We start from the raw sequence: 57,671 nt of genomic DNA, 5'->3' as shown, positions 1-57,671 counted from the left end.
CGCCCATCACGCTGTCCGGGTGCTGGCTGCGTACGCTCTGGTCGATCTCGCCACGGGCCAAGCCACGCAGCAGTTGCGCCACTTCCTCGGGCTCGGCGCCCAGGGTCGAGCGAATGCTGCGGATGATCAGCAGCGAGGCGCCGACGCTGAGCAGCGCAGCCAGGGCCGCGGCCCAGAGCATCAAACCGGCAAAGCCCGAAGCGCTGTCACGCACGATGCCGATGTCGCGCACTACATCCTTTTCCTGCAGGTCGATGAAGGCGTTGATACTGCGCAGCCATTCCTTGTACGCCGGCGCGACCTGGGCCAGCAACAGCGCCTGGGCCTGCTCGAAGTCGCCCTTGTGGCGCAGCTCCAGCAACTGTGCGGTGGCGGCCTGGGCGGTACGCTCGATGCCCTGGATCTGCTGCTGCAGGCGCTGCTCGTCGGCACCGGCCTGAGGCTCACCGAGCATCTTGGCCAGCGGCACCGCTGAGGTCTGGTAGAAGTCGTCCAGGCGCTTGATGTCCTGGAGGAAGCCCGAAAGCTGGCCGTCATCGTGGGTCAGCACGGCATCGCGGATGGCGATGGCGCGGTCATGCACACTGCCGCGCAGGTTGATCGCATAGCGCTGCTTGACCGTGGTGTTGCCGCTGACCTCGGTGAGCAGCGCGTCGATCCCGCCCACCCGGTGCACGCCGATAGCGGTGATGACCAGCATCAACCCAACGACCAATGCAAACCCCAGCGCCAACCTCATGGTGATGCTGATTCCTCTGAACATGGTGTCCTCCCCCGAGTGCATAAAAGCTTTTTGCCATCATTTTTTGCATGCTTTATACCCAGAGAATGTGAAGCCTTCTAATCGCGTTGATTGATAACGACCATGAAATTAAATCATCAGGTCGGCTGCGTGACTGGCACGGGGAGTGGTCGGTTCAGCAGAAGCCCCACCACCACGGCGAACACCAGCGCCGCCACCCCGGCACTCGTCAGCACCGCTTCGAAACCGCCGACGAAGGCTTGGCGTGCCAGCGGCGCGAGGGTGTCGCGCAGACTCGGATCGACCACCGCCAGCGCCGCCGGCAGATCGCCCGCCGCGACCCGGGTCGCCATGTCGCCGACCTTGTCCAGTTGCCCCGGCGCCACGCCCGCCACCGCCTCACGCAACAACTGCCCGCTGCGGCTGGCCAGAATCCCGCCCAGCACACCGATGGCCAGCACGATCGCGCCGAAGCGGGTGGTGGTGCTCAAGCCCGAGGCCATGCCGGTGCGCTCACGCGGTACGCAGGCCATGATGTTCTTCTGCGTATCGCCGTTGAGCAGCCCGGCCCCGGCGCCAAGCACCAGGCTGGCCAGGGCGAAGCGGGTATAACCGCCGTACGCGGCTGCAGCCGAACACAACAGGTTGCCCAGCCCCACCAGCAGCAACCCCAGGGCGAACACGCGCGCCGAGCCGAGCCGTGCCGACAGGCGCATGCCCAGGCGGGGTGTCAGCAGCATCGCCAGGGCGAACGGCAGCATGCCTGCACCTGCGGCCAGCGCTGGCAGTTGCAGGCCGTTCTGCAGGTACAGCGGCAGCAGGGTCATCATCACCTGGGCGCAGGCGGCATAGGCGAACATGCCGAGCAGAGCGCCGATGAAGCGCCCGCTGCGCATCAGTTGCAGGTCGATCATTGGCCGCGACTGGTTGCGCTCGACCAACACGAAGAGGAAGAACAGGAACGCCGCGATCACCAGGCGCCCGAGGGTGGGGGCGCTGTCCCAGCCGACGCGGTTGGCATCGATCAGCGCCCAGATCAGGTAGCCCAGCGCACCCGCGAAGGTCAGGCTGCCGAACGGATCCAGGCGAGCGGCGGCGCTGTCGCGCGATTCCTCGATGCTGCGCCGGACCATGAACGCCAGCACCACCACCAGCGGCAGGTTGATGTAGAAGATCCAGCGCCAGCCCAAGGTGCTGGCGATCAGGCCGCCAAGCAGCGGTGCGAAGGTGATGGTCGCGCCCATGCACGCGCCCCAGAACGCCCAGGCGCGCAGGCGCTCCTCGGGTTCGTGGAAGCGGTGACCGATGGCCGCCAGCGCGGCGGTGAGCAACAGCGCCGCACCAAGGCCCTTGACGGCCCGGGCCAGGTCGAGAAACATCAGTGTCGGCGCGGCGCCGCAGGCCAGCGAGGCCAGGCCGAACAGGCCCAGGCCCAGTTGCAGCATGCGCCGTCGGCCGAAACGATCGGCCAGGCTGCCGGCCGGGAGCAGGGCTGCGGCGAAGGCCAGCAGGTAGGCGCTGACCACCCATTCGATGTCGGCGAACGAGCCGGACAGGTCACGGGCGATGCTGGGCAGGCTGACCGCGACGATATTGGTGTCGAGGATGATCAGGGCGCACACCGCCGAGGCGGTGAACAGGGTGAAGCGGGCGGATGACATGGTGAGGCTCCCGAAGGGGGGGGGTGATCTTCAGGGCCTCATCGCGGGACAAGCCCGCTCCCACAGGTGCCCCGACGACTCCGAAACCTGCGGAACACCTGTGGGAGCGGGCTTTGTCCCGCGATGAGGCCGGAACAGCCACCACAAGCCTGTCGGCCAAAATCGCTTCGCCACAGACTTTGCAGTGTTGCGACCACCCTACCCTCCCAGCGCCCCGGCCTTGTTAGCCAGGCGCCGCGTTGTCATTAGTCTGTAGCTAACGCAGCACCACCGGCCTCCCGTCGTTCACGGCGCAACTCGCTGCCCAGCTCCCGCGCCAACGCCACAAAATTCACCGCCTGCGGCGACGGGTTGTCCTGCCGGCACAGCAAGGTAATAGGCGCCGCCAGCCGTGGCCGGGCGTCGCGGATTGGCCGGTAGGCCACGCTGTGTTCGTGAAAGCCGCGCATCGAGGTCGGCACCACCGACACCCCGGCACCTGCGGCCACCAGGCTGACGTTGGTCAGCATGCGCTCGACCTCGAACGCCACCTTCGGCTCGAACCCGGCATTGCGACACGCCTGCAGCAAATTGGCGTACATCCCCGGCGCCCCCGGGCGGCGCACCAGGATGAACGGCTCGTCGGCCAGGTCCTTGAGGGCAATGGCCGCACCGCTGTCGAGCAGGCGATGGCCAACCGGCAGGGTCAGCACCAGTTCTTCGTTGAGCAACCGGTGATAGGCGATGCCGCGTGGGCGGTCGACCGGCGCGCGAAGGATGCCGATGTCGACGCTGTCGTCGCTCACCTCGTCGGTCAGTTCGCGGGCGTTGCCTTCGTGCAAGGCGATATCGACGTCCGGGTACAGGTCGCGGTAGCGCCGGATGATGCGGGGGATCAATGGATGGGACGCCGCCGAGCTGGTGAAGCCGACCTTGAGGTTGCCTTCGATGCCCTTGGCCGTGCGCGCCGCCTTCTGCGCACCGTTCTCGACCCGTTGCAGGATGTCCAGTGCCTCTTGAAGGAACACCTCGCCGCCAGCGGTAAGGTCGACACCCTTGGCATGGCGGATGAACAGGTCGAAGCCCAGCTCCTGTTCCAGTGCGCGGATCTGCTGGCTGAGTGGCGGTTGCTGCATGTTCAGCCGCGCGGCGGCACGGGTGAAGTGCTTTTCCTGGGCGACCATGACGAAGTAACGAAGGTGACGAAGTTCCATGCAGGCTCCGGGGACGGGTGGCGAGGAGCATTGTGGCGCATGCGCAGTCCTCGCACCATTCACGCTAGAATCGGCAAACCGGAAAAAAACAAAAACTGCCGATGATCCGCAATCGCTCTCGTTCAGACCTCGCCCTGCTGCTGCTCGCCCTGCTGGCCGGTGCGCTGCTGGGTGTCTGGCAGCCGGACCTGGCGGTGCAGATGAAGCCGCTCAGTGACCTGTTCATTTCCATCATCGGCGTCTGTGCCCCGGTGGTGATGTTCATCCTGGTCTGCTCCAGCACCGCCGCCCTGAGCGACTACCGCGCCACCGCCCGCCTCGGCCTCAAGGCCATGGCCTACTGGCAACTGATGTCGTTGCTTTCGCTGCTGATTGGCCTGGTGGTGGCTTTGCTGCTGCGCCCTGGTGCGGGGTTGGAAAGCTCCAGCCATGTGTGGTCGGTGCCGCTGCTGGCCGGCGACGGTCCGATGCTCTCGCGCCTGCCGACCCTGCTGCTCGACTCGCTGGAAGAAAGCCCGATCCTCAAGGTGCTGCTGGCCGCGTTGGTATGTGGCCTGCTGCTGGGGCGCAGCGGCGAAACCGGCCGGCGCCTGGCCCGCCAGCTCGACCGGACCATGGCCTGGATGTTCCGCATCATGCGCCTGATCGTCAGCTTCGCGCCGCTGGCCGCGTTTGGTGCCATCGCCTTCATCATCGGCAAGTACGGCCTGGACGCCGCCATTCCCCTGGCCAAGTTCGTCGTTGCTGCCTACGCCGCTTGCCTGGCCTACCTGCTGCTGGTGCCGCTGCTGGTGATGCGTCTGCTCGGCTGTCGCCTGGCGCGGCTGGTGGGCTACATCAAGGAAGAACTGCTGCTGGTGATCTCGACCGGCTCGTCGGTGGCCGCCCTGCCGCGCCTGGTGGAAAAGCTCGAAGCGGCGGGTTGCGACAGCCAGACCCTGCGCTTGACCCTCACTGCCGGCTACAGCTTCAACCTCAATGGCTCGAGCCTGTACCTGATCGTCGCGGTGCTGTTTCTCGCACAGCTTGGGCATATCGACCTGACTCCCTCGCTGCTGGCGACCATCGTGCTGGTCAGCCTGTTCACCTCGCTCGGCTCGACCAGCGTGGCCGGCTCGGCCTTCGTCACCCTGGCGGCGACCTTGAGCGTGCTGGACATCGTGCCGCTGGAGAGCATTGGTTTGTTGATCGGCGTGGAGCGGCTGATGAAATGCCGGTCGGTGACCAATGTGGTGGGCAATTGCGTGGCGTGCCTGGCGATTGCCTGGTGGCACGGGAAAGTGGATCGGGCACGATTGCGCGAGGTGTTGGGCTAGGGCAACTGTGGGAGCAGGCTTGTCGGGCGCCGAACCGCCGCGAACACCGGCACAGCCGGTGCCATGCATCGCGGTGTACTTTTCGCGGGCAAGCCCGCTCCTACATTTGTTTCGGGCCAATGAATCCTGTGGCATTTTCGCGCGACCCCTTTGGCGCACGGCGCGTTATCGAGTCGTACACACCAGGCGTCGAGAGCCTATGGCACAGGCATAACTGGCCCGAAACAAATGTGGGAGCGGGCTTGCCCGCGAAGCGCCGCGCGGGCGGCGCTCGATCTCATAGGCGCTGAAAAGCTTTCGGCAAGCACCTGCCAGCCTCTACACAAACACCTTGAACTGAAGCGGTGCCGGCGAGATTCGGAATTTTCTGAGGCATGGGGACATCATATTTCCCCCGGGTGGCAGCTGTGGTGGGGTGAGAGACCGGACCAACACAGAGCAAAAGCCGGCCAGGCATAAAGCCTGCCCACACACAGCTGCCATGACAGCGTTGAACTGCAACTAGATAGCGGGTTCTCACACCCTTCTCTTTCAAGGTGTGCGCATGTGATTGCGTGAGGGCTGACAGGTGCTTGCCTGAAGCTTTTCAGCGCCTGTGAGATCGAGCGCCGCCCGCGCGGCGCTTCGCGGGCAAGTCGGAGCGCCGAACCGCCGCCCCTACATTTGTTTCGGGCCAGTTATGCCTGTGCCACAGGCGCGCGACCGCCTGGTGTGTACGACTCGATATCGCGCCGTGCGCCAAAGGGTTCGCGCGAAAATGCCACAGGATTAATTGGCCCGAAACAAACTGTAGGAGCGGGCTTGCCCGCGAAGCGCCGCGCGGGCGGCGCTCGATCTCATAGACGCTGAAAAGCTTTCGGCAAGCACCTGCCAGCCTCTACGCAAAAGGCATAGCTCTCACACCCGGTCCCCATATGGGCGCCCCTGGGAAATTAGTCCCGATGCTTATCTTCAACAACAGAGAAACGGCTGCGTGACGCGCAGGATAATTCCCAAGCAACCTTGAACCGCCGGGAACACCGGCACAGCCGGTGCCATGCACCGCGCTGCCTGGCACGGGCTACGCCCGTGTTCGCGGGCAAGCCCGCTCCTACAGGGATTGGGCAGGCCTTAGAGTTTTGAGCAAGCAGTTGCCACACGATTGCGTCGTTGTTATTGCCCGGCGAGCTTGTCGAACGCCTTGTCCAGCGCCGCATCGGCATCCACCAGCTTCTGCCGGTGCAGCTTCATCCAGTCCTGGTCCGCCGCCAGGCGCTTGCCCGCTTCCATCAGCATGCGCCGCACTTCGTTCGGCTGCGGCCCACCAGTGCCCTGGCGACTCTCGACCATCGCCCGTGGCGACAGGCTGGCGCGGAAGGCAGCCTCGCTCAGCGGCAGCTGGTCGTCCTGCCATTTGTACTTCATCGCCGCCTGGGTGTAGAGCGCCTGGGCATCGGCGTAGGCGAAGTCCTTGGGCAGCGTGCCCTCGGCACGGGCCTTCTCGACGATCAGCGAGGCAAAGCTGTGGCCGATGCGGAACGGCACGTGGTGCTGGCGCTCCAGGGTGTCGGCCAGCTCCATCGACGTGGTCCAGTCGGCGTCCAGTTCCTCTTCGGCGCGGGCAGCATTGATCTGCAGGGCATCGAGCACCAGGTCCATGCGCTCGAACATTTCGTTGGCCGACTTGAACAGCCCCAGGTCGTCGAACGCGGCCTTGTAGTCGGTCATACCGGTAGTGACGTTATGCGCTCGCACGGTGGTGGCGTTGGCCAGCCCGACCACATCGGAAGCCGACTCGCGGGTGCGCATCAGCAGGCCTGGATTGCGCTTCTGCGGCATGGCGCTGCTGGTGTAGGTCGAGCCCTCGTCGAGCAGCAGCCACGGGCGGGTCTGGTGGTACTGGGTGTGGATATCGCCCATGATCGCGCCCACGCGAATGGCCGACGACGAGGCAATGCTCGCAGCCTCCAGCGGAATGTCGTAGGTCGACACCTGGCTGGCATCCAGCGAGTTCTCACGCAGGCCATCGAAGCCCAAGAGCGTTGCCAGGCGCTCGCGGTTGAGCGGGTAACCGGAATTGGCCAGCACCGCGGTGCCCATCGGGCTCAGGTTCAGGCGCGCATAGAGGTCATGGATGCGCTGGGCATCGCGTTGGAACGAAGCCTCGTACGCCAGCAGGTAGTGGGCGTAGCTGATCGGCATGGCCTGCACGCCGTTGGTGTAGGCCGGCACCAGGGTGTCGACGTTGACCGAGGCCAGCTTGAGCAGACGCTGGCGGGTGGCGTTCAGGGCGTCGCTGTAGTCCAGCACTTCGGCGCGCAGCGAGGCCAGGCGATAGGTGGCGTACATGTCCTGGCGGCTGCGCCCGGAGTGGATCAGCGAAGCCTGCGGGCCAATCTTGTCGATCATCACCTGCTCGAGCTGCAACACATCGCTGGGGCGCTTGCCGTCGGGCTGCTTGGCCTGGTCGATGGCATAGCGCACGCCGCCGGCAATCACCTTGCCCTGGTCGGCCGGCACGATGCCCTGCTCGGTGAGCATGACGATGGAGGCCTTGTTGATGCGGTTGAGCCAGTCGAACTGGCTTTCCTGCTGGCCCCCCTTGAGCGCGGACTTGTCGACGGTGGCGCCGATCTTGCGCGCCTGCTCGGCGCATTCGGCGGTGGTCTTGCACGGCAGGTCGGCAGTGTTGGCGGCCTGGGCCGTGGCCGCGGCGAACAGGGCGTAGGCGATGGCCAGGTAGAGCGGGGTCTTTCTTGTTGTCATGGTTTCGGTTCCGCGAATGTGTCGCTCAGGAGGGGCGAACATGGCGGGATGCTAGCGGCGGGTTTGGAAGATTAAAAATATATTAAAAATATCCAACCAATATCTCTCTAGTATGGAGAGCGGCAATGGCAACTTGATACTTTCAAGATATCAAGACACTCGATTCAAGATATTTTATCTCGGCAAAAACCGCTGCTAGGATCGGCGCCATAACTCCAATCAAACCGGCCGATCCCCCACACTGCCACGGGATACGACCGGACCGCACGCTTACGAGGTGGTTACATGCCGCATCACGTTCTGCGCATACTCGCCCGCTCCCTGCTGCTCCTGGCCGCCAGCCTGCTGGCCGTCCAGGCCGTCGCCGCCCCCCAGACCCTGCGCCTGGGCGACACTGCCCCCTACAACTTCCTTGCCTTCGCCAATAACGACCTGCAGCGTGCCAGCCTGCCCGTGCAGCGCGCCGTGGTGCTGCTGCATGGGGTACGCCGCAACGCCGACGACTATTACGACAGCGGCGAAAAACTGCTGGAAAACGCGGGTCTCAGCGCCAGCGACACCTTGCTGCTGGCGCCCAACTTCCTCACCCCCAGCGACCGCCGTGCCGGTGACGACATGCCGCTGTGGCCGAAAGACAAGTGGATGCACGGCACCGAGTCGCAGAGCGGGCGCGCCGGTATCGCCGGTTTCACCGTGCTCGACGACCTGCTCGCCTACCTCGGCAACCGCCAGCATTTCCCGGCACTGAAGGAAATCGTGCTCATCGGTCACTCCGCCGGTGGTCAGTTGATGCAGCGCTACACCCTGCTCGGCGACGGCGACCAACGCCTGCGCGCTAGCGGCATCCAGGTGCGCTACGTGGTGTCGAGCCCCTCGTCCTACCTTTACCTGGACGACAACCGCATGCAGGACGGCGCCTTCAAGCCAGTGCTCACGGTCATGTGCCCAAGCTACAACCAATACCGCTATGGCCTGGAGCGGGCACCGGCGTACTTCACCCGCCAGGGCCTGAACGCCACCCAGGTGTTCCAGCGCTATGCCGCACGCAACCTGACCTACATGGTCGGCGAGCTCGACAACAAACCGGACGACCGGGTCATGGACCGCGCCTGTGGCGCTGCCATGCAGGGCGCTACCCGTGTCGAGCGTCAGCTCAACTACCTGCGCTACGAAGCCTTCCTCGCGCAGAAATGGCACATCCCCATCGACCACCTGCAATTCCAGGTCAGCAAGGTCGGCCATAACGCCGCCCGCCTGTTCGCCGCGAAAAGCGTTGCCAGGACCCTGTTCCCGACCCGCTGACGCCGTTCGCACTTCCTACAAAAACAACAAAAGAATCTGCCATGACCCGGACTTATCTCGCCGCCTCCGTGCGCCGGGCGTTGCACCCGCGCGCCCTGACGTTCCTCACCGCCGCTGTGCTCGCCGGCCAGGCCCAGGGTGAAACCCTGCCCAGCGCCGGCTCACTGTTCGACACCAACCGCGACAGCTTGCGCCCGGCGCAGCGCAGCCAGCAGCCCCAAGGCAGCGTGCGCATCGAGGCCGAGGACGACCAGCGCCAGGCCCAAGGCAATCATCCGCCGGGCCCCTCGTTCAGCTTCAAGGTCACGGCCTTCAAGCTCACCGGCAACCGCGAGATCAGCGAATCGCGCCTGCAACAGGAATTGCAGAACGACCTTGGCCGCGAACTCGATCTCACCGGCCTGCGCGCCGCCGCCGACCGCATCACCGCGCTGTACCGCAGCCGTGGTTACCTGGTGGCCCGCGCCTACCTGCCGCCACAGGAAATCGAAGGCGGCGTGGTCACCCTCGAAGTGCGTGAAGGCAAGGTCGGCACGGTGCGCACCGAGCCGGGCCCGGGTGTGCGCCTGAATGCCGGCATGCAACAGCGTTTCGTCGACGCACTGCCCAGCGGCAGCGTGATCCGCGAGCAGGACATGGAGCGCGTGCTGCTGCGCCTCTCCGATATCGCCGGGGTTTCCGTACGCGCGGTTCTGCAACCCTCGCGCCAGCCGGGCGCCGCCGACATCGTGCTGAAGTTGAGCGAGATGACTGCCTGGACCGGCCGGGTCAGTTTCGACAACTACGGCAACTACTACACCGGCAGCAACCGGATGAGCACCAACGTCAGCCTCAACGACGCCTTCGGCTTCGGCGAAAGCCTGTACTTCAACAACCAGGCCAGCTTCGAGGGTCTGGATATCAAGGGCGTGGGCATGCGCCTGCCGCTGGGTGCCAGCGGCATCAGCGTCGGCGCCAGCTACGCCGAGATGGACTACAGCATCGGCAAGGGCCTGAAGACCGCCAACGCCAGCGGCAGCGCCGAGGTTTCGGCACTGTTCGTCGATGCCTCGCTGCTGCGCAGCCGCGACGCCAACATCGGCCTGAACCTGGCCCAGGAACACCGTTACTTCGACGACGCCGCTGGCGCCTTCGAGGTGCGCAAGAGCGCCGTGTTCCGAGGCCTGACCCTGTACGGCGACTGGCGTGACGGCTGGGCCGGCAGCAACCGCTGGAGCCTGGGCTATGGCATCGGCCACCTGGACAAGAACACCCCGCTCGACGCAGCCCTCGACGCGCTGACTGCCGAGGCCGCCGGCACTTACCACAAGGGCACCCTGTCGTTCAGCCGCCTGCAGGCGCTCGGCGGCGGTTACTCGCTGTATGCCGCCATCAGCGGCCAGTGGGCCGACAAGAACCTCGACAGCTCGGAGAAATTCACCCTCGGCGGCCCCAACGGCGTGCGCGCCTATGGGGTCGGCGAAGCGGCCGGTGACGAAGGCCTGCTCGGTCGGGTCGAGCTGCGCAAGTACCTGGGCAACATCCACGGCGCCATCGCCGAAGGCGCGCTGTTCGCCGATGCGGGGCGAGTGAAGGTCAACAAGAAGCCCTGGGACGACAGCGAGAACAGCCTCAGCCGCCACGGCTACGGGGTGGGCCTGAACATCTATCACCGTGACCTGGTGATGAACGCCAGCCTGGCCTTCTCCAACGGCGACGATCCGACCAGCGACGAGCGCGACGCCAAGCGTTTCTGGCTCTCGGTCAGTGGCTCGCCGCAGGCCTTCGCGGGCCTGGCCAAAGACCTCGGCACCCGCGAGGACTTTCGTGACAAGAGCACCGAGCTGACCCTCTACGGCTCGCTGGGCCTGGTGCCCGAGTACGTCGATCGGCGCGACTCGACCCGCGCCGCCCCCGCCGACCAGAGCAAACTGGCCACGCCCAACGGGCGCAACATGAACAGCTACCTGCGTGCCCGAGACAACGTTTCTTATGTCGGTGCCCGTGCCGGTATCCCGATCAACGACACCTCGCGCTTCCTGTGGCAGCTCGAATACGGCATCTCGGTCAACTACACGCTGTCGGGCGACGAAACCGCGCCCAAGTCGATTTCGCCCAACACCCGCCTGCGCAACTCCGCCGTGGCCTTCGACGACGACCGTTACGGCACCCTGCTCTACGGGGTATGGGACATGCCGCTCAAGGAGAGCACCACCAGCCTCGATCCGTTCAACGGCAAGACCGCTGGCGCCTACTACAACATCATCGGCTCGCCGGGCTTCAACGTCAGCATGGCCAGCAACGTCAACGGCCCGGCCAGCAGGGCCGACAGCAGCGAAAGCTCCGATGCCGCGTTCAACCGGCGCCAGTCAGGCATGGTCGCCTGGTGGTCGCCGGAGTGGAACGGCCTGACGCTCAAGCTGGCCTACTCCAACAACGGCACCCGCGCCGCCGAAGACGTCGACAACGGCTACCTCTATGGCGGCAGCCTGACTTACCAGAACGGCGGCTTCACCGCGGTGGCTGCGGCCGAGCGCCATGTCGACTACTTCGGCATCGCCAGCCTTGGCCGCAACTCGCGTGGCGTCGGCAGCAACACCCACGTCACCGACGGCACCTCGTCCAACGACTACAGCTACCGCCTGGGCCTGGGCTACCAGATCGGCAATACCCAGTTGTCGCTGGTGGCCGACGAACTGCACTACGCCGAGGACGGCGTGGTGAACAACAGCCTCAACGTCAGCGATCTATCCGACTACAAGCGCCGCGCCTACATGCTCGGCGTCAGCCACCGCCTCGGCGCCTGGCGCCTGCGTGCCAGCTACGCCCGCGCCCTGGCCGGCGATTGCAAGATGATCTCGGCGGCCGGTTATCAGTGCGACACCAGCGGCATGGGTGCACGCCAGTACGCCCTGGGCGTGGGTTATCGCCTGAGCCGCAACAGCGAGATCTTCGCCCACTACGTGCTGCTGCAGAACGAGTCGCTGGCCAACTACAACTTCGCCGTGGTCGGCGCCTTTGCCGCCAGCGGTTACTCGCCGGGCGTGGGCACCACGATCAACGCCATCGGCACCGGCTTCAACTATTCGTTCTGAGGAGACGACCATGCACGCCACCCTTTCCCGTCGTCGCCAACGACCGACACTCAAACCCCTGGCCCTCGCGGTACTTTGCGCCGTGCACGGCCTGATGCCGCAGCACGCCATGGCGCTGGACGCAGGCGCCCTGCCAACGAACGGCCAGATCACCTCCGGCAGCGGCGGCATCAGCCAGGCCGGCAATGTGCTGGACGTGACCCAGAACAGCCAGCAGTTGATCGCCACCTGGGAGCGCTTCAACATCGGCAAGGACGCCCAGGTCAACTTCCACCAGCCCAACGCCTCGGCGGTGGCGCTGAACCGGGTGACCGCCAGCGACGCCTCGCAGATCCTCGGCCAGCTCAACGCCAACGGCCAGGTGTACCTGATCAACCCCAGCGGCGTGCTGTTCGGCAACGGTGCGTCGGTCAACGTCGGCGGCCTGGTCGCCAGTACCCTGGACATCAACGACGACGACTTCAAGGCCGGTCGCCTGCGCTTCCAGGGTGACGGCCAGCGCGGCGCGGTGATCAATCAGGGCACCCTGCGCGCCGCCGACGGTGGCAGCGTTGCCCTGCTCGGCGGCGAGGTGCGCAACGAAGGCGCGGTGATCGCGCGCATGGGCTCGGTGGTGCTCGGTGGCGGCGAGAAGATTACTCTCGACTACAACGGCGACGGCCTGATCAACCTGCAGGTCGATGAAGCGGCGGTCGGCGCCAGCGTCGCCAACCGCGGTCTGCTGCAAGCCGATGGCGGCACCGTGCTGATGAGCGCACGCACCAGCGATGCGATGGTCGGCAGCGTGGTCAACAACGAAGGCGTGATCGAGGCGCGCAGCCTGCAACAGCGCAACGGCCGGATCGTCCTGGACGGCGGCGACAACGGCGTGGTCGCCAACAGCGGGGTGCTCGACGCCTCCGGCCGTGACGCAGGCGAGCATGGCGGCAACGTGACCCTGACCGGCGAATACGTCGGCCTGTTCGAGCAAGGCCGCATCGATGCCTCCGGCAGCACCGGCGGCGGCACCGTGCTGCTGGGCGGCGACTACCAGGGCAGCGGCCCGCTGCACCAGGCCACGGCGACCTACATGGGTGAGGATGCGCGCATCGAGGCCAACGCACTGGGCGACGGCGACGGTGGCAAGGTCATCCTCTGGTCGCGTGACAGTACGCGCTTCGAAGGGGTGATCAGCGCCACGGGCGCCGGCGCCGGCAAGGGCGGCCTGGTCGAGACCTCCGGCAACGCGCTGGACGTCACCGGCCTGGTCAACCTGGCCGCAGCGTCCGGCCAGGGCGGCACCTGGCTGCTCGATCCGTTCAACATCAACATCACCAGCGGTGCCAGCAATGGCACCTCCAGCAGCAGCCCGTTCACCCCCAACGCCGGGCGCAGCTCCAACCTCAGCTCGGCGACGCTCAACGCGTCGCTCAGCGAAGGCGCCAATATCATCGTGCAGACTTCTTCCGGGGCGGGCACTTCCGGTGACATCAACGTCCTGGACAACGTCAAGGCCCGAGGCAATGCCAGCCTGACACTGATCGCCCACCGCAACGTCAACATGAACGGCACCAGCATCAGCAACGCCGACGGCAAGTCGCTGAACGTCTCGATGCTGTCGAACTTCAACAACAGCGGCAACGGCTCCATCGCCCTGAACAACGCCACCATCAACACCAACGGCGGCAAGCTCACCCTCGGCAGCGCGGCCGACCCGGTCAATGGCTACGCCAGCACCAACCTCAGCAACGGCACGGGCGTGGCCATCAGCAACGGCACGCGGATCACCACCAACGGTGGCGACATCAGCCTCCGTGGCGCGACCTCAAGCACCCTGGCATCAGGCTCCAGCGCCACGGCGGTGAGCATCTCGGGCAGTACCCTGGATGCCGGTGGCGGCAATATCGACATCATTGCCCGCCAGGCCAGCACCAGCGGCACAGGCGATGCCTTCATCCTCACCGGCGGCAGCAACCTGCTCACCGACGGCGCAGGTTCGATCGCCATCAGCGCCGACAACCTCGGCGGCGGCAACGGCGCGCGGGTGTTCAGCACCAGCAACAACATCGCCGCCCGCGGCGCGGGCAATGTCACCCTCAGCGGCAATGCCGTTTCAGGTTTCGGCGTGCTCGTCTGCTCCACCACCGCAGGCTCCACGCAGAATCTTTCGGTGGGCAGCGGTACGCTTACGGTCAAGGGCAGCAGCGCCAGCAACCGCGGCCTGTATGTGGCCGCCTCCGGCACCGGCGCGGTCAACCTGCGCGGCGACAACGGCGGGCGCATCGTGCTCGGTGGCGACAGCGGCGGCAGCTATGGCACCGCGCTCAACGTCACCGGCGCCAGCGCTTCGATCAACCTGACCAGCGCTGGCGACATTACCGTCGAAGGCGACACCACAGGCGGCGGCACCCCGGCCCTGGCACTGATCGCGGCGGGCAACGGCAACGCCAACACACCGGGCTCACGCATCAACATCGCCAGCAGCGCCGGCGACGTGCGGCTCAAGGCCGACAACACAGTGATCAACACCGGCTCCGGCTCGTTCCGCGCACTCTACCTGGACGCCAGCGACGACTACTCGAACATCCGCGTCAACAGCGCCAGCGGCAACCTGGTACTGGAAGGCACCAGCGCCTCGGGGCGCGGCGTCGACATCGCGCCATCCGGCCGTGGCGCCGCCATCGACCTGGGCAGCGACAGCGGCGATGTGCTGATCAGCGGCACCAGCAGCAACAGCTGGGGCGGCTACGGCATCTTCCTCAACTCCACGGGCAGCTCGCGCGGCGTAGCCATCACCACAGGGAGTGGCAACATCACCCTGCGTGGCGACTCGGTCGGCACCTCCGATGCCATCGCCCTGGGCGGCAGCGGCACCGCCTCGACCAACCGCATCAGTTCCAACGGCGGCAACATCCTGCTCGACGGCCACTTCCACTCGCCCAACAACGACGAACTGGACCACGGTATCGCCCTGCTCAGCGTCACCAACATCATCCAGACCACCGGCTCCGGCAGTGTCAGCCTGGTCGGCCGCGCTACCGCCGCAGGTGATGCCATCGACTTCTACAGCAGCGGCATCAACCGCCTGAGCGTCGAGAACGGCACCCTCAGCCTCGACGGTAGCGCGGTCGCTGCCCATGGCATCAGCATGCTCACCGGACAGACCGACCTGCGCGCCACCGGCAGCGGCTCGATAAGCCTCCAGGGCTATTCGCAGCAGGCCAACGGCATCCACTTCTACCCTTCGAGCGCCAGCAGCTCGGTCACCATCGCCACCCAGGATGGCGCCATCAGCCTGAACGGGCGCAGCGACGGCGGCGCCAGCGGCAACGGCGTGTTCCTGCGCACCGGGCCCAATGGCGTGATGATCCAATCGGCAGGTGGCGATATCAGTCTGAGCGGCACCGGCAGCAACGGCGCCACCGGCATCACCTTCAACGGCTCAGGCAGCGGTGCCAACAGCCTGATCGCCGCTGGCCACGGCAACCTGACGCTCACCGCCCGCAGCGACAGTGGCACGGCGCTGAACTTCGCCAGCGGCAGCAACCTGCTGCAGGTCGACGACGGTGTGCTGCTGATCGATGCCGACAGCGACAGCGGCGCCTATATCGTCCACGGCAGCGACAGCACCACCCTCACCGCCAACGGCGGCGCGGTGGTGCAGCGCCTGGGCGGGCTGGTCAACGCCACGCTGCTCGAGCGCAGCAGCGCCGATGTGCGGGGCTACCAGCAAAAACAGATGGCCAACGCCAACTGGAGCCAGGTGCTCTACCCTGACTACCGGCAGACGCCGTTGCAGCCGCAGCTCGACCAGATCCACCTGGACCTGGCCCTGCTCGGCGACGCCACGCTCGCGCAAGACTGAGGCCCGCCATGAACCAGACCCCGTTCGCGCTGGAACACTTCGAACAGCTCTGCTACACGCGCCAGCACGAGGAGGCGGCGCGCGAGCTGGTGCGCCTGCTGCTGATCATCGACCGCCACTACGGCAAGCTGTCCGGGGAGTTCAGGCTGTCGGTGTCGCCGGCAGTGCCCGAGGACGAACTCGAAGCCCACGTGCTGACGCGCCTGACCTGTGCGATCAGCGCGCTGTTCAGCGATCCGCAGTTCCAGATCAGCCCCGGTGGCTTCGGCCAGCTGATCAACTTCCAGCGCTGGCTGTCGGCGCTGTTCGCCGCCAGCGCCTTCATCAACGCCGACCACATCCTGCGCACCCTCAACCTGCACGGCCAGGACAGCCAGCGCTTCGAAGTGGCGCCGGAACAACTGGTGAAGTTCTGCATCCTCTACTCGCCGGAGTCGCAGTTGCCACTGGATGTGGAACTGTTGTGGACGCAGAACCCGCAACTGGCGATGGCGCTGTTCATGGCCCTGCTGTCGCCGCGCTTTCTCGGCACGCCTGCGGCGCACTCCAAGCGCGAGGCGCTGCTGGCCTGGCTGCCCGAACGGCTGGACAGCCTCGACAGCCTCGATCAGTTGCCGCTGGCGATCATCCACGACGTGTACATGCACTGCAGCTACGCCGACCTGCCGCAGCGCCACCGCATCAAACGCTCGATCTGTCGCCTGATCGAGCGCAAGCTGGACGCCGAAGGCATCGCCTCGCTGCCTGCGCCAGCCAGCACGCGCCACGGCAAGCCGCGCATGCTGGTGGTGCTGGAATGGTTCTCCGGTGCTCATTCGATCTACCGCACCCACTCGCGCACCCTGGAAGCGGCCCGCCAGCATTTCGAGCTGTGGGCGGTCGGCTATGCCAGCAATGTCGACGAACTGGGGCGCAAGGTGTTCGACCGCTTCATCGAACTCAAGGCCCCGGACGATCTGCTCGCCTGCGTGCGCCAGGTGCGCAGCCTCGCCGAACAAGCGCGCCCGCAGGTGCTGTACATGCCCAGTGTCGGCATGTTCCCGCTCACCCTGTTCGTCGCCAACCTGCGCCTGGCGCCGTTGCAGGTGGCCGCGCTCGGGCACCCGGCGACCACCGGCTCGCGGCATGTGGACTACATCAGTGTCGAGGAGGACTTCGTCGGCGACCCTGCGTGCTTCAGCGAGCGCCTGCTGCTGTTGCCCAGCGACGGCCAGCCGTACCGCCCCTCGGCGATCGAGGTCAGGCTCGGAGCCCGCGAACGCCTCGACAGCCCCGAGGTGGCCATTGCCGTGGCGGCCACCACCATGAAGCTCAACCCGAAATTTCTCCAGGCCTGCCAGCAGATCGTCGAGCGCAGCCGGGAGCGCCATGGCCGCCGCGTGCGCCTGCACTTTCTCATCGGCCAGGCGCAGGGGTTGCTCTATCCGCAGCTACAGCGCCTGATCCGCCGCTATGTCCCGGATGCCGTAGTGCACCCGCACCAGCCTTATGCGCAGTACCTGGACACCTTCGACCGTTGCGACCTGTTCCTCAGTCCGTTTCCGTTCGGCAACACCAACGGCATCATCGACGCCTTCACCTTGGGGTTGCCGGGGGTGTGCAAGACCGGGCCGGAGGTGTTCGAGCATATCGACGAGGGGTTGTTCAGGCGGGCGGGGTTGCCTGGGTGGACCATTGCCGCGACGGTGGAGCAGTACATCGAGGCGGCAGTGCGCATGGTCAGCGAGCCGACGCAGCGTGGCGCGCTGTATGCGCATCTGGGGAGTGGAAAGCCGTTACAGCGGTTGTTCGAGGGCAGGCCGGAGATTTTTGCCGAGCATTTGCTGGCGTTGCTGGCGTGCCGTAGCTGAGTGTTGTGGTGGCCTGACCGGCGCTTTCGCGGGCAAGCCCGCTCCTACATGAGCTGCCCCCAAAAGTGGACGGGTGTCCAACATTTGAGGGGCTGCTCATAAACCTGTAGGAGCGGGCTTGCCCGCGAAAGCGCCAGTCAGATCATCCTCAAAGGCTAGGGAACGCGAACTGCGACGCCTCGTGGCTCTTGCGCTGCGGCCAGCGCTGGGTAATCGCCTTGCGTCGGGTATAGAAGCGCACGCCATCCGGCCCGTAGGCATGCAGGTCGCCAAACAGCGAGCGCTTCCAGCCACCAAAGCTGTGGTAGCTCACCGGCACCGGCAGCGGCACGTTCACACCCACCATGCCTACCTCGATCTCGTCGCAGAACAGCCGCGCAGCTTCGCCGTCGCGGGTGAAGATGCAGGTGCCATTGCCGTATTCGTGATCGTTGATCAGTTGCATGGCCTGCTCCAGGCTCTGCACGCGCACCACGCACAGCACCGGCCCGAAGATCTCCTCCTGGTAGATGCGCATCTGCGGCGTCACCCGGTCGAACAAGGTACCGCCAACGAAGTAGCCGTTCTCGTTGCCCGCCACCGAGAAACCGCGACCATCGACCACCAGCTCGGCCCCTGCCGCGACACCATCGTCGATATAGCCCAGCACCTTGTCGCGTGCAGCCGCCGTCACCAGAGGGCCCATGTCCAGGCCACACTGGGTGCCGGCACCGATCTTCAGCGCCTTGATCTGCGGCTGCAGCTTGGCGATCAGCGCATCGGCGACCTGGTCGCCCACGCACACCGCCACCGAGATCGCCATGCAGCGCTCGCCGCACGAGCCGTAGGCGGCGCCCATCAACGCGTTGACCGCATTGTCCAGCTCGGCATCGGGCATCAGCACCGCATGGTTCTTCGCGCCACCCAACGCCTGCACGCGTTTGCCGCGCTTGGTGCCTTCGGCATAGATGTATTCGGCGATTGGCGTAGAACCGACGAAGCTCAGGGCCTTGACTTCAGGTGCTTCGATCAGCGCATCCACCGCTTCCTTGTCACCGTGCACCACATTGAGGATGCCCTTGGGCAGGCCGGCCTCCAGCAGCAATTGGGCAATGAACAGGGTCGAGCTCGGGTCACGCTCCGACGGCTTGAGGATGAAGGCATTGCCGCAGACGATGGCCAGCGGATACATCCACAACGGCACCATCGCCGGGAAGTTGAACGGCGTGATACCGGCCACCACGCCCAGGGGCTGGAAGTCGGACCAGGCGTCGATGTTCGGGCCGACGTTGCGGCTGTACTCGCCCTTGAGAATTTCGGGCGCAGCACAGGCGAACTCGACGTTCTCGATACCGCGCTTTAACTCGCCGGCGGCATCCTCGATGGTCTTGCCGTGCTCTTCGCTGATCATCTGCGAAATGCGCGCCTCGTTCTGCTCCAGCAGTTGCTTGAAGCGGAACATCACCTGGGCGCGCTTGGCCGGGGGCGTGTTACGCCAGGCCGGGAACGCGGCCTTGGCCGAATCGATGGCCACCTGCACGGTGGCACGGTTGGCCAGTTCGAGTTGATGGATGACCTGGCCGGTGGCGGGGTTGAACACCTCGGCAGTGCGCCCGCCGCTGGCGACCGATTCGCCGTGGATCAGATGCTTGATCGTCGCCATGACCTTACTCCTTGACTGCGGCCTGAACGGCGATTTCAACGAGGATGTTCTCGGCGGCAAGGTTGGCCTCGACGGTAGCGCGGGCTGGCAGTGCATCCTTCGGTACCCAGGCGTCCCAGGCGGCGTTCATTTCGGCGAAGTCCTGCACCGCATGCTTGAGCCACACCTGGGCGAAGAGGATGTGCGACTTGTCGGAACCGGCCTCGGCCAGCAGCTCGTCGATGCGCGCCAGCACCTGGGCGGTCTGGCCACGTACGTCCTGGGTACGGTCGGCCGGGACTTGGCCGGTGACATAGACGATGCCGTTGTGCACGAGGGCGTGGCTGAGGCGGTTGTTGTTGGGCTGGAAACGTTGGATGGACATGGGGACTCCAGGTTATTTCGGACAAACGGGGGCCGTCACGCACACGGGGGTGCGTTGGCATGGGTGGAGTGGCTGCGAGGCCTATCGCGGGGCCCGCTCCTACCGACAAAAGCTGTTCGTGTGGGAGCGGGCTTGTCCCGCGATTGGGGCGCGCAGCGACCCCGGTTTACGGGGTATCGATCAGGTCAAGGGGCGCAGGCTGCGCACGGCACTGGCAATCGAACGCGCGGTGTTGATCACCTTCGGCGCCAGGTCCTTCCTGGCCTCCTCCAGGCTCCAGCGCCCCAGCGGCACGGCGACGTTGACCGCGCCCAGCGGGTAGCCATCGGCATTGACCACCGCCGCCGCCACGCTGATGTCACCGACGTAGTACTGCTCGCTGGCGAAGGCATGACCGTCCTTGCGCGCATTGGCGATGATCTCGCGCAGGCGCTCGCGGTCGGTCACGGTGCTGGAGGTGTGCGCGATAAGCTGCGAGGCATCGAGGATGGCCTCGCTCTCACGCTCCGGCAGCGCCGCCAGGTAGGCACGGCCGGCTGCGGTGCAGTACATCGGCAGGTGACGGCCCAGTGGCACGTGGATCGGGATCTGCTTGTGGCTGGGGAAGCGCGCCACATAGAGCATGTCCATGCCGCAGGGCTCGAGCAGGTTGCAGCTCTCGCCGGTGTCGCGGTTGAGCTCGTGCAGGTAGGGGTTGGCGCGCTCGACCAGCTCGCTGGTCTGCAGGTAGCCCGAGCCCAGGTCGAGCGAGCGCGGGGTCAGGCGATAGCGCTTGGTCACGGCATCCTTGGCCAGGTAGCCGAGGGTTTCGAGGGTGTACACCGAGCGCTGCACCGTGCTCTTGTTCAGGCCCGTGGCTTCGGCCAGCTCGACCAGGTTCATGCTCGGCCGGCCACTGCGAAACGCAGTGACGACCGCCAGCCCCTTGGACAGGGCGGTGACGAACAGGGGCGATTCTTCAGCGGCGCTCATGGCGTTCGATCCTTTTTTGACAGCTCTGAGGGAGGCAACCCGGACGGCCGGCTCGGCCGCCGCGAAAGGATGCTCCCATTCACGGTTGTTCATTCGAAATGACTCAGCACGATGCCCGGCTCGACCACCGGACGCCCTTGTACGAAGCGCTCGACAGCGAAGGGTTTCATGCGTTCGTCCACCGTCCCTTCGACGATGGCCCTGGCCAGCAGCTCGCCGGCCGCCGGCGCCCCGGCATGGCCGTAGCACCAGCCGGCACTGACGAACAGCCCCGGCAAGGCGGGATGCGCCCCCAGCAATGGCCCGAAATCGGGCGAAATGTGGACCAGCCCGGCCCACTGGCGAAGGATACGCGCCTGGCCCAGTTGCGGGAACATCTCCATGTAGGCCTTGGCGGTCGCGGCCATCACCGGGACGTCGGCATTGAGGGTGTCCTGCGGGCGCTCGGCCACCTCGGCGCCGCCCACCACTTCGCCACGGGCGGTCTGGTGCATGTAGCAGAGCCGGTCGAGCAGGGCCACGGCCGGGCCGATCAGCGGGCGGGTCGGCTCCAGGGCCATGGCTTCGAGGCGCATCGGGTAACCCTCCAGCGGCACGCCGGCCATCTGCGCCAGGGCATTGCTGTTGGCGCCACCGGCCAGCACCACGACGTCGGCATCGATGCGCTGCTCCCCTACCCGCACGCCACTGACGCGGCCAGCGCTGCGGTCGATGGCCGCGACCGGCGTGCGATAGCGCAGGGTCACGCCCAGGCGCTCGCAGGCCTTGTGATAGGCATGCATCGCCGCATGGTGCGGTGCCACGCCACTGCCCGGCAGGTGCAGGGCGGCGCTGACCCGTTCGTGGGCCAGGGCCGGCAGCACCCTGCGCAACTGTGCCGGGTCGAGCAATTGCGAATCGATGCCGCATTCGCGGTGCACTTCGCGGGTACGGTGCAGCAGTTCGGCGGTGGCCGTGCGCTCGCCGATCATGCTGTAGCCGCGCATCGAGTACATGACGTTCTCGCCCAGGCGCCGCGACAGGCCATGCCAGAGCTGGTTGGAGTAGGCAAAGAAGCGCGTCCACTCCACCGAGCTGAAGGCACCGCGGATCAGGGTGCCGTTGCGCCCCGATGCACCGCCCTGCCAGTAGCCGGCATCCAGCACGAGAATGTCGCGCACGCCGCGCTCGGCCAGGTTGAACGCCAGCGACAGGCCTTGGATGCCGGCACCGACGATGAGGATGCTGCAGCGCTTGGGCAGCGGGGCTTTCAGGTTCATTGCAGAGGCTCCACGACGTCGCAAAGACCGGCGGCCTGGGCCACGGTCAGGGCCCGGCGCGGCGGGCGCAGGGTCGGTCGGGCCAGTTGCAGCACGGGCACGCCGAGGCGTCCGGCGACGTAGGCTCGCAGCGAGTCCCAGCACGGTTGGCCCTGGCACGGGCCCATGCCGCAGGAGGTCAGGCGCTTGATCACCTCCAGGTCGTCGATGCCTTGCTCCAGCAATTCATCGACCTCGCGCCCGGATACGTCGAAGCACGGACACAGCAACACGGCAGCATCCTGCGCGGGGGCCAGCGCCGGGTCCGGTTCGGCGGCGCTGCCTGCGCGGCGTAGCGAAGAACGCGCACCGACCAGTTGCAGACGCCCACTGGCCGAGGCCTGGAAGCTCAGGCTGTCGTCGAACAGCCCGGGGCCGGCCAGCACCAGCGCATCGCAGGGCTGCAGGCGCTCGAGTTGTACAGCCCTGACCCGGTTGTGCCCAATGATCCGTTGCAGCTCACTGACCTCGGCCACGGCCACCACCTGCACCCCCAACTGGCGCAGGCGGTTGGCCAAGGCCTGCTGTTGCCCGTCGCCAAGCACGACCACCGATTTGCCCGGCGCAATGCGGCGGTCGCTGGCCAGTGCCAGGGCCGTGCGCGCATCCATCACCCCGGGCAGCCAGGCACCGGCGACCAAGGTCGGCACCACCCTGCGCCCGGTGGCCAGGATCACCTCGCCGGCCTCAAGCGCCACGGCGCCGCGTGCAGAATCGATCGGTGCGCCGAGCAGCAGGCGACCTTCACGATAGGCACCGAACACCTCCACCCCGAACAGGCAGCGCACCCGCGGATCGAGCGTCGGCAGCGCAGCACCGGCTTGCCGGGCATAGCGCGCGGGCGACTCGCCCCGGGACACCAGCAGCACCTCGCGCCCCTCCTGCACAGCCCGGTTGGCCGCTGCGCAGCCAGCAGGCCCGGCACCGATCACCAACACCTCGGCTTGCAGCCGCTGGCCTGACGGAGGTGGGCCGACGAAGCCCTGGTCGGCGGGCTCGGCCACCCCGGCCAGGAACGCCAGCAACGCCTCCCAGTGCTGGAACAGTCGGCCACCGCTGGGCACCAGGTTGCTCTGTTCGAAACCGCACTTGATCCAGCCGGACGGCACCAGCCGCGCCAGGCGCAGCAGGTCGAAGCGTGGGCTCGGCCAGCTGTTCTGCCGACTGACCCGCATGCCTTCGCGCACCAGGCACTGGTCCAGGCGCACGTTGGGTACGCTATCGACACGCGCCAGCACGCCCGTGGTGTAGAGCCCCGACAGGCCCATGGGCCGGTGCGCCTTGCGCGTCCAGGCCAGGCCGCGAATGCCGTTGGCCAGCAGTGCCTGGGCGACGCTGTCGCCAGCCAGGGCCTGCAGGCGGCGGCCGTTCCAGCTGAAGCTCAGCGGCGCGCCACTGGCTCCCGGCAGGCGCAGGCTCATGACTCGCTCCGGCGCTGGGCGCGACGCTGCGCAGTGAGGCTGACCGCCAGCATGATGATCGACAACAGGGTCATCAAGGTGGCGACCACGGCGATCAGCGGATCGATCTCCGAACGCAGCGAGCTGAACATGCGTTTGGTCAGGGTGGCGCTGTCGCCGCCGCTGATGAACAGCGAGATCACTGCCTCATCCAGCGACACGGCGAACGCCAGCATGGCCGCAGACACCACCGAGAAGCGGATCTGCGGCAGGGTCACGTCGAAGAATGCACGCAGGCGGCTGGCGCCAAGAATGCAGGCGGCGTGTTCCTGGGTCATGTCGTAGCTCTTGAGCCCGGCGCCGACGTTGATGATCACGTAGGGCAGCGCCAACAACGTGTGCGCCAGCACCAGCCCCGGAATGCTGTTGTTCAGGTCCAGCCGCGCATAGACGAAGAACAGGCCGATGGCGATGAAGATCGACGGTACGATCATCGGCGCCATCATCAACCCGCGCAGCACACCCAGGTAGCGTTGCTGGCTGTTGTGCAGGGCGTAGGCCGCCGCGGTGCCCAGGGTGGTGGCCAGGATCATGGTCAGTGTCGCGGTGATCAGCGAGATGCGCGTTGCGCTCTGCCACTCGATCGAGGCGAAATAGCTGAAGAACGGCTGCAGGCTCAGCGACTTGGGCGGAAAGCTCAGGTAGCGCGCATCCGACAGCGACATCGGCAGCACGATCAGGGTTGGCGTCAGCAGGAACACCATGATCGCCAGCACCAGCAAGTACAGCCAGGCGCGGCGGGCGGCCAGGCCCAGCCAGTGGTTCAGGGGTCGGTTCATGGCTTCACTCGCTGCGCCGGCCCAGGCCGGCGATCTTCTTGACGATGAACAGGATCAGCAGGGTGGCCACCAGCAGCACCACACCCAACGACGAGGCAGCGCCCCAGTTGGCGTACATCGACACATCGCTCTCGATGCGCATCGACAGCATCTGCACCTTGCCGCCACCGAGCAGCGCCGGGGTCACGTAGAAGCCCAGGCTGAGCACGAACACCAAGGTAGCGCCCGCAGCCAGCCCCGGCAGCGACAGCGGCAGGAACACATCGCGAAACGCTCGCACCGGCGATGCGCCGAAGGTCGAGGCGGCCTGCAGGTACAGCGGGTTGATGCTCTTCATCGCCGCATACAACGGCAGCACCATGTACGGCAGCATGATGTGGGTCATGCCGATCACCGTGCCGGTGAGGTTGTGCACCAGCGCCAGCGGCGCGTCGACGATGCCCAGCGAGGTCAGCACGTCGTTGACCAGGCCGCGCCGCTGCAGCAGCACCAGCCAGGCGTAGGTGCGCACCAGCAGCGAGGTCCACAGCGAGATCAGCAGCAGCGCCATCGCCAGGCCCGCCAGGCGGCGCGGTGCGTGGACCATGAAGTAGGCGTAGGGATAGCCGAGCAACACGCAGACCACGGTGACGATCAGGGCGATCTTGAAGGTCTGGGTGAACGCCAGCACGTAGATCGGTTGCAGCAGGCGCGTGTAGTTCTCGGCGCTGAGGTTGCCATCGGCATCGAACAGCGACAGGCCGAACAGCCAGCCGATCGGCAGCACGAAGGTCACCAGCACCAGCAGCAGCGCCGGCAGCATCGGCGAGAGCAGGAACCAGCCGTGGCGCTTGCCCGCGCGTTGCAGGGCCTGGCCATGCAGCGCGCCTTGCAGGTTGAGCGCAGTCATGCCGAGTCCCCCTACGATCAGGCTGTCCTGTGGATGCAGGCCGAGCACCACGCGATCGCCACGCGTTGGCAGGCGGTCACCGGAGGAGCTGCGCGAGGGGCGGCGGATCGACACTTGCGTGCCTTCGCCCAGGTCCACTTGCAGCAACTGGCTTTCGCCCTGGTAGATGACGTCGTGGACCTGCCCACGGAACAGGTTCAGGCCCTGCTGGCCGTCATCGACGAAGCGCAGTTTCTCGGGGCGCAGGAGGATGCTCGGGTTGTTCAGGCAGCCTTCGCTGAACACCGCCTGCAACGGCTGGTCGCGGAACCACGCCCTGCCCTCGCGCATGGCAACCGGCAGGAACGACGACTCGCCGACGAACTCGGCGATGAAGCGGTTGGCCGGGCGTTCATAGAGGCTCTCGGGGGTGTCGATCTGCTGGATCCGGCCTTGGCTCATCACCGCGATGCGGTCGGACATGGTCAGTGCCTCGCGCTGGTCATGGGTGACATAGACCACGGTCATGCCCAGGCGCTCGTGCAGGCGGCGGATCTCCAGCTGCATGGTTTCGCGCAGGCGTTTGTCCAGCGCCGACAGCGGCTCGTCCATCAGCAGGATCTTCGGCTCGAAGACGATCGCCCGGGCCAGGGCGATACGCTGGCGCTGGCCACCGGACATCTCGTCGATGCGCCGCCCGACCAGCTTGTCCAGCTCGACCATCTCCAGCGCCTCGCCAACCCGCTTGCGGATCTCGTCACGGCTGTAGCCGCGCAACTTCAGCGGGTAGGCGACGTTCTGGAACACGTTCATGTGCGGGAACAGTGCGTAGTTCTGGAACATCATGCCCAGGTCGCGCTTGTGCGGCGGCTCGAACACCATTTCCCGCCCGCCGAAGCGGATGCTGCCGGCGTCCGGGCGCACGAAGCCGGCCAGGGCCATCAGCAAGGTGGTCTTGCCCGAACCGGACGAGCCCAGCAGCGACAGGAACTCGCCACTGCGGATGTTCAGGGAGACGTCATCGAGCGCGGCAAAACTGCCGTAGGTCTTGGTGACATGCTCGATGTCGATGGAGGTCGAGAGCTTCGTATCTTCAGACATGGTCAGACTCGGGGCCGCAAGCGGCACGGAACACGGGTTATGACGCGGGCCAGCACGGCCCGCCTCGTCCTAGTGGGCGATGAACAACTCGAAACGCTGCTGCACCGCCTGCTGGTTCTGCACCCACCAATGCGGGTCGATCTTCGCCACCTTGGCAATGTTCTGCGGCGAGGTCGGCAGACGACTGGCCTGCTCGGCGCTGATCAGGCCGATCTCGTAGGCGCGGCTGTTGACCGGCGCGTAGGGGATCAAGGTCGCCAGCGTCGCCTGGCTGGTCGGCTGCATGATCTGGTTGATCACACGCATGGCCAGGTCCTTGTTCTGCGCACCGCGCGGCACGATCAGGCAGTCGTAGCTGAGGATGGCGCCATCGAAACTGTAGTCGACCGCATCGTCGGACTTGGCCACCTCGGCCACGCGCCCGTTCCAGATCGCCAGGAAGTCCACCTCGCGGCTGCGCAGCAATTGCGCCGAATCGGCACCGGCGCTCCACCAGTTGACGACCTGCGGCTTGATCCGCTCCAGGGCCTTGAACGCGCGGTCGATGTCCAGGGGATACAGCTGCGCCGGGGCCACGCCATCGCCGATCAGCGCGGCCTCCAACGTTTGCCAGGGCTTGGTGTACATGGCCCGTGCGCCTTTGACGTTGGGGTCGAAGAACGCCTGCCAGGTCTGGGCCACCGGCTTGCCGGTGTCTTTGGCCCAGGCCACCACCGAGGCGTAGGCATGGCTGGCGATCCAGTTGTTGCCGACCACGGCCGGGTCGATGTCACGGGTGTCGATCACGCTTTTGTCCAGCGGCTCGGACAGCCCTTCTTTCTCGGCCTGCACGCAGTCGGTGATGCCCAGCTCGACCAGGTCCCACTTCGGCTTGCCCGACATCACCTGGGCGCGCACGGCGGCCAGGCCGTTCATGTTGTCTTCGCGGATGGCAATGTTCAGCGCCTTGGCGGCAGGTTCCAGGTACGCCTTGCGCTCGGCGTCCTGCAGGGCGCCACCCCAGCCGGCGAAGGTGATACCGCCGTCGGCATGTGCCGTGGCAGCGAACAGCGCGCTGGACAGCAGGCTGAACGCAGCGCCTTTGATCATGTGTTTGTGCATGTGCTTTTCTCCAGATGCGCGCCCGTTTGCAGCGGGCGCGGAAAGGTCGATCAGTTCTGGATGAACAGGTCGAAACGTTGCTGGAGTTCGGCCTGGCGACCTTGCCACCAGGCCGGGTCGAAGAAGGCCACCTTGTCGACGTTGGCAGGTGCCGTGGGCAGCTTGCTGGCCAGCTCCGCCGGGATGATGCCCGTGTCGAAAGCCTTGCTGTTGACCGGTGGATTGGGGATCAGCGTGGCAAGCATGGCCTGGCTTTGCGGCGACATGATCTGCGCGATCAGCTTCATGGCCTGGGGCTTGTTCGGCGCACCCTTGGGCACTACTACGCAGTCATAGTCGAGCAGCGCCTTGTCGTAGGTGTAGTCCACCGGCTGGCCGGCCTTCTTCAGGTCTTCGACACGCGAGGCCCAGATGGCCAGGAAATCCACCTCATGGCTGCGCAGCAGCTGCGCAGAGTCGGTGCCGCTGCTCCACCAGTTGACCACCTGCGGCTTGATCCGCTCGAGCACCTTGAAGGCGCGCTCGACGTCCAGCGGGTAAAGATCCTTGGGCGCCACGCCGTCGGCCAGCAGCGCCACTTCGAGCGTGGTGAACGGGTTGCGGTACAGGGCGCGCGGCCCCTTCACGGACGGATCGAAGAAGTCTTTCCAGGTCTGGGCTTTGGCGGCACCGCCTTCGGTGCTCCAGGCCAGGACCGTCGAATAGGCGTGGCTGGCGATCCAGTTCTTGCCGTAGAACCTGGGATCGACGCCCTCGGTCTTGATGACCGAGAAGTCCAGCGGCTCGGTCAGGCCTTCCTTCTCGGCCACCATGCAGTCGTTGGAGGCCAGCTCAACCACATCCCACTTGGGCTTGCCGGACATCACCTGGGCGCGTACCGCCGCCAGGCCGTCCATGTTGTCTTCCTTGACGGCGATGCCCAGGTTCTTCGCCGCGGGCTCCAGGTAGGCCTTGCGTTCGGCGTCCTGCAAGGCGCCACCCCAGCCGGCGAAGGTCACGCTTTCGGCCGCGTGGGCCTGCCAGGTGCACAGCCCCAGCAATACCGCCACGGTGCCTGCACGCCATTCGAATCGTTTCATGTTCAACCCCTGCATTTGTTGTAGTTAGACAGTTGGCGAAACGTCTGGACATCCAGTCCTGCAGTCATCCCTGCTTGTTGTTGTGTTCTTGTGTTGTTGTGTTCTTGTGTAGTTGCACGGCCTCAGCCGATGTCGATCATGATGTGCCGCACGCTGGTGTAATCCTCCAGACCGTACAGGCTCAGGTCCTTGCCGTAGCCCGACTGGCGCAGCCCGCCATGGGGCATCTCGGTGGCCAGGGTCATGTGCTGGTTGACCCAGACACAACCGTACTGCAGTTGGCTGGCGGTGCGCATGGCCTTCTTCACATCGCGCGTCCATACCGAGGCCGACAGGCCGTATTCGCTTTCGTTGGCCCAGGTGAGCACCTGCTCTTCATCGTCGAACGCCGTGACCGACACCACCGGCCCGAACACTTCCTTCTGCACGATCTCGTCGTCCTGGCGCACACCGGCGATGACGGTCGGCTGGAAGAAGAAACCCGGGCCATCGACAACCTTGCCGCCGACCAGCACTTCGCTGTGCGCCAGCGCCGCAGCACGCTCGACGAAGCCCTGCACGCGCTCTTGCTGGCGACGGCTGATCAGCGGGCCGAAGTCGCTGGCCGGATCTTCCGGGTGCCCGGTGTGCAGGGTCGAGACCTCGGCAGCCAGTTGTTCGAGGAATTGCTCGCGCACCGACTCGGCGACATACACGCGGCAGGCTGCGGTGCAGTCCTGCCCGGCGTTGTAGTAACCCCCGGTACGCATCATGCGCACTGCAGCCGGGATGTCGGCATCGGCGAACACCAGCACCGGTGCCTTGCCGCCCAGCTCCAGGTGGGTGCGCTTGAGGTTGCCTGCAGCGGCGCGGACCACGGCCTGCCCGGTGGCGATGTCACCGGTGACCGAGACCATGCGCACCTTGGGATGGGCGCTGAGCTGCGCGCCGAGGGTGGCACCGCGCCCGGAGAGAATGTTGACCACCCCGCGCGGGAAGATCTCGGCACACAGCCGCGCCAGGTACAGGGCGCTCAGTGGCGTCAGCTCGGACGGTTTGAAAACCACGGTGTTGCCAGCGGCCAGGGCCGGGGCCAGCTTCCAGGCGGCCATCAGCAGCGGGTAGTTCCACGGCGCGATCAGCCCGACCACACCGAGCGGGTCGCGACGGATCATGCTGGTGCTGCCGGCGACGTATTCACCGGCGGCGCTGCCCGGCAGGCAACGCGCAGCCCCGGCGAAGAAGCGGAACACATCGGCGACCGCCGGCACTTCGTGGCCAATCGCCTTTTGCAGCGGCTTGCCGCAGTTCTGGCTTTCCAGGGTGCCGAGCGCCTGGGCGTCGGCCTCGATGCGCTCGGCCAGCTTGAGCAGCAGGTAGCCGCGCTGGCGCGGTGGCGTGCGCGCCCAACCGGTGAAGGCACGCTCGGCGGCATCGACGGCAGCATCCAGCTGGGCCGGCGAGGCATCGGCCAGCACATGCAGCACACGCTCGTCGGCTGGGGCCAGGATCGGCGACTCGTCGCCCTGCCCGCGCACCAGCTCACCGTCGATAAGGTACTCGCTATAGATCATGACGCTCTCCAGTTAGATGGACGCGCGCTCGGCGTCCTTGAAGCGATACCAGGCGTAGGCCATGCGCTGGCCGACACGCAGGAAGGATTGGAACGGGAACGGCTTGGGCGCCTGGTGCAGGAACGGCACCGGTGTGGGCCGGGCTTCACCGCAGGCCATCTGCGCCAGGCGTTTGCCGGTCTGCAGCGAGAACGACACGCCACTGCCGGCATAACCGCCGCCGGTGTAGGCATTGGCCACGCCCTGGATCGGGTAGCAGTGCGGTAGCGAGTTGTTGGTCACCGCGACCCAGCCGCCCCAGTTGTAATCCACGTCGATGCCCTGCAACGCGGGGAACTTGCGACACAGCGCCGCCAGCAGGCGTTCGCGGTGCAGTGGGTTTTCCGCGTCGCGGCCGTTCACCGCGCTGCGACCGCCGAAGAGAATGCGATCGTCCGGCAGGCGGCGGTAATAGAACAGCAGGTTGCGGGTGTCGAACATGCAGTCGGCACCCGGCAGGCTGGCCTGCTTTTCGGCGGCGCTCATCGGCCGGGTGACGATGATCTGCGAATGCACCGGCAGAATCCGCCCGGTCAGTGCCGGGTGCAGTTGGCGCGAGGTGTAGCCGTTAGTGGCGACCACCACCTTGCGCGCGGTGATCACCCCACCTGGCGTGACCAGGCGATGGCCCTGCGCGCTGCTGGTCCAGGCGGTCACCGGCGAGCCGGTGTGCACCCGCGCGCCAGCCTCGCGGGCCATGCGCTGTACGCCCCAGGCCAGTTTCAGCGGATGCATGCTGAAACCGTCGGGCATGTGCAGTGCACCGAACGACTCGGCACCCGCGTGTACCGCCTGCAGGTCGGCGGCTTCGACGAAGCGGGCCGGGTAGTCGAGCAGGTCGTTGTACAGGCCCATTTCGCGCTTGAGCGACTCGACGTGAATGGCCTTGCTGGCGACCTTGTACACGCCATCCGGCTGCGCGTCGCAGTCGATGTTGCCGTCGCGGATCAGGCCGCGGGTGGTGTCCAGCGCCTGGCGCATCTCGTTGAAGTACTGGCGCGCGGTGTCGGCGCCGTAGCGCTCGATCAGTGCAACCAGCGGTACGCGGCCACCGGAAATACGCGCGAAGCTGCCATTGCGTCCGCTGCAACCCCAGGCAGTCTGATTCGCCTCCAGCACCACCGCCCGCACCCCGTGCTCGCGGGCCAGGTGCAGCGCGCAGCTGAGGCCGGTGTAACCGGCACCGATGATCGCCACTTCGACGTCTTCGTTGCCGCGCACCGGGCCATCGTCGGCGACCGGCGAACCTGCGGTATCGGCCCAGTAGGACGGCGCATGGGGCTGGGCCCGGCCTGGGTTCGCATCAACCAATGGATCGTACAATTCAAGCCTCACGTATCGCTGTGCGATATTTATTGTTCGATTTAATGGTTAAGCTAATAGTGATTTTGATATTCGTCAATTGATTATTTGACGAGTGGTGATAGCTCCGGCGCACTTGCAGGAGCGGGCTGCCCGAGAAAAAGACATCGCGCTGCCTGGCGCGGGCTACGCCCGTGTTCGCGGGCAAGCCCGTTCCTACAACGGTTGGGCTGGCGTTCAGATAGGGATCGAGCCGGTTTCGGGGGAGGGTCAGCGTGCGTCGAGGGCGTAGAACTCTTGCAGCTTGGCCTGCAACAGCGCCTTGTCCGGCAGGCAGGTCTGGTACTCGGCGACGAGGGCCGGTGACAGGCTGCGGTTGAGCGCGTACTCGACCACCTCGTCATGCTTGCTGGCGCACAGCAGTACGCCGATGGCGGGGTTTTCATGCGCCTTGCGCTCGTTGCGATCCAGCGCCTCGAGATAGAAATCCAGCTTGCCCATGTACTCGGGCTCGAAGCGCCCGACCTTCAGCTCCACCGCGACCAGGCAGTTCAGCCCGCGATGGAACAGCACCAGATCCACGGCAAAGTCACGCCCACCGACCTGCAGTGGATACTCCGAGCCGACGAAGCAGAAGTCGCGACCAAGCTCCACGAGAAAGTCCTTCAAGCGCTGCAGCAAGCCCTTGTGCAGATCGGCTTCGGCATACCCCTGGGGCAGGTCGAGGAAGTCCAGCAGGTAGGCATCACGGAACACCGAGAGGGCTTGCGGGTGGGCCTGGGCAAGAGAGGCTGATGCCTTGAGCGGGTCGGAAACGCTGCGCTCGAACAGGGCGGCCTTCATCTGGCGCTCCAGTTCGCGCTTGGACCATCCCTCCTTGATGGCCATCCGTAGATAGAACTCTCGCTCCTCCACGCGTCGGCTCTGCCCGAGAATGATCATGTTGTGGGTCCACGGCAGTTGTCTCACCAGCGGTGAGACAACCTCGTCGTGACGATAGGCCTCGAAGAACTGGCGCATACGGAACAGGTTCGGTCGCGTGAAACCACGCAAACCCGGCTGGGTACGCGCCAGGTGGCGGCCAGTTGGCTGACCACGGCATCGCCCCATTCGGCATTCTCGATCTTGCGACTGATGTAGGCACCGACCTGCCAATACAGCTCGATGAGCTGCGTATTTACGGCTTGCATGCAGCGTTGTCGTGCCGAGTGGATGAGGCTCACGACCTCATCGAAGCGCTCCTCCCTGGCGGGGGTGGCGTTGGTTGCGTGGTCATGTTGCTGTGGGTCTTTCATCGAAAGGTTCCTGGCATGGTTCGAAGCCAGGAAGCCTATCCAGGGGTGCATCCTAAAGATGTCGGACCGCTCCGAGGTCGCTGTGGTAAACGACAGAGGGGCGCCTGGTAAAGGCGCCCTTCGTCGTAACCCGTTACATACGCCCAGCCTAGGCTCTGCCTGAAATGTATCTGCACTCGCCCATACTGCGTTGAAACGGGGCTCGGAATGCTCATGTACTCCAGTACACTCCGCTTCCTCCCCCCGTTTCGCCTTGTCTGGCCTTCGTGCAGACACATTTCAGACAGACCCTAGCCCATCGAGCGCACCGCTACCTTGCGGTCATGCCCGCGCGTGGTGACGATGCCGAGGAACGAGATGAGGATCGCCAGGCTCAGCGTGGCGCTGACTTCCGCGCGGTGCTCCTCGGTATACATCATCACTGCCAGCGCGCAGCTGATGAACACGATCACTCCCCAGGTCAGCCAGGGGAACAACCACATGCGGAACTTCAGTTCCGTGCTCTCGCGCTCCAGGCGCCGGCGCATGCGCAACTGCGAGATGGCGATCACCAGGTACACCAACAGGGCGATGGCGCCAGAACTGGCGAGCAGGAACTCGAACACGCCCTTGGGGGCGAAGTAGTTGAGGATGGCGATGGCCGCCCCGATCAGCGTGCTGCCGAACACCGCCGCACGCGGCACGCCAACCTTCGAGGTGCGCTTGAGCATGGCCGGGGCGTCGCCGCGCTTGGCCAGCGAGAACATCATGCGCGAGGCGATGTAGATCGACGAGTTCATGCAACTGGTCACGGCGATCAGCACCACCAGGTCGACCATGAACGATGCGTTGGGGATGTTCATGATCTCCAGCGCCCGCTGGTACGAGCCCACCACCGCAAGCTGCGGATCGTTCCACGGCACCACGGAGATGATCACGAAAATCGACAGGATGTAGAAAGTGCTGATCCGCCAGATCACCGAGCGGGTGGCCTTGGCGATGTTGCGCGCCGGGTCGCTGGATTCGGAGGCGGCGATGGTCACCGCTTCCGTACCGATGAAGCTGAACATCACGGTGATGAAGGCGCCGATTACCGCCGACCAGCCGTTGGGCGCGAAGCCGCCGTGCTCGCTCACCAGAGTGCTCAGACCGCTGACTTCACGGTTGGGCAGCCAGCCCATCAGCGCGGCGAAACCCAGGCCGATGAAACCCAGGATCGCCGTGACTTTGAGGATCGCGAACCAGAACTCGAACTCGCCGTACTTGGCCACGCTGAACAAGTTGGTGCAGGCCAGCAGCAATACCGATGCGAGGGCAAAGATCCAACTATCGACCTGCGGGAACCAGGCGTTGAGCACATGGCCTGCGGCCAACGCTTCGATGGGAATGACCAGCACCCAGAACCACCAGTACAACCAGCCGATGGTGTAGCCGGCCCAACGGCCGATGGCCTGGTCGGCGTAGGTGGAAAACGATCCGGTATCGGGATGGGCGACGGCCATTTCGCCGAGCATGCGCATGACCAGCACGACCAGCGTGCCGGCGACGAAATAGGAGAGGATGGTGGCAGGCCCGGCAGCCGCGATGGCGTGTCCGGAGCCGACGAAAAGTCCTGCACCGATGATGCCGGCGATGGACAACATCGTTACATGACGTGGCTTGAAACCTTGTGCAAGGTTGCCATCAGTTCCCACGGTGTTCATTGATCTTGTTCTCTTTTTGCTGACACAAGGAAGGACGGGCAGGCGTAGGCGAAAACTATCTCCTTTCTGGACAATGAGTTGCACGCGGCTCAAGTGATTTTATTGACGTTGTTCACGGGTTGGGCGAGCGGCGGCGTCGAGATCGGCTTCATTCAAACAGCGCGGGTGCAGGGCAAATTGTTCCAGCGCGCCATGAAGGTGTTCGATCACGACACCGGGACTTGCGAAGGCGGGTCAAATCGATGCTATCCACCGCGAAGGTTTTTTCGCGGGCAAGCCCGCTCCCACAGGAATTGGGCTGGACCTTCAGATCTCGAGCAAGACAGTTGCTACTGGTCGCGACGGTGATCCCAGTAGTAGTTCACCACCGCGAAGATCACGATTGCCGACACCACGCACAGCCCTATCTGCAGATTGCTCATGCCATCCTCCGCGCCATGCGCTTGAGCCCCAGTACCATTCCCGCCCCCAGCAGCATCATCGCCAGCACCAGCAACGAATAGGACGCCCACCACGGCACCCCGGCCGTCATCATGCTGAACTCGGACATCCCGCCGATGCTGGCGATCAGGTTCAGCGGCAGGAACACCACGTTGATCAGGGTGAGCTTGCGCAAGGTTTCGTTCATCGCGTTGTTGGCCAGGTTGCCGCGCGCGTCCATCAGCCCGGCGAACACCATCGAGTAGATCTCGGCCTGTTTGTGGCACTGGGTGTTCTCGATGACCAGGTCGTCGATCAGCGCCAGCGCCGCGGCGTCGAAATGCTGCTTCTCACCGTGGCTGCGCAGGCGGGCAAGCACTGCGCCGTTGCTGTGGATGGCGTTGATGTAGTGGATCAGGCTCTCGCTGAGGTTGAACATCTGCATCAGGTGACGGTTTTCCAGCGACTGCTCGAAGCGCTGCTGCAACTCGCGCCCAACCAGCTTGATCACCTTCAGGTGGCCAAGGTAGTGGTGCAGGTTGTCGAGCAGGATGCCCAGCAGCACATCCAGCGGGCGCTCAAGCGCATGGCGATTGCCCAGGCCGTCCAGCGGCGAGCTGTCCGGGGCGATCAGTACCAGGCGACGGTCATCCAGCAACAGGCCGAAGGAGGACACCTGAAAGGCGAAGCTGTCACCACCGGAGTAGTTCTGTGGGCGCTTCCAGATCAGGAACAGGCCGTCGCGATGCGCCTCGATGCGCGACACCTCGTCCGGGTCCAGCGCCGAGGCCAGGGCGTGGGCATCCAGGTGGAACCATGCCTGCAGCAGTTCGCGCTCGGCGCTGTCGGGGTCGACGAACAGCAGCACCTCGCTGTCCAGCCCGTCACCTTCGCGCAGCTGGCCGTGGGCCAGGGTATAGCAGGTGATCATGCTCAATCCTCGTTACCAGGCCTGGCCGCGGCGCTTCTGCTCCAGGCGGCGGATGAACTCTTCGAGTACCAGGGTGTAGAGATCTTCGTGCAGGTAGGCGTCTTCGATGCCGGCATCCAGGTTGGGGTTGTCGTTGACCTCGATGACCACCACGCGCTCGCCCACCTGCTTGAGGTCCACCCCGTACAGCCCGTCACCGATCAGGTTGGCGGCCTTGACCGCCAACTCCACCACCGCCCGTGGCGCTTCGTGCACGGCCAGGGTGCGGCATTCGCCGTTGACCTCGTCGCGCTTGGCCTGGTGGTTGAAGATCTGCCAGTGGCCCTTGGACATGAAGTACTGGCAGGCAAAGATCGGCTTGCGGTTGAGCACGCCGATGCGCCAGTCGTATTCGGTATAGAGGTACTCCTGGGCCAGCAGCAGCACCGAGTGTTCGAACAGCTCGCTGGTCGCCTCGAGCAGCTCGGCCTGGTCCTTGACCTTGATCACCCCTCGGGAAAAACAACCGTCAGGAATCTTCAGCACCAATGGGAAACCGAGGCGCTCGCCGACCCGCTCCAGGTCCTGCGGGTTGTCGCGGTAGAGAATCTCGCTGGCCGGCATGGCCAGGCGGTTGCTGCGCAGCAGGTCGGTCAGGTAGACCTTGTTGGTGCAACGCAGGATCGATGCCGGATCGTCCATCACCACCAGCCCTTCGCTTTCGGCCTTCTTGGCGAAACGGTAGGTGTGATTGTCGACGCTGGTGGTCTCACGGATCAGCAAGGCGTCGTATTCGGCCAGGCGGGCGTAGTCCTTGCGCTCGATCAACTCGACATCGATACCCAAGCGGTGGCCGGCCTTGACGAACTGCTCCAGCGCCTTGGCATTGGACGGTGGCAGGGCCTCGTCGGGGTCATGCAGGATGGCGAGGTCGTAGCGCGCCATCCGCCGTGAGCGTGGCTGGCGCCAGATCCTGCGGCTGAAACCGTCCAGGGCGTTGGCGAACTGGTCCTGCTGGTTTTCCCGCAACTTGTGCAACGCCCCGGCCTTGACCCCGGCGATGTGCCAGGAAGTGGTCTTGCGAAACTCCACCAGCAGGATCGGGCAGGGAAACGCCTCGAACAACTGCCGGGCGATGTCCTGCAGCGGTTCCAGATCGGTTCGACCGAAATACAGGCTCAAGGTGAAACCTTCGGTTTCGCCATAAGGGTGATTGACCAACGCACTTTCCAGGCGCCCTGCCATCTCATCCAGCGCCAACCCATATAACGACTTGCGCGTCAGTTCGCTGATACTTTTTACAGACGGAATGACATGATGACCCCGGGCCTCGGCTAATAAAGAACAATAATAACCGTGACCCAGATACTTATAGTTTCGGCACAAGTTTATAACTTGCACACGTTGACCCGGCGAAGGATCTGGCGATTGTTCGAGGTATTCCTGAGCGGTCATCATATCTTCGCTTGGAAGGTACGAAGCCCAGTCTTCACGGCGCTCCACGATAATCATCAATTGACTTGACTTGCGGGTGCCCGTCGGCGGATAACTCGCAGCGTGCACGCCGGATAACGCACTTTCCTCGGAGCCGGTCGATAAAGTTTCTTGAAACGAAGACATTGCCTGAAGCCCTGTGTTTGGGACACACGCTTCTATTAAGCACGATGTTTTTCGAATGTCTCGTTTCATTACGCAACTTTTACGGCGGCCCCATGCAAATCGAATTTCGCCTGGCAACACTTGAAGACCTGCCGGCCTTGCTGGCCCTCGAGAACCAGTGCTTCGTCTCGGACCGGCTCAATGCCCGCAGCCTGCGCTGGATGATTGCCCACGCCAACGCCAGCTTGCTGGTGGCACAGCGCGATGGGCAATTGATGGGCTACGCGCTGCTGCTGTTCCATCGCAACACCTCGCTGGCGCGGCTGTACTCCATCGCCATCGCCCCAGCGGCGCGCGGTGAAGGGCTTGGTGCGCGACTGCTGGAACGTACCGAGCGCTGCGCACTGGAGCACGATCGCGCCTACCTGCGCCTGGAGGTGCGCGTCGACAACCCGCGCGCCATCGCACTGTACGAACGCCACGGCTACCGACGCTTCGCCCAGGTCGAGGACTACTATGAGGACCACGTCAGCGCCCTGCGTTACGAGAAGCGCATCCTACAACGCCCGGCCAGTGAGGCACGCAAGGTGCCCTATTACGCGCAGACCACCGACTTCACCTGTGGCCCGGCGTGCCTGTTGATGGCCATGGCCGCGCTGCGCCCGCAGTTGCAACCGACACGCCAGGAAGAGGTGCGGCTGTGGCGTGAGGCAACCACCGTGTTCATGACCTCAGGCCACGGCGGTTGCAGCCCTCACGGCCTGGCCCTGGCCGCCTGGCGCCGTGGTTTTCGCGTGCGTCTGCAACTGAGCAGCGACGGCCCGCTGTTTCTCGATGGCGTGCGCCAGGCCAACAAGAAAGAGGTGATGCGCCTGGTGCACGAGGATTTCTGCACACAATTGCAGGACACCGACGTGCAGCTCGGCCACGGCCCGCTCGACCTGCCACCACTGCTGGCCAAGGGCGGCCTGGCACTGGTACTGATCAGCAACTACCGCCTGACCGGCAGCAAGGCGCCGCACTGGGTGCTGGTGACTGGCTGCAATGCCGACTTCGTCTATTTGCACGATCCGGATACCGACCACGGCCGCCACCGGTTGGCGCTGGACTGCCAGCACCTGCCGGTGAGCCATGGCGAGTTCCAGCGCATGAGCCTGTTCGGTGGGCGCAAGGTGCGGGCGGCGGTGGTGCTGTTCGAGCGGGGGATAACGTCTACGTAAAGGGCGCTGTGGCGCGGTGATTGGCAGCGGTTTGCTGGCCCCAATCACTGCGCGATCCTTTTCACGGGCAAGCCTGCACACAGGCGGGTCAATCGCCTCAACGCACCAGGCAAGGCCGTTTGTTGTCGAAGGTCCACCCCGGCACCAGGAACTGCATCGCCACGCTGTCATCCCGGGCGCCCAGGCCCATGTTTCGGTAGCGCTCATGGGCCTTCATCAGTTGGTCTTCATCCAATTCGACGCCCAACCCCGGCCGCGTCGGCACCCGTACATGGCCGTCGACGATACGCAGCGGCTCGCGGGTCAGACGCTGGCCGTCCTGCCAGATCCAGTGGGTGTCGATGGCGGTGATCTCGCCCGGCGCAGCAGCCGCCGCCTGGGTGAACATGGCCAGGGAAATATCGAAGTGGTTGTTGGAGTGCGAACCCCAGGTCAGGCCCCAGTCATGGCACATCTGCGCCACCCGCACCGAGCCCTGCAAGGTCCAGAAATGCGGGTCGGCCAACGGGATGTCCACCGACTGCAACTGGATCGCGTGACCCATCTGCCGCCAGTCGGTGGCGATCATGTTGGTGGCGGTGGGCAGGCCGGTGGCGCGGCGGAACTCAGCCATCACCTCGCGGCCGGAATAACCATTCTCCGCGCCGCAGGGATCCTCGGCGTAGGCCAGCACATCGTGCTTGTCGCGGCACAGGGCAATGGCCTCCTTCAACGACCAGGCACCGTTGGGGTCGAGGGTGATGCGCGCTTCGGGGAAACGCTCGGCCAGCGCAGTGACAGCCTCCATCTCCTCCTCGCCACGCAGCACACCCCCCTTGAGCTTGAAGTCGTTGAAGCCGTAGCGGGCCTTGGCGGCCTCGGCCAGGCGCACCACCGCCTCTGGCGTCAGGGCTTGCTCGTGGCGCAAACGTAGCCAGTCGTCATCGGCCTCGGCTTCGTTGCGGTAGGCCAGATCGGTGCGGGTACGGTCGCCGATGTAGAACAGGTAGCCGAGCATCTTCACCGACTCGCGCTGCTGGCCTTCACCCAGCAGCGCTGCCATCGGCACGTTCAGGTGCTGGCCGAGCAGGTCGAGCAGGGCCGACTCGATGGCGGTCACTGCATGCACGGTGATACGCAGGTCGAAGGTCTGCAGCCCGCGCCCGCCAGCATCGCGGTTGGCGAAGGTCTGGCGCATGGCATTGAGCACGCGCTGGTAATGGCCGATCGGCTGGCCGACCACCAGGCTGCGGCTGTCTTCGAGGGTCTGGCGGATGTTCTCGCCGCCAGGCACTTCGCCCAGGCCCGTGTTGCCGGCGCTGTCGCGCAGTACCACGATGTTGCGGGTGAAAAACGGGCCGTGCGCGCCGCTCAGGTTGAGCAGCATGCTGTCGTGGCCGGCCACCGGGATCACGCGCAGGTCGGTGACGACCGGGGTCGAGGAGTGAGGCGTCGTCTGCATGGTCATTGTCCTTGTCTGGCAGGCGTTCAATGGGATTGGCCCAGGGCCGATGAGGCCTTGAGGTCAGGGACAGGGGCACCCTTGACACGGGTGCGGACGAAGAACACGGCGATGGCGGCCAGCACCGAGGTCACCGCCAGGCCATACAGCCCGCCCTGGATCGAGCCGGTCTGCTGCTCGAGCAAGCCGAAGGTGGTGGGCGCAACGAAGCCGCCGAGGTTGCCCACCGAGTTGATCAGTGCGATCACCGCCGCAGCGATGCGCGCATCCAGGTACCCCTGCGGAATCGGCCAGAACAGCGACGAGGCGGCCTTGAAGCCGATGGCGGCGAAGCACACCGAAACGAAGGCGAACACCGGCCCGCCCGTGGTCGACATGAACATGCCGATGGCGGCCACCACCAGCGCGGCGGCGACCCAGGCCTGCTGGAATCTCCAGCGTGCGGCCCCGGCGGCGAACGCGTACATCGCCAGGATCGAGATCAGCCAGGGGATCGAGTTGAAGAAGCCGACCTGCAGGTCGCTCAGCTCGCCCATGCGCTTGATGATGCTCGGCAGCCAGAAGGTCGCGGCGTAGATGGTCAACTGGATGCAGAAGTAGATCAGGCAGAACAGCAGGATCTGGCGGTCCTTGAGCAGGCGCCAGGCCGAGGTCTTGATCACCCCGCCCGCCTCTCGCTCGCGCTGCTCGCGGTCGATGGCTTCGACCAGCGCATGCTGCTCGGCCTGGCTCAGCCACTTGGCATCCTGCGGGCGGGAGTCGAGCCAGAAGAACACGAAGAAGCACAGGATCACCGAGGCCATGCCCTCGATGAACAGCATCCATTGCCAGCCGTGCAGGCCCATGCCCTGGATCTGCATCAGCGCGCCGGCCAACGGACCTGAGATCAGCGAGGCCAGGGCCGAGCCGCTGAGAAAGATGGCAATCGCCTTGCCACGTTCAGCGGCGGGCAGCCAGCGGGTGAAGTAGTAGATCACTCCGGGGAAGAAGCCGGCTTCGGCGACCCCGAGCAGAAAACGCAGCACGTAGAACTGGGTTTCGTTCTGCACGAAGGCCATGGCGGTGGCGACCAGGCCCCAGGTGAACATGATGCGGGTCAGCCACAGACGCGCACCGACCCGTTGCAGCAGCATGTTCGACGGCACCTCGAACAACGCATAGCCGATGAAGAACAGACCGGCACCGAAACCATAGGCGGCGGCGCTGATGCCCAGGTCGCTTTCAAGGTGCGGGCGGACGAAGCCGATATTGACGCGGTCCAGGTAGTTGACCACGAACATGATGACGAACAGCGGCAGGACATGGCGCTTGACCTTGGCCACGGCGCTGGCCAGCGCATCGCCGCCGGGCAAGGCAGACGCAGGGGGGGTGTCGTTCACGGGATATCTCCCAGTCATTGTTTTTATTGAGGGTGCTGGTGGTAGACGAGGCAGTTGTCTGACATCCAGGTGGAAATGAGCATATTCCCGACGGAGTTGTACGACAAGTTGAAAATTGAGCGAAAAAAGCAAAATACAAGCGTTTAACTGGGTAAAAATCGGCTAAATGCTTTTATCAGGTCGATTATCCAAGGCAATGGGAGGGTGAATATCAGGATGAAAAAAATCTTTGTGGATAACTTGTCATACAAGTAATGTGAGGGCGTTCAGCCGAGTCCTTTCGCTGAACACGTCGCAGCGGCGAGCCGCCGCTTCCACAGGTATTACTTCGAGCCCACGCCATGCCCCGCACCCACAGCCGCGCCCACGACCTGGTCTCGAGCCTCACCCAGCAATTGCTGCTGGGCACTTTCAAGCCGGGCGACAAGCTGCCCTCGGAGAACACCTTGGTGCGCGAGTATGGCGTCAGCCGCACCGTGGTCCGCGAGGCGCTGTCGAAGCTGCAGGCTGCGGGCCTGGTGCAGGCACGTCACGGGATCGGTACGTTCGTCATCGAACGCCAGGCCCGTTCCGGCCTGCGCGTAGGCCCCGAGAACGCGGCCAGCGTGCGCGACCTGCTGGAGCTGCGCATCGGCCTGGAGGGCCAGGCCGCCGCGCTGGCGGCCCTGCGCCGCAACGACCGACAACTGGCGCAGATGCGCCAGGCCCTGGACGACTACCAGGACCTGGCCGCCGCCGGTGACAGCTGCATCGAAGCCGACCGGCGCTTCCACCTGCTGATTGCCGAGGCCACCGGCAACCTGTATTTCAGCGAGATGATGGCGCAACTGGGTGATGGCCTGATCCCGCGCAAGCGCATGGCCCAGGCCGAGCGTGCCGGGGCCAACCTGGCGGGGCATGCTTATCTGGCCAACCTGGAACACGAGGCGATTCTCAACGCCATCCGCCGACAGGACCCGGAAGCGGCCAGGGCGGCGATCTGCCTGCACTTGTCCAACAGCCGCGATCGCCTGCTACCCGACTGAGCCGCGTGCAGCGGGCAAAAAAAATCGCGGAACCGGCGCCCTCCCCCTGGTGCGCAGTTACAGGGGAAAAGCCATCCAGCCCGCGATCAAGCCCACTCGCGTATCAATCCTTCTTGCGATACCCCTCGACGATCGCCGAGAAATCCTTGCCGCCCTCGCCTCGCAAGCTCATGGCCTGGTACAGCTGCTGCGCCACAGCGCCGAGGATCACCGGCTGGTGCGCCTGGCGCGCGGCCTCGGTCGCCAGGCCCAGGTCCTTGAGCATCAGTTCCGCACCGAAACCACCGGTGTAACCGCGCGATGCCGGGGCAGTCTCGATCACGCCCGGCCAGGGGTTGTAGGTATCCGAACTCCAGCAACGGCCCGTCGAGCTGTTGATGATGCCGGCCAGCACCTGGGTGTCGATCCCCAGCGCGTTGCCCAGGGCCATCGCCTCGGACACGCCGATCATCGAGATGCCCAGCAGCAGGTTGTTGCAGATCTTGGCGATCTGGCCAGTGCCGACCTCACCGCAGTGCACGATGTTGCGCCCCATCTGTTCGAGCACCGGCTTGAGCGTGGCGAACAGTTCGGGGCTGGCGCCGACCATGAAGGTCAGGGTGCCGGCCGCCGCGCCGCCGGTGCCACCGGACACTGGCGCATCACCCAGGTCGATGCCCTTGGCCGCCGCGGCCTTGGACACGTCGCGGGCGGTCTGCGGGTCGATGGTGCTGCAGTCCACCGCCGGCGTGCCGGGGCGAATGCCGGCAAGCACGCCGTCCTCGTTCAGGTACACGCCGCGCACATGGGCCGCAGCCGGCAGCATGGTGATCACCAGCTCGCTGTTGGCGGCGGCATCCTTGGGCGAGGTGCTGATCTGCCCGCCCAGTTCGGCAAGCTCGGCCAGCACGGTCTTGTTCAGGTCGAACAGGTTGAGCTGATGCCCGGCCTTGATCAGGTTGCGGGCCATGGGCGCACCCATGTTGCCCAGACCGATGAATGCAATGCGCATGGCAGTCTCCTTAGCGCAGGCTGATGGTGGTGTTCACACCGTCATTGACGCTGTCGTCGTCGAACCAGCGGGCGGTGACGGTCTTGGTCTGAGTGTAGAACTGCACCACCTGCTTGCCGTACGGGCCGAGGTCGCCGAGCTTGGAGCCGCGCGAACCGGTGAAGCTGAAGAACGGCACCGGCACCGGAATCGGGATGTTGATGCCGACCTGACCGATGTCGATCTCGCTCTGGAACTTGCGCGCTGCCGCGCCGCTCTGGGTGAACAGGCCGGTGCCATTGCCGAACGGGTTGGCGTTGACCAGGGCGATGGCCTCGTCGAGGGTATCGACCTCGAGGGTGACCAGCACCGGCCCGAAGATTTCCTGGGTGTAGATCTGCATGTCGGTCTTCACCCCGGAGAACAGGGTCGGGCCGACGAAATTGCCCTGCTCGTACCCCGGCACCTTCACGTCGCGGCCGTCCAGCTCGAGCTTGGCGCCTTCCTTGATGCCGCTTTCGATCAGCCCCAGCACACGCTCCTTGGCGCGCTTGGAAACCACCGGCCCGACATCGGTGCCCGGCTCGCTACCGGCATTGACCTTGAGCTTGCTTGCCGCCGCCTTGATATCCGGCAGCCATTCACGCGCCTTGCCCACCAGCACCGCCACCGACGTGGCCATGCAACGCTGGCCTGCCGCACCGAAGGCCGCGCCGACCAACGCATTGATGGTCTGGGTGCGGTTGGCGTCAGGCAGCACCACGGCGTGGTTCTTGGCGCCCATCATCGACTGCACGCGCTTGCCGTGCTGGCTGCCCAGGTTGTAGACATGGGTGCCCACCTCGGTGGAGCCGACGAAGGAGATCGCCTTGATGTCCGGGTGGGTGCAGATCGCATCGACCACCTGCTTGCCGCCGTGCACCACGTTGAGCACACCGGCCGGCACGCCGGCTTCGAGCGCCAGCTCGACCAGCATCATGGTCGACAGCGGGTCCTGCTCGGAGGGCTTGAGGACGAAGGTGTTGCCACAGACGATGGCCATCGGGAACATCCACAGCGGGATCATCGCCGGGAAGTTGAACGGGGTGATGCCGGCGCACACGCCGATGGGCTGGCGCAGGGTGTAGGTGTCGACGCCACCGGCGACGTTCTCGGCGAACTCGCCCATCTGCAGGGTGCCGATGGACGCCGCATGCTCGACCACTTCCAGGCCACGGAAGATATCGCCTTCTGCGTCGGCCAGGGTCTTGCCTTGCTCGGCGCTCAGGGTCGCGGCGATGCGCTTGCTGTGCTCGCGGATCAACGCCTGCAACTTGAGCATGATGCGCATGCGCGCACCGATCGGGGTGTCACGCCAGGTCTTGAAGGCTCGTTCGCCAGCAGCGACTGCCGCGGCGACTTCCTCGGGGGTGGCGAAGGGAACGCGCGCCAGTACCTGCTGGGTGGCCGGGTTGACGATGTCGCGCCATTCGGTGGTCTTGGACTCGACCCATTGGCCGTCGATCAGCAGCTTGACCTGCTCGACCTGGGTGTGGGGCGTGTGGGGTGCGTTCATCTGCGCTCTCCTTGGAATTATTGTCGGAACGAAGACGCCTACGCCGCAGCGAACGGGGTGGCGTGCAGGGGCTGAGTTCGAGTATAGATGTGCAAACATCCAACAAGAATGCACAAAAAAACCGGATCAACATGCAAAAAGACCTGACCTCCCTCAGCGCGCTGAACTGGGACGACCTCAAGTTCTTTCTTGAGGTAGCGCGCACCCGCAAGGCCAGCAGTGCAGCCAAACGCCTGGCCGTGGACTACACCACGGTGTCGCGGCGCATCAGCTCGCTGGAAGGGGCGATGGGTACCTTGCTGTTCGAGAAATCGCGAACCAACGGTTTCGTACTCACCGCCGAAGGCCAGCGCCTGCTGGGCTATGCCGAGTCGATCGAAAGCACCCTGCACATGGCCTGCGAGCAGGTGTCGGGCTCGGGCGTTGCGCTGTCGGGGCACATACGCATGGGGTGCACCGAGGGCTTCGGCAGCTTCTTCGTCACCCCTCAGTTGAGCCGCTTCGTCGACACCTGGCCGGCGATCTCGGTAGACATTCTGCCGCTGCCGCACTTCATCAGCCTGTCCAAGCGCGAAGCTGACATCGTCATCGCCCTGGAGCGCCCCGAGCATGGGCCCTACGTGTGCTGCAAGCTGTGCGACTACCGCCTGCGCCTCTATGCGACCCGTGAGTACCTCGACCACCACGAACCGATCCGCCAGGTCGCCGACCTGGTGCGCCATCCGTTCATCAGCTACGTGGACGACTTGGCATTCAGTTCCGAGCTGCTGTACCTGGCCAACCTCATCCCCAACGCCAGCGCCCACCTGCGCAGCACCAGCGTGATCGCCCAGTACACCGCTGCCCTGCAGGGGCGCGGGCTGGCGATCCTGCCGTGCTTCCTGGCGGCGCAGGACGAACGGCTGGTGACGGTGCTACCTCAGGAGGTGGAGGTGACGCGGCAGTTCTGGATGTACTGCCGGGAGGACCTGCGCAAGTTGAAGCGGATCACCCTGCTGTGGGATTACATCCGCGATGTGACCGAGGCGAATGCGCCGCTGTTGATGGGGCAGACACGGGAGATGGTGTTCGCGCAGGATTGAGGCGGATGGCACCGGCAACGCCGGTGCCGCTGATTGCTCAGTTCGACGCCACCACGATCGACACCCGCCGATTCTCGGTACGTCCGGCACTGGTGCGGTTGTCCGCCACCGGCTGACTGCTGCCCAACCCGCGCGTCTCGATGTTGCGCGGCTGCATGCCGACGTTGATCAACGCCTTGGCCACACTCTGGGCCCGGCGCTCCGAGAGCTGCTGGTTATAGGCCGCCTTGCCCGAGGCATCGGCATGGCCATCGACGCGGACATGCTCGATACCCACCGACAGCAACGCCTTGCCGATCCGCTCGACAATCGCCTGGCTCTGGCCGTTGAGTCCGTCCAGGTCACTGCCGAACAGTACCTTGCCCGACAGGTCGAACGCCCAGCCCTCGTCGCTTGGGGTAAACCCTTCGCGCTTGAGCACGGCGATCTGTTCAGGGCTCAGCCCGCTGGGCGGCACGGTCTGGCAGCCGGTCAAGGCCAACACCGCCAGCAACAAGGCCAGCAAGGGAAAACGCAGTCGGGAAAAGCGGTGTTTCACGGTTCAGCTCCTGTTATTCATATCCCGTGGCTCAGCGTTCCGTCTGGGCCACTTGCCAATGGCCGCGCCGATTGCGCTTGGCCTGGTACATCGCCGCATCGGCGGCATTGAGCAGACTGGCCGAATCCTGGCCATCGTCTGGGTAATAGGCGATGCCGACACTCAGCGAGGTGCTGACGCGCTGGCCATCGTCCAGCAGGATCGGCAGCTTCATGCTGGCAACGATCTTCTCGGCGATGCGCTGGGCATCCTCGCGCGAATGAAGGGGGGTCAGCAGCACCGCGAATTCATCACCGCCAAGGCGCGCCACCAGGTCGTGCTCGCGCAACTGCGCACGCACGCGGCTGGCGATATTGATCAGCACCTCGTCGCCAACGGCATGGCCAAGGTTGTCGTTGATTTGCTTGAAGTGGTCACTGTCGAGGAATAGCAGCGCCAAATGGTCCTGCTGCCGGGCGGCGTTGCGCAGGCAACGGTTGAGGCGCCCTTCGAAGAAGGCGCGATTGGGCAGGCCGGTGAGGCTGTCATGGCTGGCCTGGTGCGCGAGGGTCTCATTCTCGCTCTGCAAGTGGCTCTGCCAGACCTCCAGCTCGTCGAGCAGCGCGTTGAAGTCGTTGCCCAGCTCATTGAGCTCGGCAATCCGAGCCTCGGGCACGCGCCGGTCGAAGCTGCGCTCGCGCCGCGCCGCATGGGCGACGCTGGCCAGGCCCCGCAGAGGACGAACGATATCGCCGAACAGCCGGCGCGACAGGTGGATGGCGACTGCGGCGCTGAGCAAGCTGCAAAAGAGGATGCCCGCCAGGCCGCTGAGCAGGAAACGCAGCAGGCTGCCGCCCTGGCCCAGCAGCTCGATGTGTCCGACCGTGCGCTGCTGACGGACGATCGGCAGGTGGATGGCCTCGCCCAGCAAGGCCTTGGCCACCTGGCGCTGCAGTGGTGCCAGCAAGCCCGAGTCATCGCGTTGCCAGTGCGCCAGCAGCTCCCCCTGGCTGTCGAAGACCTTGGCATCTGCCACTTCTTCGGTGGCGGCAATCACCGCCAGGGCTTCACTGGCCGCCCCGCTGTCGTCGAACACCACCGCCGCCTCCACGGTATAACTGATCGAGCGGGCGATCAGGTGCAGGTTGTGATTGGCATAGACGCGCAATGCCGCTACCCCGAGCACGGTCAGGGACACGCCCACGAGTCCGACGGCGATCAGCGCGACACCCAGGTGCCCTCGCCCCAGCACTGACCGCAAGGTCGGCCGCTTCCTGCGGCTGCCGGTAAGTTTCATGGTTGCGCCGCCCTGCGCCGCGACAATTGCAGCACGCTGGGGTGGATGCGCACGCCACTGCGCGCCACCGAGTCGAGGTTCACATCGAAGCTGACCTGTTCGTCATCGACGTGCAGGCAGAACAGGCTGCCGACGGTGCACGGGTCATCGGCCTCGCTGATACTCAGGACCGGATGCCCGACCAGAGCCTGGAACAGGCGGTCACGCTGTCCGGCGTCGAGCTTGCCGATGTACACCGCGTCGCAGGCGCCGGAAACGCCCGAATCGTCGACGAGCAGGCGACGCACCTGCAGGGGCTGGCCGGCATTCTGCACATTGCCCTTGATCAGGTCGTCGGCATATTCGGTGGGGCCGACCAGGCACAGGCGCAGCGGCGAAGGATCAGCAGGCCAGCGGGCATAGCTGAAGATACCCAGCACGACCTGGGTCACCGCTTTGGCGCGTTGCTGCACCTGGGCTGCAGTGGCAGGGAGGTCCGCCCAGGCAGGTGAGGCGAACAGCGACAGGGCGGCAATCACTAGCGAAAGCACACAGCCCGTCACTCGCCCCCTGGGCGAGACAACCACTGTCATGTGGGAAATCTCTCAAATTAGATTCAGATAACCCGCACGATAGCATAAGGCCGCAGTGCCAAGGTATTGACGAATGTCACCCTTGGTCGAGCATTAGGCCAGAAATCCGACGCACCTTGCGCTCGACAGCATCCTCAAAGATGCCCGCCCGTGGTTCCACCAGGCTGAAGCAGTGCTTGGCACGGGTGATGCCGGTGTACACCAGCTCCTTGGTCAGCACGGGATTGAGCGCATCGGGCAACACCAGCGCGGTATGGCTGAACTCCGAGCCCTGGGATTTGTGTACGGTCATGGCGAACACCGTTTCCACTTCATTGAGCCGACTGGGCAACACGAAGCGCACCCCGCCCGAGCCGTCGTTGCGCGGGAAGGCGACCCTCAGCAATGGCTCGCCATTCTCGTCGGGCAGGCGCAGGGCGATGCCGATATCACCGTTCATCAGGCCGAGGCCGTAGTCATTGCGGGTGACCAGCACCGGACGGCCCTCGTACCAGGGCTGGCGGGTGTCGATCAGCCCAGCGTTGTGCAGCACCCGCGCCACACGCTCGTTCAGCCCTTCCACCCCCCAGGGCCCTTTGCGCACCGCGCACAGCAGCTGGAAGCTTTCGAAGCTGTTGAGCACCAGGGCAGCCCATTGCTCCCACGTCGGGGCATCGGCGGGGGTGCCTGGCGCCGGCCGATGGCGACCGATACTGCGCAGATAGCGGCGATACCCCTGCGGGCCGTCTTCACCGCGACCCAGGCCATCCAGCAGCAAGCGATCGAAGGCGCGGTCATGCTCGCCGCGCAGGGACAGGCCGAACACATCCTCAGGCGGCATGCTCAGCAGATCCCGCGCCTGGCGGGCCTGCTGCAGGTTGACCAGGCGCGCCAACTGGCCAATGCCACTGCCTTCGCCGAAACGCCGGGAGTAACGCAACATCACCACCTGCTGGGCCAGCGCATGCTGGTGCGCATCACCTGGCTGCAGACCGCTGCCCTGCAGCGATTGGCCGCCGACCTGCTCGAGCCAGGCCTGGGTGGCGGGCGTGTAACGCCCTTCTTCGGCATACCGACACAGGTCGCCGAGCACCGCGCCGGCCTCCACCGAGGCCAACTGGTCCTTGTCGCCCAGCAGCACCAGGCGAGCCTGCGCTGGCAAGGCATCAAGCAGGTTGGCCATCATTTCCAGATCGATCATCGACGCTTCATCGACCACCAGCACGTCCAGCGGCAGTGGGTTACCGGCGTGATGCCGAAAATGCCGCGAACCGGGGCGACTGCCCAGCAGGCGGTGTACCGTGCTCACTTCGGTAGGAATCTGCGCCCGCACCTCGGCGCTGACCCGCAAACGCTCGACCTGTTGGCCGATGGATTCGGTCAGGCGCGCAGCAGCCTTGCCGGTGGGTGCCGCCAGGCGGATTCGCAAGGGCCTGCCCTGCTCCACCGCCGGCCCTTGGAGCAAGGCCAGCAAGCGTACGACCGTGGTGGTCTTGCCGGTGCCCGGACCACCGGTGATGATGCTGAACGCGGCACGCGTCGCCAAGGCACAGGCGAGCTTCTGCCAGTCCACCTGACCTGCCGGGGCGCCGTCCTCGAACAACTGCTCCAGGCGCACGGGCAGGTCGGCGGGAATCGACTCGTCCGCCACGATGCGTTGCTGCAGCGACCGGTCGATGCGCCGTTCATAGCTCCAGTAACGGCGCAGGTACAGACGCTGACCGCTGAGTACCAGAGGCCGCGCGTCCTGGCCCTCGGCATCGCCCAACGCCACCAGCCGACTAGCCGCGATGCGCTGGCGCCAGGTGCTCGGTTCGAGCGTGGCGAGCAACTGCGACGGCAACAGCAACGGCCCCGCCAGTGCATCGCCCTCTGGCGGCAGCGACAAGGCGAAATCGGGCTCGGCCAGGGTCTGCTCAAGGTCGAGGCAGACATGCCCATGCCCCAACTGGTGACTGGCCAGCGCCGCAGCCAGCAACAGCAAGGGATCGCTGCCCGCCTCACGCTCCTCGAGGAAGCTGACGAATGCCCGGTCCAGCGCACGCAACCAGCCGCGCTCGACCCAACGGTCGAGCAGGGCCAGCAGGTCCTGGCTGTGTTTCAACGGCGCAAGGGCCGCCAGGTGCTCGGCCTGCAACGGTGTCGGCAACAGATCATCGAGGGTGCGGCTCATGGTGCGGCTCCGGCAAACAGGTCCTGCTGCTCGGGCGCACAGGCGCCGCGAAACAACGCATCGAGCTGCTCGATCAGCTCACGGGGCGGCCGGGCGAAATACAGGCCATGGCCGGCGCTGCCGATACCGCGCAGGAAGATGAACAGGGCACCGCCCACGTGGCGGTCGTAGTCGTAGTCGGGCAGCCGTGCGCGCAACTGGCGATGCAGGGCCAGGAGGTAGAGCACGTACTGCAGGTCGTAGCGGTGGTCCAGGATCGCCTGTTCCATGGCCAGGGTACTGTAGGCGCTGCCATCGGGGCCGAGCCAGTTGGACTTGTAGTCGGCCACGTAGTAGCGCCCGTCCAGCTCGAACGCCAGGTCGATGAAGCCCTTGAACATGCCATTGAGCTGGGTCGCCAGCGCTGCCGGTCGCGCGGCGCCACCGTGGGTGTGGCGGACGACGAGCTGATCGAGGCGCAGCACGTCGACCTGATGGCTGGCGAACCAGAACTCCATCTCGATCTGGTACTGCTGAAGCTGCGCCAGGGTCAGGACCGGGCCATCCGACGACAGCGGCATGGCCTGCGTCAGCAACTGCTGCAGCCAGGGCACCAGGGTCGGGATCCAGCCGGTCCAGTCGCGGCGGTTGCAGCGTTGGCCGACAGTGCGTTCGATCAACGCAGGCTGGCTGACCACATCGGCAAACCCTTCACGCCCGGCCCACTCGAGCAGGCCGTGAAGGAAGGTGCCGGGGTTCGGCCCGCGAGGGAAGCGGTGGATATCGCCGTTTTCCGCCGGGACTTCACGCAGTCGCTGTGCATCGACGTTCTCGTCGTCGAGCAATTGCTGGGCCCGGGAGCTGTCGGCGCCGAGACTCTGGTCGCCGACGCGCAAGGCGCTGTAGGAGGCGATCCACCACTGCTCTGCCGCGGCGCGGCGCGGCTTGCGTGCAGGCAGGTGTTCAGCGCCGTCCTGCGGCGCGCGATAACACTGTTCGTCAGCTTCGGGCAGCGGTGTACAGACAATGGGCGCCCCCTCGGCACACAGTGCCTGCAGCCAGTCGGCCAACTGCACGGAAGCCGCCAATGGGGCGCCGCCGCCCAGCAGGTAACCCAGACCCGAGCGGTGCAATTGCGAGGTTTTCTGGCTGCCGCGCTTGAGGTCGGCAACACCCAGCCAGCAGGCATGTTGGGCGCGGGTCAGGGCCACATAGAGCAGGCGCAGGTCTTCGGCCAGACGCTCATCGTCGGCCAGTGCGATCTGCTCGTCGGTGGGGGTGAGCGTCAGCAGCACCTGGCCATCGTCGTCGTGCCAGGCCAATGGCAGGCGCTGGCCATCCACCGGTTTGCTGGTGCAGATGAACGGCAGATAGACCAGCGGGTACTCCAGGCCCTTGGATTTGTGGATGGTCACGACCTTGACCAGTTGCTCGTCGCTCTCCAGGCGCAGGATCTGCTCTTCACCGGCCTGCCCGGCGTTGGCCAGGTGCTCGGCCAGGTGACGGATCAGGGCCTGCTCGCCATCGAGCTCGCCGGCCGCCTGTTGCAGCAGTTCGGCCAGGTGCAGCAGGTTGGTCAGCACACGTTCGCCATCGGCGCGAGCGATCAACGTGCGTGGCAGCTGGAAGTCATGCAGCAGGCGGCGCAGCATGGGTAGCACGCCCTGGCGCTGCCAGGTGTCGCGGTACAGACGAAAACGCATCACCCAGTCTTCCCAGACCCGCTCGTCCTGGCTAAGCCGCTCCAGTTCGAGCAACGGCAGGTCCAGCGTCAGGCTGGCCAGGGCGGCCTTGAGCAGGCGCTCGGCGTCGGGCTCGGCGCAGGCCTTGAGCCAGGCCAGCAGGTCGTGGGCTTCCTGGGCGGCAAAGACCGAATCCTTGTCCGACAGATAGACACTACGTACCCCACGGGCAGCCAGCTCGGCACGGACCAACTGCGCCTCGCGGCCATCGCGCACCAGGATGGCGATGTCCGAAGGCAGACAGCCGCGCACTTCGCCCTGCGCATTGGCAAACCCCGTCACACCTCGTTGGCCGCCGTTGAGCAGGGCAACGATATGGCTGGCGCAGCTGGCGGCCAGTTGCTGACGATACAGTGTGTTGGCAACCGGTTCGTCACTGTGCAACTGCCAGCAATGCAGGGCGGCACAGGGCTGGCCGTCGATCAGCAGGCGCTCGCTGCGGCCCTTGGCATGAACTTCGATGAACGGCAACGGGTTGTCGTTGGCCTCGCGGAACAGGAACGCCCCCTTGCCTTCGGGGCGTTGCTCGGCCAGCAGGAACACGCGGTTGACCGCCTCGACCATGGCCTGGCTGGAGCGGTAGTTGGTGTCCAGGCTGTGCAGGCGCCCAGCCGTAGCACGGCGGGCACCGAGGTAGGTGAAGATATCGGCGCCGCGGAACGCGTAGATCGCCTGCTTGGGGTCGCCGATCATGAACAGGCCGGTTTCCGGGCGGTTTTCGGCGATCCGGTAGATGCGCTCGAAGATGCCGTACTGCACCGGATCGGTGTCCTGGAATTCATCGATCAAGGCCACGGGGAACTGCTCGCGGATCAGTGCGGCAAGGCGCTCGCCGGCCTCGCTACGCAGCGCTTGCTCGAGGCGCAACAGCATATCGTCGAAGCCCATTTCGGCACGCCGGCGCTTCTCCACTTCGAAACGCGCCGCCACCCACGCGGCAGCATGTTCCAGCACCGCCGAATCGGGGCCAGGCAGCCCCTGCAAGGTTTCGCGCAGTGTCTCCATGGCGTGCAATGCCGGATGCTCCGGTGGCTCGCCCGATTTCCAGACCTCGGCCATGCCTGCAGGCGTCAGGCGGGTGAAGCCGGTACCCAGGTCGAGCTCCATGGCCTGCTCATCACCCGCCCAGGCGCGCAGTTTGTCGAACCAGGGGTCGAAGAAACGCGCCTGCAACTTGCGACCATCGGCCTGCTTGGCGGCCACCGCCGCGCGGCAGATTTCGTGCAGCTCGTCGGCCCACTGGGCCCAGGGGGCCTTGAGCGCGCCCAGTTGCGCCTGGCGTCGCTGCAGGGCGGATTCGATCAGCGCCTGTGGATCGGCACCGTCTTCTTCCCTGCTGACGCGGCCGAACAACGGGCGGATGCGCGGTAGCAACGCGTCCGGGCTCACCCAATGGCTGCGCACCCAGGCCAGCGCTTCGCCCTGCATGCCGTAGCAGAAGCGCCGCCAGTAATCGCGCATGACCTGGCCGAGCAGCTCGCTGTGATCGGTCTCCAGGCTCTGGGTGAACAGGCTGCCGCTGTCGAAGGCATGCTCGCGCAGCATGCGCTGGCACCAGCCGTGAATGGTCGAGACCGCCGCTTCGTCCATCCACTGCACTGCGACCTCCAGGCGACTGGCGCAACGGCCCCAGAGCTCCTGTGGATAATCGTCGCGCAGCAGGTGCAGCAAGGGGTCGGCGTCGTCCAGCTCGCCCCTGAAGAAACGTGCAGCCTCGGCCAGACGCGCGCGAATCCGCTCGCGCAGCTCCTTGGTCGCAGCGTCGGTGAAGGTCACGACGAGAATCTGCGGCGGCAGCAGCTCGCGGGCGAAGCCTTGCTCGCCGCCATGGCCGAGGATCAGACGCAGGTAGAGTGCCGAGATGGTGAAGGTCTTGCCGGTGCCGGCACTGGCTTCGATCAGCTGGCTGCCGTGCAGGGGAAAGCTCAGGGCCAAGGGACGGGCCTGGGTCATGCGGCGGTCTCCGGATTGCCTTGGGTCTGCCAGGCGGCGGCAAACAGGGGTCGGTAGAGAGATTCGCACCAGCCTTCGAAGGTCTCGTCAGCCGTGAGCGCAGCAAAGTCGCGGAACTGACGCATCAGTGCAAGGCTCTCGCTGCGCTCGCCGAAGCTGTTCTGGCCGTCGCCTTCATAGGCGCGCTCGGCGGCAGCCTGGGCTTTGTCCGGGTCTGCCTGGGCCAGCCAGGCGAAAGCAGTCTTGGGCGCTATCGGGAGGGGGCCATTCATTGCAGCCTGACGCGCCACCAGCAGATCGGCAAGCAGATCCCCCGCCTGTGCCGCGGCCATCGGTGCGAGCAGCAAGGTGCGGTCACTGGCGACCAGGGCCGTGTGCAATGGATAACCGACAGCGCAGGCCGCCAGGTGCATGACCCACGCTGGAATCAGCCGATGCCATTTGAGACTGTTGCGCCCGGCACCCAGGCTGTTGGGCACGGTGGTGATGCTCAGAAGGCTCTGTTCATCATCCTGATAGACGCGCCCAAGCCAACCTTCCAGGCGCTGCGGGCCGCGCTCGAAGTGCAGCGGCAGAGCGCCCTCTACCACGGTATGCCAGCGCTGCAACAGCTGGCGATGGCGTTGCAGTAGGTCTGGCAGGGGCTGGATCAGTTCCGCCTGCAGCGACTCGCCGAAACCCGCCAATGGCAGCAGCCCACATGCCTGCAGGCGTCGGGCCTGGGTACGCAGCGCTTGTTCGGCGTCGTCGGGTGTGGCCAATGCAGCGCCAAGCAGCCGCTCGCTGAGGCTGTAGCGTTGCAGGGCATCGAGCACGAAAGGCTCCTCGTCCGGCGTTGGCGCCTCCAGCGCTTCGAAGAACACCTTCAGGCGCTGGCTGAAGAAATGCCGGACCGGATGGCGGAGAAAATCCTGCAGTTGCGTCAGGTTTAATGGCTCATCGCTGTCGTAGGGCGGCAGCGCCTGATCGACCTCCGAAGCCGGCTCGACGGGCTGGTGCAAGACCTGCCATTCGTGGGCGTAGCTGAACAGTGCGCTGCCCTTCTGGAAGTAGCGCTGGCTGAAGGGTTGCAGGGGATGCTCCTGGGTCAGGGCATGCAACAACTGCTGGCCGGGGTCATCACGCTGGCCTGGCTGGGCACCGGCCAGCTGCCAACCGGCGGCAAGATGGTCGCGCAACTGGCCGACCAGCACCGAGGCGGGGCGTTCGCTGTTGTCGCGAATACTGCGCCCGACCCAACTCACATAGAGTTGGTCGCGGGCAGACAGCAGCGCCTCGAGCAGCAGGTAGCGGTCATCTTCGCGGCGCGAACGATCGCCAGGACGGTAATCGCTGGCCATCAGATCGAAGTCCAACGGCGGCTGGGCGCGAGGATAGTCGCCGTCGTTCATGCCCAGCAGGCAGACTACGCGGAATGGGATGGCGCGCATGGGCATCAAGGTGCAGAAGTTCACCGAGCCGGCCAGGAAACGCTGGGACAGCTTGCCCTGGTCCAACCCCGACAGCCAGGCCTCGCGCATGACCGTAAGCGGCAGTGGATCGTGCAGGCCGACGGTCTCGCAGGTTTCCAGCCAGGTATCACGCAGGTCCTGCAATTGCACCAACAGCAGCTCGTCGTGCTCCTCCTCGGCGAGGAAGAACACCTGCAACAGCGCATGCAGGCGCGCGCCCCACGCCATGGGGCTGGCCGGCTCGGCAAGGGTCTGGAACGCCACGTCCAGGGCATCGAGCAGGGCCACCAGCGGGCCGATAAGGGCCGCGTCGAGGCCACCGATCTCGTCATAGGGCTCAATGCCGTCACAGGCCTCGCCGACGCCTACGGCGTAACCCAGCAGCATCCGGCGCAGGCCGAACCGCCAACTGTTCTGCTCCAGGCCTTCGGGCAACCCGAGGCGGGCACGTTGTTCACCGCTCAGGCCCCAACGGATGCCGGCCCCCTCGATCCAGCGGTGCAGGGTCGGCAGGTCACTCTCCTTGATCCCGAAGCGGGCGCGCACGGCGGGGACGTCGAGCAGGTCGAGGATCTCGCTCACGGCGAAACGGCTGTCGGGGAGCTTGAGCAGATGCTCCAGGGCGATCAGCAATGGATCGCGGCCGCGCTGGCCCTGGTCGGTGAGGGTAAAGGGGATGTAGCGCGGATCATGGCGGTCGAGTTGGCCAAAGACAGCGCGGATATGCGGGGCGTAGTCATCGATGGCCGGAAGCATGACGATGACATCGCGCGGCCGCAGGGTCGGATCGCTGCTGAAGCGCGCAAGCAACTGGTCGTGGAGGATCTCCACTTCGCGCTGCGGACTATGGGCGATGTGGAAACGTACCGAACGGTCGCGGCTGGGATCGATGGCAGGCCAGGTGTCGCGGGTTTCAGCCAGGGGACGCAGTTCGAGGATGTCGTCCTGCAACTGGTTGAGCAGCGTGGTGGGCTGGGCGTCGCTGAACAGGTCGATGCGCCCGTCGCTGAAGACACCACGGTAACTGTTTGGATCATCGTAGCTATCGAGCAGGTTGATGTAGTCACGGCCCTGCTTGCCCCAGGCGGCCAGCAGCGGATGAGCGTGCTGGTGCATCGATTCGTCGTCCAGTTGCAGGGGCATGCCGTGCTTGCGCTGTTGGCGCTTGTACTGGTGCCGAAGCAGGTCTTTGTCCGCGACGATATCCCCCCAGTGATGGCGGCAAGGGTTGTGCACGCACAGCAATACCTGACTGAAGCGGGCCAGCCCGGCCAGGGCTTCAAGGGCCTGGGCAGGCAGCGACGAGATACCAAAGACGATTACCCGCGACGGTAGGCCCGCGGGAGCTTGCTCAAGGGTATCCATGCGCGCGATGAAACGCTGATGGACGCCGGCTCGGCTCTGCGCCATACCCTCTGCACCGACATCGTCGAGCAATGCACGCCACAACTCGGCCTGCCAGCGGTTGCCATCCGCCAGGGGCTTGCGCTCGCCGCGGGCAGTGTTGAGCACGTGCTCTCCAGCGGCCCAGTCCTTGAGCCAGTCGGCGCGGTAGACCTGGTATTGGTCGAACAAGTCAGCCAGACGTTCGGCGAGCTGGTAGCGCTTGCGCAGGTCGTTGTCGTCGGTGAGAAAGCGCTTGAGTGGCTCGAAGTGCGGTCGCTCGATCAGTGCTGGCAACAAGCGTACGAGGCGCCAGGTCAGCGGTGCCTTGTCGAGCAGCGACACCTCGGGAATCTCGTCGCGGCCCAGCACGAGGCGATAGAGCTGCCACATGAAAGTGCCGGGCAACTGGACGTCGATGGCCGCAGCGATACCGCAGCCGCCTTGATCATCGTCCTGCGGATCTTCGGCCAGTGCGAGCTTGAGCCATTGGGCAATACCGTTGCTCTGCACCAGGGCGATTTCGTTCTCCAGAGGCGCCAGGGGATAGTTGCGCATCACGTTCACGACCAGGTTGCGCAAATCGTCCAGGCGGTTGCCCTGGACGATCATGAAACCTGGGTGCAGTGACGTGGTGTTGGCCATTGGGTGCCCTCTGGAAGACGGTGTGCGCTGACGGAACCATACCCTGTAGAGGCAGGCTTGTCCCGTGGCGTGCGTGGTGTCGGTGTGGGGGGAGCGATACGACCTGGCGAACGCCAG

The 57,671-nt window shown here is 65.4% G+C and carries 35 protein-coding genes and 2 pseudogenes; 8 read left to right on the top strand and 29 right to left on the bottom strand.

Annotated features, from left to right (window positions below; translation table 11 throughout):
• Positions 1–247: 247 nt before the first annotated feature.
• The 3 genes and pseudogenes from APH44_RS30740 to APH44_RS20500 all read right to left on the bottom strand — a co-directional run.
• A pseudogene (locus APH44_RS30740) lies at positions 248–763 on the bottom strand (MCP four helix bundle domain-containing protein); the annotation flags it as partial.
• A 116-nt stretch (positions 764–879) separates the two neighbouring features.
• Complete coding sequence (locus APH44_RS20505; protein WP_054894303.1) at positions 880–2,403, bottom strand: MFS transporter; 1,524 nt, start codon at positions 2,401–2,403, stop codon at positions 880–882.
• Positions 2,404–2,648: 245 nt separating this feature from the next.
• The gene (locus tag APH44_RS20500; protein WP_054894302.1) at positions 2,649–3,596 is read right to left on the bottom strand and encodes a LysR substrate-binding domain-containing protein; all 948 of its coding nucleotides are present in this window, start codon (positions 3,594–3,596) and stop codon (positions 2,649–2,651) included.
• 101 nt (positions 3,597–3,697) lie between these two features.
• Between APH44_RS20500 and APH44_RS20495 the strand changes: the two genes are divergently transcribed.
• Positions 3,698–4,912, top strand: coding sequence for a cation:dicarboxylate symporter family transporter (locus APH44_RS20495; protein ID WP_054894301.1), 1,215 nt, complete (start codon positions 3,698–3,700; stop codon positions 4,910–4,912).
• 1,152 nt (positions 4,913–6,064) lie between these two features.
• Here the strand turns inward: APH44_RS20495 and APH44_RS20490 are convergent.
• The gene (locus APH44_RS20490; RefSeq protein ID WP_054894300.1) at positions 6,065–7,657 is read right to left on the bottom strand and encodes an argininosuccinate lyase; all 1,593 of its coding nucleotides are present in this window, start codon (positions 7,655–7,657) and stop codon (positions 6,065–6,067) included.
• Between the two features lie 285 nt (positions 7,658–7,942).
• Between APH44_RS20490 and APH44_RS20485 the strand changes: the two genes are divergently transcribed.
• Genes APH44_RS20485 through APH44_RS20470 form a run of 4 tightly spaced genes read left to right on the top strand, consistent with a single transcriptional unit; the run spans position 7,943 to position 17,727 of the window.
• Positions 7,943–8,959, top strand: a complete 1,017-nt coding sequence (locus APH44_RS20485; protein ID WP_054894299.1) for an alpha/beta fold hydrolase — start codon at positions 7,943–7,945, stop codon at positions 8,957–8,959.
• Between the two features lie 41 nt (positions 8,960–9,000).
• Complete coding sequence (locus APH44_RS20480; protein WP_054894298.1) at positions 9,001–12,033, top strand: porin; 3,033 nt, start codon at positions 9,001–9,003, stop codon at positions 12,031–12,033.
• A gap of 10 nt (positions 12,034–12,043) precedes the next feature.
• Positions 12,044–15,877: a filamentous hemagglutinin N-terminal domain-containing protein gene (locus APH44_RS20475; protein ID WP_054894297.1), complete on the top strand. Its 3,834-nt coding sequence runs from the start codon at positions 12,044–12,046 to the stop codon at positions 15,875–15,877.
• Positions 15,878–15,885: 8 nt separating this feature from the next.
• The gene (locus APH44_RS20470; protein ID WP_054894296.1) at positions 15,886–17,727 is read left to right on the top strand and encodes a peptide transporter; all 1,842 of its coding nucleotides are present in this window, start codon (positions 15,886–15,888) and stop codon (positions 17,725–17,727) included.
• 148 nt (positions 17,728–17,875) lie between these two features.
• Here the strand turns inward: APH44_RS20470 and APH44_RS20465 are convergent, their stop codons facing one another.
• From APH44_RS20465 to APH44_RS20390, 15 genes and pseudogenes are all read right to left on the bottom strand, one after another.
• A complete protein-coding gene (locus APH44_RS20465) occupies positions 17,876–19,369 on the bottom strand; it encodes a CoA-acylating methylmalonate-semialdehyde dehydrogenase (protein ID WP_054894295.1) in 1,494 nt (497 codons plus the stop codon).
• Between the two features lie 4 nt (positions 19,370–19,373).
• Positions 19,374–19,733 carry a RidA family protein gene (locus APH44_RS20460; RefSeq protein WP_054894294.1) on the bottom strand — a complete coding sequence of 120 codons (360 nt, stop codon included), beginning with the start codon at positions 19,731–19,733 and terminating at the stop codon, positions 19,374–19,376.
• 180 nt (positions 19,734–19,913) lie between these two features.
• Positions 19,914–20,705, bottom strand: a complete 792-nt coding sequence (locus APH44_RS20455) for an IclR family transcriptional regulator (RefSeq protein ID WP_054894293.1) — start codon at positions 20,703–20,705, stop codon at positions 19,914–19,916.
• An 89-nt stretch (positions 20,706–20,794) separates the two neighbouring features.
• Positions 20,795–21,964 carry an FAD-binding oxidoreductase gene (locus tag APH44_RS20450; protein ID WP_054894292.1) on the bottom strand — a complete coding sequence of 390 codons (1,170 nt, stop codon included), beginning with the start codon at positions 21,962–21,964 and terminating at the stop codon, positions 20,795–20,797.
• Positions 21,961–23,424, bottom strand: a complete 1,464-nt coding sequence (locus APH44_RS20445; RefSeq protein WP_054894291.1) for a 2Fe-2S iron-sulfur cluster-binding protein — start codon at positions 23,422–23,424, stop codon at positions 21,961–21,963. Before APH44_RS20445 ends, APH44_RS20450 begins: the two co-directional genes overlap by 4 nt.
• Positions 23,421–24,242: an ABC transporter permease gene (locus tag APH44_RS20440; RefSeq protein WP_054894290.1), complete on the bottom strand. Its 822-nt coding sequence runs from the start codon at positions 24,240–24,242 to the stop codon at positions 23,421–23,423. Before APH44_RS20440 ends, APH44_RS20445 begins: the two co-directional genes overlap by 4 nt.
• A gap of 4 nt (positions 24,243–24,246) precedes the next feature.
• Entirely contained in the window at positions 24,247–26,211 is a 1,965-nt protein-coding gene (potA, locus tag APH44_RS30735) for a polyamine ABC transporter ATP-binding protein (protein WP_371105633.1), read from the bottom strand.
• A gap of 69 nt (positions 26,212–26,280) precedes the next feature.
• A complete protein-coding gene (locus tag APH44_RS20425) occupies positions 26,281–27,312 on the bottom strand; it encodes an ABC transporter substrate-binding protein (protein WP_054894289.1) in 1,032 nt (343 codons plus the stop codon).
• Positions 27,313–27,362: 50 nt separating this feature from the next.
• On the bottom strand, positions 27,363–28,391 hold the full coding sequence (locus tag APH44_RS20420) for an ABC transporter substrate-binding protein (protein ID WP_054894288.1): 1,029 nt from the start codon (positions 28,389–28,391) through the stop codon (positions 27,363–27,365).
• Positions 28,392–28,513: 122 nt separating this feature from the next.
• Positions 28,514–29,944 carry a gamma-aminobutyraldehyde dehydrogenase gene (locus tag APH44_RS20415; protein WP_371105634.1) on the bottom strand — a complete coding sequence of 477 codons (1,431 nt, stop codon included), beginning with the start codon at positions 29,942–29,944 and terminating at the stop codon, positions 28,514–28,516.
• A gap of 12 nt (positions 29,945–29,956) precedes the next feature.
• Positions 29,957–31,306 (bottom strand): FAD-binding oxidoreductase, encoded by a 1,350-nt coding sequence (locus APH44_RS20410; protein ID WP_054894287.1) that lies wholly within the window; start codon positions 31,304–31,306, stop codon positions 29,957–29,959.
• A 249-nt stretch (positions 31,307–31,555) separates the two neighbouring features.
• Positions 31,556–32,580, bottom strand: a pseudogene (locus APH44_RS20405) (YhcG family protein).
• 290 nt (positions 32,581–32,870) lie between these two features.
• Positions 32,871–34,262 (bottom strand): GABA permease, encoded by a 1,392-nt coding sequence (gabP, locus tag APH44_RS20400; protein WP_054894286.1) that lies wholly within the window; start codon positions 34,260–34,262, stop codon positions 32,871–32,873.
• Positions 34,263–34,680: 418 nt separating this feature from the next.
• Positions 34,681–35,613 (bottom strand): magnesium transporter CorA family protein, encoded by a 933-nt coding sequence (locus tag APH44_RS20395; protein ID WP_054894285.1) that lies wholly within the window; start codon positions 35,611–35,613, stop codon positions 34,681–34,683.
• Between the two features lie 12 nt (positions 35,614–35,625).
• Entirely contained in the window at positions 35,626–37,104 is a 1,479-nt protein-coding gene (locus tag APH44_RS20390; protein WP_231100340.1) for a RimK family protein, read from the bottom strand.
• 200 nt (positions 37,105–37,304) lie between these two features.
• On the opposite strand from APH44_RS20390, the gene APH44_RS20385 reads away from it, so the two are divergent.
• The gene (locus tag APH44_RS20385) at positions 37,305–38,411 is read left to right on the top strand and encodes a peptidase C39 family protein (protein ID WP_054894283.1); all 1,107 of its coding nucleotides are present in this window, start codon (positions 37,305–37,307) and stop codon (positions 38,409–38,411) included.
• 97 nt (positions 38,412–38,508) lie between these two features.
• Here the strand turns inward: APH44_RS20385 and gudD are convergent, their stop codons facing one another.
• Both gudD and APH44_RS20375 read right to left on the bottom strand, forming a co-directional pair.
• Positions 38,509–39,858, bottom strand: a complete 1,350-nt coding sequence (gene gudD / locus APH44_RS20380) for a glucarate dehydratase (RefSeq protein ID WP_054894282.1) — start codon at positions 39,856–39,858, stop codon at positions 38,509–38,511.
• A 20-nt stretch (positions 39,859–39,878) separates the two neighbouring features.
• Positions 39,879–41,231 carry an MFS transporter gene (locus APH44_RS20375; protein WP_054894281.1) on the bottom strand — a complete coding sequence of 451 codons (1,353 nt, stop codon included), beginning with the start codon at positions 41,229–41,231 and terminating at the stop codon, positions 39,879–39,881.
• 341 nt (positions 41,232–41,572) lie between these two features.
• On the opposite strand from APH44_RS20375, the gene APH44_RS20370 reads away from it, so the two are divergent.
• The gene (locus APH44_RS20370) at positions 41,573–42,256 is read left to right on the top strand and encodes a FadR/GntR family transcriptional regulator (protein WP_054894280.1); all 684 of its coding nucleotides are present in this window, start codon (positions 41,573–41,575) and stop codon (positions 42,254–42,256) included.
• A 103-nt stretch (positions 42,257–42,359) separates the two neighbouring features.
• Here the strand turns inward: APH44_RS20370 and mmsB are convergent, their stop codons facing one another.
• Both mmsB and APH44_RS20360 read right to left on the bottom strand, forming a co-directional pair.
• Positions 42,360–43,247, bottom strand: coding sequence for a 3-hydroxyisobutyrate dehydrogenase (gene mmsB / locus APH44_RS20365; protein WP_054894279.1), 888 nt, complete (start codon positions 43,245–43,247; stop codon positions 42,360–42,362).
• A 10-nt stretch (positions 43,248–43,257) separates the two neighbouring features.
• Positions 43,258–44,781 (bottom strand): CoA-acylating methylmalonate-semialdehyde dehydrogenase, encoded by a 1,524-nt coding sequence (locus tag APH44_RS20360; protein ID WP_054894278.1) that lies wholly within the window; start codon positions 44,779–44,781, stop codon positions 43,258–43,260.
• A 131-nt stretch (positions 44,782–44,912) separates the two neighbouring features.
• Here APH44_RS20360 and APH44_RS20355 point away from each other — a divergent pair, with 131 nt between their 5' ends.
• Positions 44,913–45,863 (top strand): LysR family transcriptional regulator, encoded by a 951-nt coding sequence (locus tag APH44_RS20355; protein ID WP_054894277.1) that lies wholly within the window; start codon positions 44,913–44,915, stop codon positions 45,861–45,863.
• Between the two features lie 37 nt (positions 45,864–45,900).
• On the opposite strand, the gene APH44_RS20350 is transcribed toward APH44_RS20355, so the two are convergent.
• The 6 genes from APH44_RS20350 to recC all read right to left on the bottom strand — a co-directional run bounded on the left by APH44_RS20350 (position 45,901) and on the right by recC (position 57,554).
• A complete protein-coding gene (locus tag APH44_RS20350) occupies positions 45,901–46,401 on the bottom strand; it encodes an OmpA family protein (RefSeq protein WP_054894276.1) in 501 nt (166 codons plus the stop codon).
• Positions 46,402–46,432: 31 nt separating this feature from the next.
• Positions 46,433–47,677: a diguanylate cyclase domain-containing protein gene (locus tag APH44_RS20345; RefSeq protein WP_054894275.1), complete on the bottom strand. Its 1,245-nt coding sequence runs from the start codon at positions 47,675–47,677 to the stop codon at positions 46,433–46,435.
• Positions 47,674–48,249 carry a YfiR family protein gene (locus APH44_RS20340; RefSeq protein ID WP_371105626.1) on the bottom strand — a complete coding sequence of 192 codons (576 nt, stop codon included), beginning with the start codon at positions 48,247–48,249 and terminating at the stop codon, positions 47,674–47,676. The genes APH44_RS20345 and APH44_RS20340 overlap by 4 nt, the downstream gene beginning before the upstream one ends.
• Before the next feature lie 76 nt (positions 48,250–48,325).
• The gene (gene recD / locus APH44_RS20335) at positions 48,326–50,401 is read right to left on the bottom strand and encodes an exodeoxyribonuclease V subunit alpha (RefSeq protein WP_054894274.1); all 2,076 of its coding nucleotides are present in this window, start codon (positions 50,399–50,401) and stop codon (positions 48,326–48,328) included.
• Positions 50,398–54,075, bottom strand: a complete 3,678-nt coding sequence (gene recB, locus APH44_RS20330; RefSeq protein WP_054894273.1) for an exodeoxyribonuclease V subunit beta — start codon at positions 54,073–54,075, stop codon at positions 50,398–50,400. Before recB ends, recD begins: the two co-directional genes overlap by 4 nt.
• The gene (recC, locus tag APH44_RS20325; protein WP_054894272.1) at positions 54,072–57,554 is read right to left on the bottom strand and encodes an exodeoxyribonuclease V subunit gamma; all 3,483 of its coding nucleotides are present in this window, start codon (positions 57,552–57,554) and stop codon (positions 54,072–54,074) included. Before recC ends, recB begins: the two co-directional genes overlap by 4 nt.
• Between the last annotated feature and the right edge of the window lie 117 nt (positions 57,555–57,671).

The sequence above is a fragment of the Pseudomonas sp. NBRC 111143 genome, from assembly GCF_001320965.1.
GTDB lineage: Bacteria > Pseudomonadota > Gammaproteobacteria > Pseudomonadales > Pseudomonadaceae > Aquipseudomonas > Aquipseudomonas machongensis.
Note: the sequence above shows the minus strand (reverse complement) of the source record. Positions and strands in the feature narration are given on the sequence as shown.

Bases quoted from the DNA above. Each gene is read 5' to 3' on its own strand.
- APH44_RS20505 (WP_054894303.1), bottom strand. From the start codon at position 2,403: ATGTCATCCGCCCGCTTCACCCTGTTCACCGCCTCGGCGGTGTGCGCC.
- APH44_RS20500 (WP_054894302.1), bottom strand. From the start codon at position 3,596: ATGGAACTTCGTCACCTTCGTTACTTCGTCATGGTCGCCCAGGAAAAG.
- APH44_RS20495 (WP_054894301.1), top strand. From the start codon at position 3,698: ATGATCCGCAATCGCTCTCGTTCAGACCTCGCCCTGCTGCTGCTCGCC.
- APH44_RS20490 (WP_054894300.1), bottom strand. From the start codon at position 7,657: ATGACAACAAGAAAGACCCCGCTCTACCTGGCCATCGCCTACGCCCTG.
- APH44_RS20485 (WP_054894299.1), top strand. From the start codon at position 7,943: ATGCCGCATCACGTTCTGCGCATACTCGCCCGCTCCCTGCTGCTCCTG.
- APH44_RS20480 (WP_054894298.1), top strand. From the start codon at position 9,001: ATGACCCGGACTTATCTCGCCGCCTCCGTGCGCCGGGCGTTGCACCCG.
- APH44_RS20475 (WP_054894297.1), top strand. From the start codon at position 12,044: ATGCACGCCACCCTTTCCCGTCGTCGCCAACGACCGACACTCAAACCC.
- APH44_RS20470 (WP_054894296.1), top strand. From the start codon at position 15,886: ATGAACCAGACCCCGTTCGCGCTGGAACACTTCGAACAGCTCTGCTAC.
- APH44_RS20465 (WP_054894295.1), bottom strand. From the start codon at position 19,369: ATGGCGACGATCAAGCATCTGATCCACGGCGAATCGGTCGCCAGCGGC.
- APH44_RS20460 (WP_054894294.1), bottom strand. From the start codon at position 19,733: ATGTCCATCCAACGTTTCCAGCCCAACAACAACCGCCTCAGCCACGCC.
- APH44_RS20455 (WP_054894293.1), bottom strand. From the start codon at position 20,705: ATGAGCGCCGCTGAAGAATCGCCCCTGTTCGTCACCGCCCTGTCCAAG.
- APH44_RS20450 (WP_054894292.1), bottom strand. From the start codon at position 21,964: ATGAACCTGAAAGCCCCGCTGCCCAAGCGCTGCAGCATCCTCATCGTC.
- APH44_RS20445 (WP_054894291.1), bottom strand. From the start codon at position 23,424: ATGAGCCTGCGCCTGCCGGGAGCCAGTGGCGCGCCGCTGAGCTTCAGC.
- APH44_RS20440 (WP_054894290.1), bottom strand. From the start codon at position 24,242: ATGAACCGACCCCTGAACCACTGGCTGGGCCTGGCCGCCCGCCGCGCC.
- potA (WP_371105633.1), bottom strand. From the start codon at position 26,211: ATGTCTGAAGATACGAAGCTCTCGACCTCCATCGACATCGAGCATGTC.
- APH44_RS20425 (WP_054894289.1), bottom strand. From the start codon at position 27,312: ATGCACAAACACATGATCAAAGGCGCTGCGTTCAGCCTGCTGTCCAGC.
- APH44_RS20420 (WP_054894288.1), bottom strand. From the start codon at position 28,391: ATGAAACGATTCGAATGGCGTGCAGGCACCGTGGCGGTATTGCTGGGG.
- APH44_RS20415 (WP_371105634.1), bottom strand. From the start codon at position 29,944: ATGATCTATAGCGAGTACCTTATCGACGGTGAGCTGGTGCGCGGGCAG.
- gabP (WP_054894286.1), bottom strand. From the start codon at position 34,262: ATGAACACCGTGGGAACTGATGGCAACCTTGCACAAGGTTTCAAGCCA.
- APH44_RS20395 (WP_054894285.1), bottom strand. From the start codon at position 35,613: ATGATCACCTGCTATACCCTGGCCCACGGCCAGCTGCGCGAAGGTGAC.
- APH44_RS20390 (WP_231100340.1), bottom strand. From the start codon at position 37,104: ATGATTATCGTGGAGCGCCGTGAAGACTGGGCTTCGTACCTTCCAAGC.
- APH44_RS20385 (WP_054894283.1), top strand. From the start codon at position 37,305: ATGCAAATCGAATTTCGCCTGGCAACACTTGAAGACCTGCCGGCCTTG.
- gudD (WP_054894282.1), bottom strand. From the start codon at position 39,858: ATGACCATGCAGACGACGCCTCACTCCTCGACCCCGGTCGTCACCGAC.
- APH44_RS20370 (WP_054894280.1), top strand. From the start codon at position 41,573: ATGCCCCGCACCCACAGCCGCGCCCACGACCTGGTCTCGAGCCTCACC.
- mmsB (WP_054894279.1), bottom strand. From the start codon at position 43,247: ATGCGCATTGCATTCATCGGTCTGGGCAACATGGGTGCGCCCATGGCC.
- APH44_RS20360 (WP_054894278.1), bottom strand. From the start codon at position 44,781: ATGAACGCACCCCACACGCCCCACACCCAGGTCGAGCAGGTCAAGCTG.
- APH44_RS20355 (WP_054894277.1), top strand. From the start codon at position 44,913: ATGCAAAAAGACCTGACCTCCCTCAGCGCGCTGAACTGGGACGACCTC.
- APH44_RS20345 (WP_054894275.1), bottom strand. From the start codon at position 47,677: ATGAAACTTACCGGCAGCCGCAGGAAGCGGCCGACCTTGCGGTCAGTG.
- APH44_RS20340 (WP_371105626.1), bottom strand. From the start codon at position 48,249: ATGACAGTGGTTGTCTCGCCCAGGGGGCGAGTGACGGGCTGTGTGCTT.
- recD (WP_054894274.1), bottom strand. From the start codon at position 50,401: ATGAGCCGCACCCTCGATGATCTGTTGCCGACACCGTTGCAGGCCGAG.
- recB (WP_054894273.1), bottom strand. From the start codon at position 54,075: ATGACCCAGGCCCGTCCCTTGGCCCTGAGCTTTCCCCTGCACGGCAGC.
- recC (WP_054894272.1), bottom strand. From the start codon at position 57,554: ATGGCCAACACCACGTCACTGCACCCAGGTTTCATGATCGTCCAGGGC.